This window comes from Streptomyces sp. NBC_00654, from assembly GCF_026341775.1.
Classification (GTDB): Bacteria; Actinomycetota; Actinomycetes; order Streptomycetales; family Streptomycetaceae; genus Streptomyces.
The window spans coordinates 1-57,671 of sequence record NZ_JAPEOB010000008.1 but is presented as its reverse complement, the minus strand read 5'-3'; the positions used below and the strand labels follow the sequence as shown (position 1 = coordinate 57,671).

The following is a 57,671-nucleotide window of genomic DNA, read 5'->3' as shown; positions in this document are numbered from 1 at the left end:
CCTCGGCCAAGGCATCGTGGCCCTGCGTGATTCCAAGAACCCCAACAAGGCCCCGCACCTGTTCACCGACTCCGAATACGACGCCTTCGTCAGCGGCATCCAGAATGGCGAACTCCGCCGCCGCTGATTCTGCTGCCGCAGTCGGCCGGTCCTCAGACCTCCCCGGCCGGCCGACTCCTTGCGCTCATTGTCGTGAGTCCTCTGTTCCGCTGGTCGAACGGGCAGCACTATGCCGGGGAGCGCTGCTCGTCGACGACCGCGTACAGGTGCTCGCCGTGAGCCCAGCGCTGTTCCGATCACAGATGTTTCGTGAACGCCCCGCGTGACAGGCTTCCGTTCTAGTGGTCGTCGCAACACCCCAGCTCAGGGGATGCGATGGAGTTCGAGGTTCGGAAGGTCCGGGCGCCACAAGGGCGCAAGAAGCTCCACGCTGAGCGGGAGGAATACTTCCGGCTTGTGCAACAGGGCTACAGCAACAAAGAGGCGTCCCAGCGTGTAGGCGTCCACCCGCGGACTGCTCGCGGGTGGCGCAACGGTCGCCTGCTCAACAGCGGCAGAGTCGAGCCGCCCGTTCGTTCGCAACGGGCGGCCGTCTCTGTTTCGTCCGGCCGATACCTCGGCGAGCAAGAGCGCCTAGACATCGCGGACCGGCTACGGGAGAGAGCGTCCATCCGCACGATCGCCGCCGAGCTGGGCCGCAGCCCCTCCACGGTCAGCCGGGAGATACGCCGCAACGGCGCTCTCTGGCGCGGCACCGAGTGGACCTATCGGCCCCACGCCGCCGAGTCTCGCGCGGCTGCCCGCCGACCCCGTCCCAAGCCCGGGAAGATCGGCCGGTGCCCACGGCTGCGGGACTACATTCAGGAGCGTCTGGAACGGCGCTGGAGCCCGGAGCAGATAGCCCACCAGCTCCGCCGGGACTTCCCCGACGACCTGGAGATGCGCGTGACGCACGAGACGATCTGATCCTGTGCTCCGTCACAGAGTGGATCAGCGCGAAGGCCGTGGTCGTGAGTTTGGTGCATCAGGGTGTCCTGCGGGATGCGTTCGCGGAAGTGTCACACTTCCGGTCGGAGTTGTACGCGTGCATGACCGCGCGGGGCGATGCGTTGTTCGAGTTATGCGACGCGCTGTTGTGCACGGACGGGCCGGTGCGGACGCTGGTCGATCTCGCGCTCGCGCCCGAACACCGTCGTGGTCACGGAGCTCTGTACGGCGGGCTCAACCAGGGGCGGATCGACGTCGAGCGGCTCGTCGCGGCCGGCCAGTGGAAACCGGGCGACCCGGAGGTCCCGGTCGTGCTGGACGCCGGATACGACGCCCCGCGCATCGCCCACCTGCTGGACGGACTGCCTGTCGAGATCCTCGGCCGGCTCCGGTCCGATCGCGTGATGCGACGGCCGACACCGCCGCGGGTCTACGACCCCAAGGGCGGCCGGCCGACCAAGCACGGCGGCGAGTTTGTCTTCGGCGCCCCGGCCTCTTGGGGCACCGAGCAGGCCGTGACGACCACGGACACCCGGCTCTATGGGAAGGCGACCGCGCGAGCCTGGGACCGGCTGCACCCCAGGCTCACCCGCCGGGCGGCCTGGATCGGCTACGACGGCCCGCTGCCCATCATCGAGGGCACCGTCGTCCGCCTGGTCGTGGAGAAGCTGCCCAGCGGCGGGGTGAACAAGCCGGTATGGCTGTGGTGGTCGGGCACCGGCGCCACCGAGGCGGATGCCGACCGCTGCTGGCAGTCGTTCCTGCGTCGCTTCGACGTGGAGCACACGTTTCGTCTGTTCAAGCAGACGCTCGGGTGGACCAAGCCCCGGCTTAGCAGTTCGGAAGCGGCCGACCGGTGGACATGGTTGGTGATCGCTGTTCATGCCCAGCTCCGGCTGGCCCGCCCGCTGGCCACAGACCTGCGGCGGCCCTGGGAGAAGCCGGCTGAGCCGAACAAACTCACACCAGCCCGCGTCCGCAGGGGGTTCAGGAACCTGCACGCGAGGACCGGTTTTCCAGCCGGTGCACCTAAACCGTCCCGACCCGGACCAGGTCGGCCACCGGGTTCGAAGAACCGCCGCCCAGCCACCCGTCATGACGTCGGCAGAGTGCTCGCCACCGGTGAGGCGTTCAGCCGTCCCACCCACCACAAGGTCGGCACGAAACCGCGTCGAACTGGATAAATGACAAGCTGAAGCTCCGTCGACACGGCATTGCGCCCCTCGCCAGCCGGAACAGTGCCCGTCTCGCGCTTGCCACCGACCTGCCAGCATCAGTTCTCGCCGACTTCACCAGCACTAGCATCAGCAACTCCACTCGCTGGACCGGATACGCCAAGAGGGACTGGCTCGACTACATCGCCAGCCGCACGCAGGACCGTCCCTGAAGCACGCCTCCTTGCCTCGTCTTCCTGGACTCAGCGCATCCCGGGCAGACGACGCAACTCGTTGACCTTCATCAGCCGCGCGAGAAGGAGGTATCCCACGGCTGTTGCCAGCGCCCCGGTAGCCAGTGCGACGGCCGTGGGCCACGTTCCACTTCCCATGCCCGCACACGCACGCGCTGCAGCCCAGCCCAGCCCAGCAGCCGGGCCCGCAGCGCAGAACAGCTTCACGTAGGTGCGGCCCAGGCCGCCGTCGTCGATGCGACCCCCAAGCCTCCTGCGCAGCAGATGCGCGGTGAGTGCGAGACCGGCCACGTAGGAGAGGGTGTAGGCGCCGGCCATGCCGACGACCGCCCAGCGGGCGGGCAGGAGTAGATGACAGGCGGTGGCCAGGGCGATGTTCACGCCCGCGATCCAAGCCGCCATGAAGAACGGAGTGCGCGTGTCCTCGAACGCGTAGAAGCCGCGCAGCAGAAGGTACTGGGCAGAGAACGGGATGAGCCCGAGGCCGAACGCCTGCAGCATGTACCCCAGCGGTCGCACCGAATCGGCATCCGCCGCCCCGTGGGCGAACAACAGCGAGGCGATCTGCGGCCCCAGAGCGAGGAAGAGGAACGCAGCGGGCACAATGACCACGCCGCTGATCCGCAGCACCCGGGACAGGTCCGCGCGTAGATCCGGGATACGCCCCTCAGCGACAGCCCGGCTCATCCGCGGCAGCAACGCCGTCACCAGGGACACCGTCACGATCGACTGCGGCAGCATCCAGATGGTCTGCGCGTACGTGTAGGCCGAGTAGCCCGCGCCGGCCTGCGGCAGTTCCTGGTCAGCGGCGTTGGCGTAGTTCGTGACCACCGTAAGGGAGACCTGGTTGGCCAGGACGAACAGCAGCGTCCACTTTGCCGCGTGGACACTCCTGCCCAAGCCGGAGCCCCGCCAGTCGAACCGCGGGCGGAACCGGAACCCGGCCGCGCGCGCGAACGGGATCAGCGCCAAGGCCTGCACGGCGATACCTGCCGTCGTCCCGATCCCCAGCAACTGCACCTGGTCGGCGGTGATGTCCTCCACCCGGCCGGGAACCGTCATCAGCCCCAGATAGGCGGCGAACATGCCAACCAGCACCACATTGTTCAGCACTGGGGTCCACATCATCGCGCCGAACTTCTCACGCGCGTTCAGCACCTGCCCGTAGATGCTGAAGAGCCCGTAGAAGAAGATCTGCGGCAACAGGAACCGCGCGAACGTCACCGTGAGCTCGAACGCCTCATGACTGTCCGGGGTGTCCCGCATGTACAGGCCCACGATCTGCGGCGCCGCCCACACCGCCAGCGCCGTCCCCACACCCAGTACACAGACCACGAGCGTGACCAGACGCTGCTCGTAAGCGCGTCCGCCATCAGGCTGCGTTGCCCTGGCTCGGACCAGCTGCGGCACCAGCACGGCGTTGAGCGCGCCACCGATCAGCAGCGTGTACAGGCTCGTCGGCACGGTGTTCGCCGTGTTGTACGTACTGGCCAGCAAGCCCGTACCCAGCGCTGCGGCCTGCAGCACTTGGCGGATCAGTCCCGTCGCCCGTGACACCACCGTGCCAACAGCCATCAACAAGGACGAACGAGCCAGCCCGCCCTTGTCCTTCTTCCGCCGGGCGGCATGCCGCCCCCTTGTCTGCTGCTCCTGCGGCATGGTCTGCGCCGCGGAGTTCGCCCCCTCCACCATGCCGTCAACCTATGCCCCAAGGTCTCAGGGCCCCAATCCGCTCCCTCACACACAGCAGTTCAGCGAACCATCGCCGGGACTGGCTTCGTACACGACAGTGAGCAGCGTTCTGACAGCGGTTCGGGAGGCACTGGGGAGGCTGGCCCGCGTCGAACGCTCACGGCTTTGAGCAGCAGCCCGGGGGCGTAGGCGAGGTCGGTCGTCTGCCGCTTCCTGAGGGGCTGGAAAAGCGCTGGCTACGGGGCAGGTGGTCCGCCGTGGCGGCACCTTGCCGGGTGCCAGACCCGTGGTCCGTGTTGCTGCTCAAAGCCGTGAACATCGACATCGCCGCCGTGCAGGTGCCTTCCGCAACGGTGAACAACTGCTGACGCGAGTCGTGAACAAAGCCACCGGGACCGTGGCCACAGGAATACGACAGCCACGGAACAAGTGCTCTGCGCCAGTTTCGAAAGAACTCGGCTGCTGCCTGGAGTGCTTCGACGGCACGCCCACGCACCCCAGCAGCCTCATGACCCACCGGCTCGCCGCGTGAACCGGCCCCGTCCCGACCACACAGGCCGGGACGGGGCCCGCACAACCCGGGCGGCCGCAGCACCGACAAAGGCCGGCCGCCCGCTCCCTCACCCATCGAGATCAGGAGAGACCCAGCATGACGCATCGTCCCGCCACCTTCGCCGCCCTGCTCGGACTGACCCGCGCCGCCAGCGCCCTCGGAGATTTTTGGATCCAGGACGATTTCTGCGCCCGCGTGAAGGGCGCCTCGGATGACCACCCGGTCACCTACGAGGACCCGGCCATGAAAGAGAAGACGACGCATGGCACGGCCGATGGCCGCAAGGCGTGCCTGACCCATTGCCTGACCTATACGGCCACGCAGGCGATCGTGGCCGGGGCCGGGGCCCGCGCGCTCGGCATCCGGGTCCACCCGGCCGCCGCCGCAGCCGCGCTCGCCCTCTCGTTCGGCACGCACTACGCCGCGGACCGCAGGGTTCCCGGCGAGGGTTTGCTGGAGAAGATCGCCACCAGGACCGGCAAGGGCGGTTTCTACCAGCTGGCCTCGCACGGAATGAACGGTGCGTTCCAGCTCGACTCCGCTTGGTACCACGGATGGGAAACGGTCGCCGCCCTCATCGCCACCACCAAGGCCACCACCCGATGACCCGTCACGAGACATGGAGCTCCGCCATGCTCACCGCGCTCATCGCCGTCCTCGGCACCCTCGCCGGAGCGCTCCTCACCGGCACCCTCGCCCACCTCACCCAGCGGTCCCAGCGCGCCGCCACCGAGGCCGCCGCCCGCCGCACCGAGGCCCTGGACGCCGTGACCGGCCTGGCGACCGCGCTCGCCGACCACCGCCGCACCATGTACCTCCGGGAGGAGCGGCGGCTGCGCGGCGAGGACTGGACCACCGAACGGGCCGAGAGTCACACCACCAGGGCCGCGATTACCGCACCCCTCATGCGGCTCGCCATCCTGCTGCCTACCCTCGCCCCGGCCGCCCAGACCGCCGCCGACGCCGCGTGCGCGCTGCGGGCCGTCACCGACGACACCACCCTCCACCACCACGGAACGCAGACTCAGCAGCGGTTCCTGAGACCTGTCGCGCCTCGCCATCAGCTCTCCCCGAGGATCCGCGCCTCGGTACAGCGCACGATCTCGCCGCCCGCGCGGAGAAGCTTGCGCCGTACACGGCTGCCCATCTCGACGTCCATGTCCACCACGAGGGGGGCCTGACCCCAGTTGAGTTCGCTGTTCTCGGCCCAGGCCCGCGCCACTCGTTGTTCGTTGCTCTTGAGCCGCTTCGTCGTGTAGCGGACATGCCGGTTGTCGAAGCGGTCGGCCCACGGCGTTGCCGCCGAGACCGCCACATCCTCCGGACCCGGCTCCGGGGACCGCAGATCGATCCCCGCCGGCAGGTGCCCGACGCTGCGCCCCATCACCTGGTGATCGCTGTCCAGGTCGTTGCCCTCCGGTGTGCGCTGCCGAAGCGCAAGGGTCCGGGCGGCGTCACAGGGGCTGGTTGATAAGCAGCCTTCGGTTCTTCGAATCCGCAGGAAGGCTCGACAGGTAGAGGAAGGAAGTGCCTGTCGGTGAGTGCTTCTGGATGCTCACGCCCGGCTGCATGGGTTTGTAGGCCAAGGCGTGGCCGTCGTTCAGGTCGATGAGCCCGGTCTCGCCGCAGGCGGTGTAGATAAGGAACGTCTCGCCGGGTGCCGCGACGGTGAACCCGCGCCTCCGATACCACCGCAGAGAAGACCAGTTGTTCCAGGCCACCTTCGTGAAGAGCACTTCAACACCGCGCGCTCGCTCGTCCTCCTCCACAGCGGCCAGCAACGATCCGCCGATGCCCCTTCCTCGGTGGTCGGGATCGACAGCGAGCATGCCCAACTCGATGACGGTCTGGCCCAGGGCGGGGCGCATGACCATGGGGTGATCGTCGATCCAGCTCAGAGGCGGGCAAACGTGGATCATGCCGATCACTTGGTCCTGCTGGTCGGCTGCGACGCGGCAGATTGTGTGACCGTGGCGGGTGCGGACGACCCCGCCACGCGTCTCGATGTGCGCGATCAGGTTCTTTCCAGGCCGCACCTTTGGCCGAACCGACTCCTCTGTGTGCTCCAGCGCCTGGTCGGCCAAGCGCCCGACCGCCGCCCCATCACCACGAGCAGCGACTCGGACTGCATAAGGGAAGGGCGTGTGGTGCCGATCCTCGTCCTGTGGCCGTCCCCCTCGGACGACGGGAGGCAGGTGGGCGGCGGACGTGTCAGTGGTCATGCCGACATGGTGCACCCCGGCCGGTGCGTCTCCCGCGCGCACTCACCCGTCCGGCGGTGGCCGGGGAGCGAGAACCATTCCTCCGGACCGTGTCCGCAAATCGCGGACACGGCGCGATAGAAAGGGACATGACGCCCGGTCAGCCCAGGTGTCGGAGACAGGGAGGGAAACCGAGTGAGCACCCCCGAGTACGAGCGCTTCCAGGCCGCGACGATCCGCCGCCCCGACGACGTCCCGCCGGCGACCCCGCTCTCCTGGCACATGGAGCGGCTCACCGAGCACGACCACCGGCTGCACGCCCGCGCTCTGCGCGAGGACTTCCCGTACGAAGTCGAGCGCGGCGACCTCGTGGACGCGCTCGCCGCCATCGCCCTGCGCGAGTCCATGCACCGCCACATCGTGGTCCAGCGAGGCAGCAGGATCCGCGAGGCGATGGAGATGGGTGCGACCTGGTACGAGATGGCCGCCGCCCTGGACATCACCCCGGATGAGGCCCGCACGCTGCTGCGCGAGTGGGCCGACGGACAGCACCGCCTGCACCGCGGCGACGTCGAACGCGCCGCCGACAGTCCCCTCGGGCTCACTCCCGAGCGGCACGCCCAGGTGCTCGCCCTCACCGAGCTGGGCGACAACGAGACCGTCCGGGCGGCAACCCGGTGACGGACGGGACCGAGGACGACGACGCCACCGCCCGCACGTTGATCGCCTACTACCTGCACGACGTCGCCGCGAATGCCGCCGAGGACGGGCACCCCGCCCTGATCGAGGCACCGGCCGCCGAGCGCACCGCGTGGGAGCAGCACGGACGGCTAGAGGGCAACACCCCGCAGTTCGTCTATGGCTGGGCTCAGCAGAACGCCATCAAGGCAGGGCAGGACTCGATGTTCGGCCGCGGCCCCCGGGAGGCGTGGGAGCAGACCAAGCAGCAGAGGGAGGTGGTCGGCCAATGGCTGACCACCCACGGATACCAGACAGAGGGGGTGACGAAGTGACGGTCACGGTCGAGACGATGGCCGCCGGCGACGTCGCCGAACCGGCGGGCGCCCCGGCGGTGCTGGGCCCGGCGGCCGCCGAGCGCCAGGCGCTCATCGAGCGGTGGGCGGAGCGCCAGGACGTCCGACGCCGCCCGCCGTCTGGCCGAGGCCGAGGACCTGGCCGACACCGTTGCCGCCGAGATCACCCCGGAGAACACCACCGACACCTACAACAAGAGCTGGCGGGTGTGGCAGCGGTTCTGCGCCGAGGCCCACCTGCCGGAACTGGAGGCCACCCGCGGCTCGCTGGTGGCGGTTCGTGGCGTGGATGCTGCGCGAGGCCAGCAGAGCGGCAAGGGGTACGCCCCCACCTCGGCCTCCACCCACCTGGCGGCCGCCGTCGTCGGGCTACACCGGCGCGGAGCGAAAGTCTCCGGCGACGACCAGGCCGAGGCCCGCGCCGCCCTGGAGGGCCTCGCGGTCAAGCTCCTGCAGGCCGGTGAGCGGCGCGGCCGCGGACAGGCGGTCGGCGGAGATATCGACGGCCTGCGGGCCATCGCCCGAGCCTGCCCCGACACCCTCGCGGGCGACCGGGACAAGGCGCTCACGCTGACCGGCTTCCACTACGCCAGCCGCAGCCAGGACCCGGCCGGGCTGTTGACCGGCGACGTGACCCTCCACCCGCGCGGCCTGGTCATCGCCGTGCTTGCCGGCAAGACCAAGCACTCGGTGCGCAACGCGAAGATCCGCTATGCCGACGGGGCCGAGATTCGCCCGGTGCGCGCGTACATCGCGTACCGCACCCGGCTGGTCGCCGAGCACGGCGAACAGTGAGCCGGCCCGTCCACGCCGACGTTCGTCGGCATCGACCAGTGGGGCCACGTCACCGGCGGGAGGGTGCCCGACTCCGTCACCCGCGCCATCAAGCGCATCTCGCCGCGGGCCGGGGTGCCGATCGCCTGGACCGGGCACTCCCTGCGCATTGGCCTGGCCTCCGTCGGACGGAAGAAGGGCAAGGACGGCATCGCCATCGCCGACCAGGGCGGCTGGACCCGCCACTCCCGCTCGATGCTCGGTTACATGCAGCGCGACGGCGGCTGGGACGACAACGCCTCCGACGACCTCGCCTGAGGCGACGCATCCCCGTCCCGCCCGGACCCGTTAGACCCAGCGGCCCGCCGTGCGCGGACGTATGTCCTCGGCCCTCACCGGCCGGGCCTCTCCAGCCGAACCACGAAAAGGCGGACCCTCAGATGCAGCACACGCACGCCGTCATCGTCATCACCCACAGCTTCGTTCGGAAACGCAGGAAGGCCAGCTCCGCATCCCTCTACACCGCTCACTGCCCCATCCTCGGGCTCACCGGTACGGGCGCCGACACCCCGCAGGACGCCGCACGCCGCCTCACGGAGTCGATCACGGCCGACGCCGTGGCCACGTTCCAGAACTGCGTGCCCGACGAACTGGTCGTTGCCCTGCCGGTGCAGCTCACGTCGGCCGACGAGGAGGGCGGCCCCGCGATCGAGTGGGGCGACGTCGATGAGGCCGACTTCACCTGCGTCCGAGCCCTGGGCAACAACGAGCCCACCATCGGCGCCGTGCTGCGGCTCCTGAAGGAGACGGAGCGCGAGGTGTTCCTCGGCGAGGTCCACCGGGCGACGCTGGGCGACCAGCTCACCCAGGTACTGACTCGTTGGTGGGTCCACGCGCTGCTCGGCCGGTACAACGCCCCGGTGGCGACCGTCGCGAACATGCGACTGATCGAACTTCCCCCGCAGCGCGACCTCTCGACCGAGGTCAGCGTCTGTCAGACCTGATAGGTCTGACAGGCACCGACCAGGGCGGACATGCAGCCGCTACCGCCCTGCGGCGGTCGCACAGGCGGCCGAGCAGAACTGCGGCGGCACCTTCGGCCCCGCGCCGATCTGGAGCGCCGCACCGCAGGCACAGCGCCCGCCGGCGAGCGTCTGGATGCGTGTACGGGCGGCCTCGGCCACCCGCATCAGCCGGAAGTATTCAGTGTCCATTGCGTGCTGCACCTGCACGGCTTGCTCGCCGAAGTACACGACGTCGACCATGTCCGGCCGCTCGTAGGCCGACGCGATCAGCGCGGCCTGGACCGGGAAGAAGGCGCACTGGGCGACGGCGGCCGCGATCAGTTGGTCGCCCTCCTCGCCCAGCGGCACGGCGGCGGGGCTCTGGGCGCTGAACTCCTCACGCTGGGCGTTCCCCCACTCCGTGGCCATCTCGACGAGCTCGTCCTCGGACCGCGCGGCGAGGTGCCGGAGGGCGCAGTAGGGGATTGAGTGCGCCGAGACCGGCCTGAGTTCGCAGCCGGGGACGCGGCACCGCTCGGTGACGTAGTCGTCCTGGGAGAGGACCAGCTCGAAGCGCCGGCCGCTGCACGCCACGATCAGCGAGTGGAAGCCGTTCCGCGACTCCAGCTCCAGCTCGGTTGACCTGCTGGTGGGCGCCAGCAGACCGAGGAGCAGCAGGACGGCCGAGTACGGAACCGGCCCGCCCAGCGGGGCGAAGTCGAACATCTCCGGTGCCCACTCGGGGCCGACGACCGGATTCTCGCCGGTCCAGTCCGGCGCGGTCCCGCAGGCGGTGAGCAGCTGCCCCAGGGCGAACGGCCCGGGACGGCTTCCGGCCTGGGCCTGGCGGAGCTCGACGGTGTACTTGCCTCCGGTCTTGCGCTGTGCCTGGCGGGCACGCTGGGCGGCGGTGCTCTGGTGACGCGGCATCGGTCTTCTCCGGACTCGACGGGCATGCCCACGCCGCCTGTCGACGAAGAGGAACGGCGTCGGGGCAACGCGGGCCCCGTAGGACCTTGGCCGATCGCGGGACGGCGGCGTGGGCGTCGGCCTGCGGCGGGTGGCGGTGCGCGTCCAGCCGAAGGCACCGTAGCGCAATGAGGAGCGTCACAGACACGTAGCCGGCGGCTGATGCCGGAGGAGAAGCCCTTCAAGCGCGATGCGGATAACGCGGAGAATCCGCTCCCCGCACGGCCAGCACCCGTGCAAGTCCCGACCCCCGGGCGGGGAATTGACGCGGGCCCACGCCCCGGGGGCGGCTACCGTGGCCACCATGAGCACGTCCGCCCTGAGCGCCGCCCCGATCCCGCTGCACATAGCCGGCGAACCCACAGCGCCCCCCGCCCCCCACGTGATCGGCACATCCACCGGAACGGAACGCCCGCCCGCCCCGACGGCACGGCCGGAAGCGGCCGACTGGGCGGCACTCGGGGTGGAGCCGCGGTGGAGGGGCCAGGAAACGGGCGACTGCGCGGCCGTGCTGTCTACCCTCCTCGGGCCCGCCACCGGCCGCGAGCCCTACAAGCGCTACGCCGAAGGAGCCCGGCAGCGCGGTGAGACCGCCCTCGTCATCGCCTGCATCGGCGCGGGCAAACAGAGCCGCAACGTCTTCTCCGGCACGGTCGCTCCCGGCATCCACCTGCCCGGCTATCACGGCCAGATCTCCGCCAGCCCGCTCCCCGCCGGCGTGAGTCCCGAACTCGCCGACGGCCTCGACCACGCCGAACACGACCTCGCCACCCGCCTGCGCAACCACCCCCCGCACACCTGGTTCCGCCTGACCCACCTCAAAGACAGGTCCTCGGGCCATGGAGTGGCCAGAGTTTGGCCGCCGCCGGGGGAGGGAGAGCTGCGCCCGATCCTGGTCGACGGCCTCGGCGCCCCAGTAGCGGGAGTGTGGATGCCGGCAAGCGGCAGTGCCCGCTGGTTCGTGGTTCCCCACGGCACCGACCAGCGGCTGTTGGTCCAGTGGCTGGTCCAGCATGCGCTGCCCGCATACGTGCCCGGCGCGCTGACCCGCGCCCGCTCACCCCTGGTGCGCGACCCGGCGCTGGCCACCGAAGCCGAAACCCGGCTGGCCGAGACCATCGCCGAGGAGCAGCGCACACACGAGCAGCGACAGACCGAGCTGAAGCAGCAACTCGCCGCGCTGCGGGCCGTGGCCGATCCACTTCGTGATCGCCTGCTGTTCGGCACCGGCCACCCGCTGGAGGACGCGGTACACGACGTCCTCGTCGCGGCTGGCGCCACGGTCACCCCCCTCGACGCCGTGTACGGCACCAACTCGGCAGACCTACTGGCCGAGTACGGCGGCCGCCGAGTGCTGGTCGAGGTGAAGTCGGCGAACAACCGGCCACCGCAGAGCCTGCCTGACAAACTCCTCAAGCACCTGAACACCTGGCCCGCTCTACCAGGGACCGAGCCTGTTGACGGCGGCATCCTCGTGGTCAACTACCAGACCAAACTCCCACCCGCGCAACGGGACACCGAGGTCTACACCGACCACGCATTCGCCGACGCGCTGACCCTCCCGGTGATCAGCAGTGCCCGTCTGTTCGACTGGTGGCGCCGCGAGGACTGGGATGCCATGCGACACGCCGTCTTCGCCGACGTCGACAGCGCGCAGCCTCCCGAGACCGCCATGCCGGATACCGAGCCGGAGGCGTCCGGGTGGCCCGGCCTTCTCTCACGCCTGCGCCGCTAGGGCCTGTCTTCAAAGGCAGTTGATGGGGCATCATATGATTCATGGTGCGGCGACATGAGCTCTCGGACGAGGAGTGGGACGTTCTGTCGGGGCTGCTTCCGCGTACGGACACGGGGCGGCCCCGGCGGGACGACCGGGTGATTCTCAACGGGATCGTGTGGAAGCTGCGGACCGGTTCGGCCTGGCGTGATGTACCGGAGAGGTACGGGTCCTGGAGGACGTTGTATACACGTTTCCGCAGGTGGGCGCTCGATGGCACGTTCACGCGGATGCTTGAGGCCGTTCAGGCTCAGAAGGATGCGGCTGGGGACGTTGACTGGCTGGTGTCGGTGGACTCCACGATCACCCGCGCTCATCAGCACGCGGCCGGCGCCCGTAAAAAAGGGCAGACCCCGCAGCGGCGGCACACACTCACGCCCTCGGACGATCCCGTGGCGGACTGACGAGCAAGATTCACCTAGCCTGCGACGGCCACGGCCGTCCGCTCGGGTTTGTCGTCACAGGTGGCAACATCAACGATTGCACACAGTTCGAGCAGGTCCTCGCGCAGATCAAGGTTCGCCGCCCAGGCCCTGGCCGATCACGCAATCGGCCCGATCATCTACTGGGCGACAAGGGATACAGCAGTCGAGGTATACGCAACTACCTGCGGAAACGAGGCATCCCGCACACCATCCCTGAACGGTCGGACCGGCAGGCGAACCGCCGCCGTCGCGGCAGCAACGGCGGCAGGCCACCCGCTTTCGACAAAAAGCGCTACAAGCAGCGCAACGTCGTCGAGCGCTGCTTCAACGCGCTGAAGCAGTACCGGGCCATCGCGACCCGCTACGACAAACCCGCGAATCCTAGGAAGCGGCACTCACCATCGCGTCACTCCTAATGTGGATATGCCCCTTTGAAGACAGGCCCTAGCGAGCGGTGAAGTCCGAGGATCGAGGGAACTTCAGGTTCATACACCCACGACGCTCGGTCACGTCCTTCACATAGGCACGGAAGACGGGCTCCATAAGGTGGGCTGCGACCTTGCCATAGCCGTATCCCAAGGTGAGGGTGTGCACGGCGGGCTTGCCGTCGCAGACTGAAGTGGCCCACCAGGCGGTGCCTTCTTCCACGCGGCCGGCGGTGCCCGGCTTGGTCCGGGTGCTGTCGCCGCCACCGATCGGCAGGCCGACACCATGCGGGAATTCGCCGAAGAAGGACTGGGTGGAGGCCCACCACTCGGCACGTTTGTCCGGATAGTTTTCGCGGAGCGCCGCGCGGTGATCGGGCTTCTTGTCAAGGGATCGGTACAGTTCCTGGGCCTTCTCGGTTCTGACGGCCAACCCGCACTTCTCCTGCCACGCCAGCGGGTCGGCACGGGTCTCCAGCACCTCGTCGGGTAGCCAGGCCACGTCCTCTCGATGGGTCCGGCCGTACCAGGAGCAACTGCCCCGAGCCGCAGCCGCCTCCTTCAGCTTGCCGTTGGTTCCCGGCAGTCGACCAGGAGGGTCGGGCAGACGTTCGGCGCAGCCCAGCTTGGCGGCGAGGGCATTGGCGACGTCCACAGCGATGGAGGCGAGGTTGTCGCGGGTGCGCTGATCCATCTGACGACCGCTGAACAACGGAACGTAGCCGTCGACGTACTGAACGGCGGATGCCACCAGGGTGCCCACCGGCTTGCCGTTCCCGGTCCTGGCGTCCGGGCAGGAGAGCCGGACCTGGACACCGCTGTCACTGATCAGGCCCGCGATGCCCCCGCCCACAGGGCTGTCGGGGTAGTTGTAGCGCCGCTGATCGTCGATCAGCGGATCGAAGCTGTCGTCGACGTCGGCCCGGGAGCTCCGTGAGGCAGTGCTCACCCCGGCGGAGAAGAACGCACGGTGGCTCTGGCCGCGCGCCTCACCGGCCTCAGCGCTGGCCAGCATGCAGGTGCCACTGATGTTGTCCACATCAATGGATTCACCGTTGCTGCTGATCCGCCCGCCGGACAAGGGGAGTCCACGCAGCTTCTCCTGGGGGACGAGGCCGGCGCATGCCTCGTCGACGACCCGCTCGTCCTGCCAGTCGGCCCATAGGGTCCAGCCGCCGAGGCCGGCGGCGACCACGGCACCGACGCACACCAGCAGGGTGATCGGCCTGCGCCACCACGTTCGCTTCATGCCGAGGGAAAATACCAACCTTCGGTGTCGAGGATGAGCACTTCGCCTTGGCTGGTGCCGTACCGCCGATCACTTCGAGCCAGCCGAGATGTTGATCAAGGTTGTGAAACGAATCTTCAGATGTCTCGTGGCGTTCTGACGGGTGCACAGTGGGTCCGGCTGGAAGCGGTGTTGCCGCCGATACCGAAGATGGGCCGACCTCCGGGGGATCGGCGGCAGTCTTCGACGGGATCTGGTGGCGGGCGCCCGGACCGGCTCGCCTTGGCGGGACCTGCCCGAGCGATACGGCCCCTGGGTGACGGCGTATGCGGTGTTCCGGCGGTGGCAGATCGACGAAATCAACCCGGTGGAAGGCATTTGGTCGGTACTGCGCCGGACCAGCCAGACGAACACCGCTTTCACCGACCCCGACCACCTCATCCGCCGGCTACGACACGGCCTCCGCCAGATCCAGTACCGCAGCGACATCATCAACGGATGCCTCACCGCGACCGGCCTCACACTGACGACACCACCCCTACAACCTCAGTAGGCGACCGGGCAGCCCATGTTCCCCGCAGCCGTCGGCGGTGGGGCACCGATCGAAGCCGGCTGGTCGGCCACGATCAGCATCGTTCCATGCTCGGCCTCGTACGACGTTGGGCCGATGTCCTCTTGGCCATGCTCCGCGACGGAGCCTTCTACGAACCCCAGCCCGTCCGGGCGAATTGAGACCTGCTTGCCCTCCGCCCAAGCCCATGGTCAGCTTCGGGTATGGGGGACGAGAGTTCCGAGCACCCGGCACTCATCCGTCGCTGGCTCGCGGGTGAAATCGTCACCAACACCGTCGGCATCAAGATCGTCGGCGGCCCTTTCAACGGGCGGACCAAAGTCGTCGGGCTCAGCCAGGCAGGGCTGCCGCCCGCCGGCTTCCGAGGCCGCCCCGGTCGGGCATCAGGACCTGGAATCCCGCAGCAAGACACACCTGCCTGGCAGTCCGAGCCCCCGACACCTCTACGGGCTGGATCTACGAATACGCCGACGCCGACACCACCAGGGAAGGCTGACGCCGCCGAGCCTCCACCGCCCCGCAGAGACTTGCCCGAACCCATAGGGGCACCCCCTCCGGGCCGGGCTTCGGTCACGGCCGCCGGCCTCGTGTCCCGCCCGGCACTGGGTCAGCGAACAGGCCGACGGCCACCACGCCCCAGCCCGGGTGCGGAGGCCGCCGGTGGGCGCGGCGCCCGGCCGTCTCGCGGACGTGAGGTGCGGCCAGTCGGCGGAGTTGGGCTGTTTGTCGTTCCACGACTGTGGGAGGGCGAGCGGCGCGAGGAGCTGGACTGCCCGAGTGTCGCGTCCGGGAGCGGGAGCGTACCGAGGGCGTGTTGCCTCGGTTCCGGTGACGGTGTGTGCTGCTGCGGGCAGTGCCGAGGGGGCTGCTGCGCATGGGGCTTTTGCTGGGCGCGGGGGGTGGCCTGGTGCGCGGAGCGGGGTGGTCATGGATCTGTTGCCTGGTTCGCTTTGGGTAACTGGTCGTTCGCGTGGCGTGCGGGATTGCCGTGGATGGGTGAGCCGTGTGTGCGACTAAGTGGCTTGGCAGGGACCCGAGTTGCCGTTCTTCTCGAACCAAGCGGTCTGTTTTCGGATATGTGGATTGGTCGGATTTCTTCATTCTGGTGTTCTGATTTCATGATGCAACTTTCCCTGATGGTGACTCAGGTCACTCTTGACTGGCCTGGGGTGCGCCCTGATATTTGGCTGACTTTCGTGAAGGCTTTGTGACCAATGGGGCGGGACTGTGAGTGGTGGGGTGTGGCGTCGAACGCGTCACTGTGTGTGCGCGCTGGTCGTCGCGACCACGATCGTGGGTGGGATTCCCGCCCTGACAGGGCAGGCTGCGGCGGTGCCCGCGGCCGCTCGGGGAGTTGCCTCGGAGTCCGGGTCGGCGGAGGCCCGGGCCTCCGCCGAGGCGGTGGAGGCCGGTGAACGTGTCGAGGTTGTGGAGCAGCGCACCGAGCGGGAGACGGTGTTCGCGAATCCGGACGGGACGACCTTCACGTTGGACAAGTCGATCAGCCCGGTGCGGGTCGCCGCGCCGGATGGCGGGTGGAGGAGTCCGGACGCCACTCTCGTGAAGAAATCCGACGGGTCGGTCGGTCCGAAGGCCGCTGCGGTGGATCTGTCGTTCTCGCCCGGGGGCAGTGGGGCGGGGCTGGTCACGATCGCCGAGGGAACGCAGTCGGTGTCTTTGGGCTGGCCGGGCGCGCTGCCCGCTCCCCGTCTGGAGGGCGAGCGTGCCGTCTACGAGGATGTGCTGCCGGATGTGAATCTGATCCTGACCGCGACGGTGGAGGGCTTCCGCCAGGTGTTGGAGGTCAAGACTCCGGAAGCGGCCGCGAACCCTGCCCTGGCGAGCATCGAGTACCGGCTGGGAGCCGAGAACCTCACGGTGAGGGCCGGCGCCGGCGGGGGAGTGGAGGCTCTCGACGGCAACGGGCAGACCGTGTTCCGCTCACCGGCCGCGCAGATGTGGAACTCCGCCGGCGCGAACACCAACCCTCAGACAGCTCGGCAGTCGCTGTATCTCGCCGAGTCCGCGGACGCCGGTGCCGCCGAACCGGTGCCGGCAGGCCCGCGTGAGGAAGGTGATCCGCTGGCCGGTCCCGGAGCGGGGGACGAGTCCTCGGTCCTGGACCTCGCGGTCGCGGAGGACTCGGTGACGGTCATGCCCGACGCGGACCTCGTGGCGGCAACCGGTGCGGCGGACTTCCCGCTCTACATCGATCCGTCGGTCGAGCTGAACGAGGACGAGCGCACCGTGCTGTCTTCGGACGGCGATGTGTTCTGGAACTTCTCCGGCGGCGAGAACGGCATGAGCGTCGGCAAGTGCGGCTCCGCCGTCATCGGCGGGGTCTCGTACTACTGCGGCAACGGCTATGTGAACCGCATGTACTTCGAGTTCGCCCCGGGGAAACTGAAGGGCAAGCACGTCCTGGACGCGACGTTCAGGGTGACGGAGACCTGGTCGTTCTCCTGTGACGAGCGCTGGGTCGATCTTGAGCGGACGAACAACATCTCCTCGTCCTCGAAGTGGCCGGGCCCGAAGAAGCTGGACCAGATGGGTGACCGCAAGGTGTCGGCAGGCCGCGGCAGCAACTGCACACCCCCTCAGCCCCGTGCCCCCATCGAGTTCCACGACTACGCGCCGGAACCGGACGAGAACCTGACACCCACCGTCCGCAGTTTCGCGGAGGGGAAGATCTCCCGCCTGACGCTGATGCTGATGGCCAAGGACGAGTCGGACACCATCGCGTGGAAGCGGTTCGATGACGATGCGGTTCTGAGCGTCACCTACGTCGGCAGGCCGGCCAAGCCCAGCGCCATCGGTCTCGTCACCGGAACCACCCCGGTGTGCAAGACCGTCGAGTCCGCCCCGGCGATCGCCACCGACCCCACCCCGGCCCTGACCGCAACCGGGCAGACCGAAGCGGGCGGTGAATCGGGAGCCGCACTGCGGGTCGTCATGGCACTGGACAAGAAGACAGGATCCACATGGACGAAGGCCATCGGTGACATCCTGGCCCCGTCCAGCCCGGTGGGTGACAACGTCAAGGTCACCGCGTCACCCAGCGCGGACCTGGAGCAGAACACCCTCTACCGATACCGTTCCTGGACCCGGTCGTACTACGGCAGCGAGCACCTGGCGGGGCCGTCGAACGGCTCCACGACGGGCTGGTGCTACTTCAAGGTCGACAGCCAGGCCCCGAACCCTCCGACCATCACCTTCAAGCCCGGCAACCCGTACTCACCGTGCACCGCGAACGACTGCGTCCCCGGAGGGAAGCCCGGCCAGGCAGGAACGTTCACCCTCGGCCCCGCGCCCGGTGACGTCAACACCGCCTACCGGTACAAGCTCTCCACGGACACGGCCTGGTCCAGCTACCTGCCCGGGGCGACGGTGGACATCAACCCGGCACCGCCCACGTCCGGCACCATCGTCCTGGAAGCCGAAGCGAAGGACAACTACGGCCCCGGCGCCGGCAACACGGTCGACTTCGTCGTCAAGGAAGGCGAAGGACCGGTCGGCCGCTGGAACTTCAGCGAGGACACCGGACCGGCCATCGACTCCTCCACCACCGACCCCAGCCTGCAGGACAACGCGGCACTGACCGGGGGAGCCTCCCGGACCGACCAGGGGCGCCGCGGCGAGGTCACCGTCACCCCGGCCACAGACACCGAACCAGCGGTCAAGACCACCGACAAGGGCCTCCGACTGGACGGCACCACCGGCTACGCAGCCACCACCGGGCCGGTCATCGACACCCGGGCTTCCTACACAGCGGCCGCATGGGTCCGCCTGGACGATTCCCGCAACGCCAATGCCACCGTCCTGAGCCAGGACGGCACCAACCGCAGTCCATTCCTGCTCGGCTACGAGTACACCACCAAGCTGTGGTCCTTCCGCGAGGCCAGCGCCGACGTCCCCGCAGGCACCCCGTGGACCTACCAGCGAGTGGCCTCCAAAACCCCTGCCACGCCAAAGGTATGGACCCACCTGGCCGGAGTCTTCGACGCGACGGCCGGCACCATCAGCCTCTACGTCAACGGCGAACTGCAGGGCACGACACCGTTCACCGCACCCTGGGCCGCGAACGGGCCGCTCCAGATCGGACGTGTCCACTGGTCCGGGACACACACCGACTACTTCCCCGGCGTCATCGACGAGCCGGCGGTGTGGCAGGTCGCGCTGACCAAGGAACAGATCGCGCAGGAAAGCCGGCTGATCGACGCCCACGGAAAGCCCTCCGCGGAGCTCGTCGCCTCATGGAATCCCGCAGGTGCTCAGGGCATGTCACTCAGTGACACGGTCTCGGGCTACAAGCCGTCCCTCGCCCTCTCCGCGGGAGCTTCCCTGACCGGTGACGAACTTGTCCTGAACGGCACCACGGGCGCCGCGACCACACCGGGGCCGGTGGTGGACGACTCCGGCTCGTTCACAGTGACGACAGAGGCGGTCGTCGACGGGGCCAAGGTCCTGGAGAAGCCGGACCACTACAAAGCGCAGATCCTCGGACAGCGGACCGCGACGGGATCGTCCTGGAGCCTGTGGTTCGAGAAGACCGGAAGCCGGCAGGAACCCGAGTACGACGAGAACGGCGACCCGGTCGTCGACGGGGACGGTCTCCCCGTGACGAAGCCCGTCGCGGTGGGCCGCTGGAACTTCGGCCGCCTCACCGCGGACGGCACCGGAGTATCTGTCGAGAGCAAGGACGAAGCCGTCCTGGACACCGAGACCCGCCTTACCGGTGTCTACAACGCCCAGGACAGAACGATCCAGCTCTACGTCACCACGGACCGTCAGATCAGCGACGGCATGCCGTACACCGCCCAGGTCGGCAGTGGCGAGTTCTCCGTCGGCAAGGGATACCTCGGGGCCTGGGGCAACTACCTGCCCGGCCGGCTCACCGACATCCGGCTCTGGTCCGGAGCACTGACAGACGGCACACAGGTCGGCGAAATCGTCGGCACCTGACACACCACCGCCCCAGCACTTCGCCACGAGCGGGGCCGGCCACCACCGCCGACCCCGCCCCGCCCTGCGCCACCGCCACCCTGCTGCGCTGCCCGGACAACCGGCGGTCGGCCGTACCCGGAGAGAAGACGTGTCCGTGCCCAGATCCTTCCCCTCGTTCCTGAAGCGACGCGGCCGACGGCGCCCCGCCCGCGCCGCCGCGACACTTCGCATACCCGTGGTCGGGGCACTGGTCCTGGCATTGTCCGTGCCCGCGGTGCTGACGCCGGTGGCCGCCGCCGTCGATCCTCTGGGCAGACCCGATCTTCCGGCCCCCCGGGTCAGCAAGGTGAAGACGGTCAGCGCCCTGGGGGCGAAAGAGGACCGCGAACGGGTAGCGAAGAACAAGGCGGCCAACAGCAGGCAAGCCGCACAGGCACGCAGCCCGCACGCCGCTCACTGGCCGAAGGCATCCACCACAACAGAGAAGATCACCGGCCTGCCCGGGCAGGCGGCAACCGTGTCCGTCACGGCCCCGCCCCCCGCCAAGCCCGCAGCACGCAACACAAAGACGGCCACCCCGGCCACCGGCTCCGCCACCGTGAGCGTCCTCGACCAGAAGACCTCCCGCACCACAGGCATCACCGGCGTGGTGTTCACCGCCACCGCCGAGTCCCCGGGCACCGCCGACATCACCGTCGACTACGCGACGTTCGCCGACGCCATCGGCGGGAACTGGGGTCCCCGCCTGGGCCTGGTGTCCCTGCCCGCATGCGCGCTGACCAGCCCCCAGAAACCCCAGTGCCGCACCCAGACCCCCGTAACCTTCCGCAACAACGCCGCGGCACAGACCGTCTCCGCCCGAGTCACCCTCCCCGGGACGGACACCACCACAGCCAACAAGACACCGGCCGGAGTGTTCGCCGTGACGGCGACCTCACAGACGGCTGCCTCCGGCGCCGGCGACTACAAGGCCACCCCGCTGGCTGCTTCCTCCGCCTGGGAAGCGGGCGGCTCGTCCGGCTCCTTCACCTGGTCCTACCCGGTCACCGTGCCACCGGCAGCTGCCGGCCCTTCACCGTCCCTGTCCCTGTCCTACGACTCGGGCAGCACGGATGGCCGCACCTCGAACACGAACAACCAGGGCACCATGCTCGGTGAAGGATTCGACCTCACCTCCTCCTACATCGAGCGCAAATACGGATCCTGCGAGGACGACGGCCAGACCGACAAACAGGACCATTGCTGGAAGTACGAGAACGCCTCCCTCGTCCTGAACGGCAAAGCCACCGAACTCGTCAAGGACGACGCCACCGGTGTGTGGCGTCTCAAGAACGACGACGCCTCCCAGGTCACCCACGAGACCGGAGCAGCCAACAACGACGACGGCGACGACATCGTCTCGGGCAAAGGCGACGGAAAGGGCGAGTACTGGAAAGTCGTCACCGGTGACGGCACCACCTACACCTTCGGCCTGAACAAACTCCCCGGCGCGGGCACCGAACGCACCAACTCCGTCTGGACCGTCCCCGTCTTCGGAGACGACTCCGCCGAACCCGGCTACTCCTCCGGCACCGGCTACTCCGGCCGCGCCAAAACACAGGCATGGCGCTGGAACCTCGACCTCATCACCGACGTCCACGGCAACGCCTCCACCTACTGGTACAAGGCGGAGACGAACCACTACGCAAAGAACGGCGACAAGACCGAACTCGCCGCCTACACCCGCGGCGGCCACCTCGAAGAGATCAGGTACGGACAGCGCTCCGACACCCTGTTCACCGGCAACCCGTCCGGCAAGGTCGAGTTCACCTACAAGGAGCGCTGCACCGCATCGGACTGCTCCTCCCTGACCAAGGACACCGCGAAGAACTGGCCCGACGTTCCCTTCGACGCCATCTGCAGCGCAGACGAATCCGAGTGCCTGCCCAAGGGACCGGCGTTCTTCACCCGCAAGATGCTCACCGGCATCGACACCAGCGTCTGGTCAACCGCCGCCGAGCCCGACGCGTACAAGCCCGTCGACAACTACGCCCTGACCTACCAGTTCCTGGACGGCGCGGACATCGGCAACCCCTCCGACAAGACACTGACCCTCAAGACGCTCCAGCGCACCGGAAAGAACGGGGGCACCATCGCCGTACCCCCGGTGGAATTCGGCTACCACATGCGGCCCAACCGGGTCGACGCCACCGACAACATCCTCCCGCTGACCCGTCCCCGCATCAACACCATCACCACCGAGACCGGCGCCATCACCACCGTCACCCTGTCCGACCCCCAGTGCGTGCGCGGCAGCAAGATGCCCACGGCCGAAGACGACAACAACCTGTCCTGCTACCCCGTGTACTGGCCCGTCAACGGCGGCGACCCCCAACTCGACTGGTTCCACAAGTACAACGTCACCTCCGTATCCACCTCCGACCCCGCCGGCCAGAACGAGGCCGTAGAGAACTCCTACACCTACGAGAGCCCCGGCTGGCACTACAACAACGACCCCTTCACCCCCGAGGACGAACGGACCTGGTCCAGCTGGCGCGGCTACCAGAAGGTCACCACCCACACCGGCGACACGAACCACACCCAGTCCAAAACCGTCCGTCTGTACATGCAGGGCATGCACGGCGACAAACGCAAAGACACCACCGCCACCCGCACCGCCACCGTCGCCGGCATCGACGTCGCAGGCCTCAACGCCTCCGACCTCACCGACCACGACATGTACGCGGGATTCCTGCGCGAAGAGATCACCTACAACGGCACCGCACCCGTCACCCTGGCCTTCCACAACATCTGGACCAAGGAAACCGCCAGCCAGCAACGGTCCTACGCCAACACCAAGGCGTACTTCATCCGCCCCGCCCTCTCCTCCCTCTACACCTACCTGCCGATCAGCAACACCTGGCGCCGCAACTCCACCGCATACACCTACGACGCCACCTACGGCATGATCACGCAGACCGCAGCAGCCGGAAACACAGCCAAGACCGGCGACGAGACCTGTACCCGCACCTGGTACGCCCGCAACCCCGACAAAGGCATCACCAGCCTCGTCTCCCGCACCCGAACAATCGGGACCGCCTGCCTGGACACAGCCGGGGCGATCGTCACCGACGACAAACTGAACCTCCCCGCGAACTCCAAGACCCGCGGCGACGTACTCTCCGACACCGCCGTCGTCTACGACAACACCACCGCCACCGGCTGGACCACTTCCCAGACCCCGACACTCGGCCTCGCCACCTGGACCGGCAGGGCCAAGGCCTACCCCATCGCCGCAGGAACCAGCGACCGCCACCCCGCAGTGAACGGCGGCTGGCAAACGGTCACCAAGACCACCTACGACACAGCCACCGCGAAACTCGGACGCCCCCTGACCGTCGAGGACGCCAAGCAGAACGTCAGGTCCGCCACCTACTACCCGGCCGCGGCCGGCCCCCTCACCACCATGGTCGTCGCCGCCCCCAAACTCACCTCCAACGGCCAGACCCACAAGAACTACACCTATCTCGACCCCGCCCGCGGATCCGTCACCAGCACCCTCGACGCCAACCTCAAGAAGACCGAGAACACCTACGACGCACTCGGCCGCATCACCGACACCTGGGCACCCAACCGCTCCAAGGGCATCGACAGCCCGACAGCGAAGTACGGCTACAACATCGCCCGCGGCAGCCAGCCCTGGACCTCCGTAGCCACCCTCAAAGCCAACGGCACCAGCTACGAGACCAGCTACGCCATCACCGACGCCCTGCTGCGCCCGATCCAGACCCAGACCACCTCACCGCTCGGCGGCCGGATCCTGACCGACACCCGCTACGACTCACGCGGCCTCGCCTATGAGACGTACGCCGACATCTATGACAACCTCGCCGCCCCGAACGGCACATACGCCCGCGCCTCCTACGCTCACACGCCGGCCCTGACCCGCACCACCTACGACGCGGCAGCACGCCCCGCGACCAGTACCTTCACCGTGTTCGGCGTGGACCGTTGGTCGACCACCACCAGCTACACCGGAGACTCGACGGCCACCACCGCGGTCAAGGGCGGCAATGCCACCCGGACCATTACCGATGTCCTGGGCCGCACCACGGAGACACGCACCTACGCGGGCACCACCCCGAACGACACCGCGTACGGCGCCACGACAGGGACCTCCTACACCCGGGTGAAGTACGACTACACCCCTGACGGCAAGCAGTCCCTGATCACCGGCATCGACGACGCCAAGTGGACCTACGCCTACGACCTGTTCGGCCGCCAGATTGAGACGACCGACCCGGACAAGGGAATCTCCACCACCGAGTACAACGAGCTCGATCAGATCAGCCTGACCGAGGATGCCCGCAAGACGAAACTGCTCTACAAATACGACGAACTCGGCCGCAAGACCGGCCTCTGGCAGACCGACGACACAGACCCCAACAAACTCGCCGACTGGAGCTACGACACCCTCCTCAAGGGCAAACCGGACGGCTCCACCCGCTACGTCGGCGGCGCCACCGGCAAGAAGTACACCAAGCAGGTCACCGTCTACGACACCCTCGGCCGGGCCACCAGCACCGACGTTGTACTGCCCGCCGACGACCCGCTGGTCACCTCCGGCGCAGTGGCAGCCACGACCACCTTCGGCACCGACTACCTTCTCGACGGCTCCCTCAACAACACCAAGGAACCCGGCGTCGCCGGCCTCCCCAAGGAGATCGTCCAGCCGAAGTACAACTCCCTCGGCCTCACCACAGGGCTGACCGGGACCAATACCTACCTCCTCGGCGTCAGCTACTCCGCACTCGGCGAGGTTGAACAGCTCACGCTCGGCGCAGGCGCCAAGAACACCTACATCACGAACACGTACCAGCCGGGCACCGGCCGCCTCACCCGCAGCCACGTCACCGACCAGACCCACGCGTACATGCTGCAGGACCTGAACTTCACCCAGGACGACGCGGGCAACGTCCAGTCCATCCTCGACCCCACCACCCTCGGCGGCACCACCAAGGCCGACAACCAGTGCTTCACCTATGACAACGACCGCCGCCTCACCGAAGCCTGGACCCCCAAGACCGCCGACTGCTCCACCACCGGCCGCACCACCGCCAACCTCGACGGCGCCGCCCCGTACTGGACCAGCTACACCTACAACACCGCCGGCCAACGGGCCACCGAAACCGCCCACGCCGCCGCGGGCGACGCCACCACCACCTACGGATACCAGACACCCACCGGACAGCCCCACCCCCTCGTCAAGACCACCGGAGCCAAAGCCGCGGCATACGGATACGACGACGCGGGCAACACCACCAACCGCCCCGGCACCCAGGCCACCCAGACCCTCACCTGGAACACCGAAGGCGAACTGGCCTCCACCACCGAACCCGCAGCCGGCACCAAGCCCGCCCTCGGCACCACCTACCTCTACGACGCCGACGGCGAACTCCTCATCCGCCGCGCCACCGGAGACGGCGACACCGTCCTCTACCTCGGCGCCACCGAAGTACACCTGACCACCAAGGGCACAACAAAGACGGTCACCGGCACCCGCTACTACAGCGCCGCAGGCCAGAACATCGCGGTCCGCACATCCACGCTCGGCACCCCGGGCAGCAAGATCAGCTTCCTCGCCGCAGACCACCACGGCACCAGCAGCATCGCCACCGACGCCACCACCCAGGACATCACCAAGCGCTACACCACCCCCTTCGGCGCCCCCCGCGGCACTGAACCCATCACCTGGCCCGACGACAAGGCATTCCTCGGCAAACCGACCGACACCACCACCGGCCTCACCCACATCGGCGCCCGCGAATACGACCCGGGAATCGGCCAGTTCATCAGCGTCGACCCTATCCTCGAACTCGACAAACACCAGACACTCAACGGATACAGCTACGCCGGCCAAGCTCCCGCAACCAACTCGGATCCCACCGGCACCTGCCTGGACCCGGGCAACGGCCACTGCCAACCGGGCAACAACAGCGGCAAACCGGACCCAGCCTTCCCGATCACCACGCACCCGTCGCCGAGCACAGGTGGTACTGCCGGCGGTGGTAACAGCGGTGGTAACGGCGGTGATAACGGCGGTGGTAACGGCGGTGGTAACGGCGGTGGTGGTAACGGTGGTGGTAACGGTGGTGGTAACGGCGGTGGCGGGGGGTGGCTGTCCTCCTTTGCCGACGCTCTCGTGGAACAAGGCAGAGAGTTTGGCACCGGCCTGATTGGTGCGGTAGGCGACGAGCTTAAGAACGGGTATAACTGCGTCACGCTCGACGGCACGTGCACTGAGTATGTGACCGGCAAAATGAAAGAGATAACCGGAGTAGGATTCGCAGAATCAATTATTGCCAGAGGCAGTGAAATTGCTGACGATTTCATTGACGGGAGATCCACGGAAGGCGCAGCCAAGATCACATTTGATGTCGTCCTGGCTGCCGCAACACGCAAGATTGCAAAGGTCGCGAAGGCGTGTCATAGCTTCTTGCCGGGAACTGGTGTTCTCCTGGCGGACGGTACACGAAAAGCCATCGAAGACATCGAAGTCGGCGACACTGTAACCACAACCGATGTCGAGACCGGAGAAACGGTCGAGAAAAAAGTTGCCCAGACGATCACCACGGAGGATGACAAGGCATTCACTGAAATCGTCGTATCCGTAGACGACGGCCAATCAAGCATCGTAGCAACCGATACACACCCCTTCTGGGCGCCCGACCTGAAAAAATGGATCCAGGCCGGAGACCTCCAAGCCGGACAGCTGCTCCGCACCAGCGCAGGCACACACGTCCAGATATCCGAAGTCAAGCACTACACCCAGCGTCAGCGAACCCACGACCTCAGCATCGAGGACATCCACGCGTACTATGTACTCGCTGGTCAGACGCCGGTACTCGTTCACAACTGCAATACAGGGGGATTGAGTCTCTCGGGTGCGCGGCACGTCAGCGGACGCTTTCCCAAGACTGCTAACCCCGGGGAGACGCTTTTCCGTCAGAAAGAGGACGGGACGGTTACTGCGTATGCGCGTTATGATGAGGAAGGAGCAATTTCCCAGCGCGCAGACCTCGATCCTGACTCAGCACCGCATGCCGGAATACCGGCCCCACACATTCTCGATATGGCCAAGCATGTCAATCCAAAAACGGGCCAGGTTTTTCGCAACTGGGAGAAGATGCCGCGGCCTCTACGCCCCGAGGAAGAGCTATGCGGCTGCCGGTAGGCCGAGCTAAATATGGATGGCTGACATGCAAGCCGTTCATAAATAATTGAATACTGGTAGAAATGCATCACCTCAGGCGCTCGCAGTAACATGGCGGGCGCCTGAGGTCTCTGAATTTGTGAATCTCTGTGGGTTTGCCGCCATCTCTCTGGGTGGCTCGAATGGCTGAACCCTACGCAAGTGACGCGAGGAGCTATCCATGAATGACCCGATGGACTACCCCGGAATCAAGTCCTGGGTGGAGGAATGGGGAGGGGGAGTTGATTACCTAGATTATGTGAAAGGTCATGGCGATCTAGGAATGATGGTGGCATTCTCCCGGATCTTCTGGCCGCGTTTTGTCGAAGTGGAGGGGTGTGTGCTGTGGGATCGTGCTTACGAAGAATCGAATTTTAAGGCATGGCGCGAGAGTCTCTCCGGTGACGTTCGAAAAATTGAGGCGACACTGAATCAGCTGCGAGTCTGGCAGATTGTCGATTCGGATGATGTCGAAGAGGACTGGCGGGCGCAGGATTTCTTTGCCGCATGTGTTGCAAAAACGTGGGGTGCTGCGTTGTCTGCCGAATTTCCTCACCGGAGTTTCGATGTTCGGGTTATCGGTTCCGAAGATGGCCCCATTGTTACCTTCTCATCCGGATCGATGTAGTTCATGGTTTTGCCTAGAAAGGTCGAATGTGGCCAATTCTGAAACCATCTGAGGTTGCGCCGCTCGTACATTGGTTGCTGGGTGAGTGATACCCATCCCGCAGCCCTCGCGATGATGGTCGGCTTCTAGATTTCAGTGGTTGGTGTTTCCTTTTCAGTTCCGGGTTGCGCCTGGTGGTGGTGGGTGGGTCGGTCGTTTGCTGAAGGCATCGCGCCGATTCGGGGCTGAAGAGTGCTGCTGAAGCGTGGGTGATCCTGATGCCGGGTCTATAGCGGTAGAGAGCTGCAGGATGTGTCTGCATCGCGTGGATGTCACTTCTTGGAGTGATGTCGTGCGGTGTGTTGGCCCGTGTGTCGTGGCGGGGCCAGTCTGCGTCTGACGGGTGCGGCGCGTCAGAGGGGTGGGTTGGTGGATGAGGTGACCCCTGTGGTGTGGACACACCTGACAATGGATCTTGCTGATCCTGGAAGGTGTAGATCTACGTGGCACGGCCCTCGAAGTACAGTGCGGAGTTCCGGTCCGACGCGATCGCGTTGTGGCGGGCTTCGGCCGGCAGGCGGACGTTCAAGGACGTCGCGGCTGATCTGAACGTCAACCCCGAAACGCTGCGGACCTGGGTGCGTGATGCCGACGGTCGTCCAGTCGCCGCAGGCGCGTCGCAGGACACCGAGGCCGAGTTGGCCCGGCTGCGCGCGGAGAACGCGCGGCTGGCCAAGGCGGAGAAGGAATGGCAGCTGGAACGCGAGATCCTGCGTCGGGCAGCGGCCTATTTCGCCCGGGAGATGAAGTGAAGACCGCCGCTTGGGACTTCGTCTCCACCCACGCCGGAATGTTCGGCATCAAGCGGATATGCCGGGTACTGGAGGTCTCCCGCTCGGGCTACTACCGGTGGATCACCGGCGCCGAGGCGCGGGCGGGGCGGCAGTTCGAGGAGGACGCCCTGGTCGAGGAGATCCGCGAAATCCATGCCGAACACCGCGGGAACTACGGCGCGCTTCGAGTCCATGCCGAACTGCGCGGCTTCGGCCACACGGTCAACCACAAGCGCGTGGCCAGGCTGATGCGCAAGCACGGCATCGTCGGCCGTCACCTGCGGAAGAAGAAGCGCACCACGATCCCGGACCGCCTCGCGCCGCCAGTGGCGGACCTGGTCCAGCGGGACTTCACCGCCAGTACGCTGGACGAGAAGTGGTGCGGCGACATCACATACGTGCAGGTCGGAGCCGCGTGGCTCTACCTCGCTTGCGTCATCGATATCCGGTCGCGCCGAGTGCTCGGCTGGTCGATGGCCCCGCACATGCGGGCCGAGCTCGTCATCGACGCGCTCCAGGCCGCGGTCGCGACCCGCGGCGGCGACGTGGCCGGAGTGATCTTCCACGCGGACCGCGGATCGCAAGGTGGATTCAACTGATCGTCGCAACACCTCGACCCTGGAGGTGTTGGATGGGTCGGCCAGCGGGATGGGCCACGCGGCTGACGGGGCGTCCGGCAATGCGGTCGCCGGGACGGCCCCCAATCCGTCGGGAGGTGGAGCGGGCTTTCTGGATGAAGATCGCCGAGGGGATGACCAGCGAGGCGGCGGCGGTCTCGTGCGGCGTATCCCCAGTGGTGGGGTCCCGTTGGTTCCGTGAACGTGGCGGCATGCCGTCGATCCAGCTCAGCACGCCCTCGGGCAGATACCTGTCCTTCACGGAACGCGAAGAAATCGCGCTGCTCAACGCCCAGGGCCTGGGAGTCCGCGAGATTGCACGCCGCCTGGGCAGGGATCCGTCGACCATCTCGCGGGAGCTGCGACGCAACGCGGCCACCCGCGGCGGGCAGCTCGGCTACCGGGCCTCGATCGCCCAGTGGAAGGCGGAACTGGCGGCACGGCGTCCGAAGACGCCGAAGCTCGTGGCCGATGAACGGCTGCGTGAGTATGTGCAGGACCGGCTCGCCGGGGATGTACGTCGTCCGGACGGAACACAGGTCACCGGGCCGAAGACGCCTCGGTGGAAGGGACGGAACAAGCCCCGCCGTCAGGACCGGCGGTGGGCGACGGCCTGGAGTCCCGAGCAGATCGCGGGCCGGCTCAGGACGGATTTCCCCGATGATGAGTCCATGCGCATCTCGCACGAGGCGATCTACCAGGCGCTTTACATCCAAGGACGTGGAGCCCTCAAGCGTGAGCTGGTCGGCTGTCTGCGTACCGGGCGTGCGCTGCGGGTTCCCCGCGCCCGAGCCCGACGGCGGGCGAACGGGCACGTCACCCCCGAGGTGATGATCAGCCAACGACCGGCCGAGGCCGAGGACCGGGCAGTCCCGGGACACTGGGAAGGCGACCTCATCATCGGCACCGGCAAGTCCGCGATCGGCACTCTGGTCGAGCGCACGACCCGGTTTACCATGCTGCTGCACCTGCCCCGGATGGAAGGCTTTGGCACCGAGCCGAGGGTGAAGAACGGGCCGGCGCTGGCCGGTCTGGGGGCCGAGGCCGTCAGGGACGCGATCGCCTCCACGATCACCACGCTGCCCGAGCAGCTGCGTCGCTCGTTGACCTGGGACCGCGGCAAAGAACTGGCACAGCATGCCCGGCTCCGCGTCGACACCGGCCTCGAAATCTACTTCGCGGACCCGCACAGCCCGTGGCAACGCGGCACGAACGAGAATACGAACGGGTTGCTGCGGCAGTACTTTCCGAAGGGCACGGACTTGTCCCGATGGCAGACAGACGACCTCGCAGCCGTTGCACTCGCCCTCAACAGCCGCCCCCGCAAAACCCTCGGATGGAAGACACCCGCTGAAGCCCTCAACGAACACCTACTCTTGACTCAAGAAGCCGGTGTTGCGACAACCGATTGAGTCCGGGCAATACACCTCGGCCGCGTTCGCCCAGGTCTGCGACCTGCACGGCATCCGCAGAAGCATGGGCAGGGTCGGCTCCAGCTACGACAACGCCCTGGCCGAGAGCTTCTGGCAGGGACTGAAGCGAGAAACGATGCACAGGAGAGTGTTCGTGACGATGTCTCAGGCAAGGCTCGAGATATTCCGGTGGCTCACCTACTACAACGCCCGACGCCGACACAGCGCGCTCTCCTACCTCTCCCCGATGGAGTTCGAACAGCACCACCACAAGACAGCTAAACTCTCACTCGCAGCATGAACCCCTGTGTCCACACTCCGGGGGTCACCTCACTTCCTCACCCACATCCGAACCTTGCGCGAGCATGGCCTGGACCTGCGTTTCTCGGTCGGGCACGCGGTCACCGAGCCGGTCCGCCACGCGATCCGGACCCTGCCTGAGCAGGTCTGGCACCCCGCCCTGGACCAGAACGGGACACTTCGCGACGGCGCCGAGGTCGCAGAGCTGACCGGCATGGTCGACCTTGCCGGCTACCCGGCCGGCACCCGCATCATCGTGCGCCGGGAGCGACCGCACCCCGGAGCCCAACTGTCCCTGTTCGATCAGGACGAGGGCCTGCGGCATCAAGTGTTCCTCACCGACACCCCGTACTCCGGTGGCGGTTCCGCCCAGTTCCTGGAGGCCCGTCACCGCGGGCATGCCACGGTCGAGGACCATATCCGCTGCGGCAAGACCACCGGCTTTGGCCGCTTCCCTCTCCCGTGACTTCTCCATCAACGCCGTCTGGCTCGAACTCAGCCTGGCGGCGGTCGATCTGCTGGCCTGGATGCGCGTCCTGCTGTTGGACGGCGAACTCGCGGCTGCCGAGCCGAAGAAGCTCCGCTACCGGCTGCTGCACGTCGCCGCCCGCCTCACCCGCGGCGGCCGCCGCCTCCGCCTACGGATCTCGGCGACCTGGCCCTGGAGAAACGAACTGGTCACGGCCTTCCACCGCCTTGCCGCACTGCCTCGACCAGTTGGCTGAGCGGCCGTCCCCCGCGCGCCCACAACCCGAAGGACATCGGAGAACCCCGACCACCGCGCCGGGCCCCCGCCATGCCCCAGGCAAACAAAATCGCCTGGATCGCCCCAGTTGGTGATCAGCAACGCCGCATCAGCCCAACCGAAACGGCGAGGTTAGAGGACACCGGCAGCGAGGCGATGTACTTCGTTCATCCGACGGCTGACCGGATGGTGACGCCCGCCCGCCGCGCGCTGGGCACCGGACCATCGAACAGCCCGTTCCTTGAGGTGTGGGAGAACGGGGAACGACCACCCGCAGGGATGCGCGGGTGGTCGTCCGTGGAGGTGGAGATGGCTTACGGGTGGAAGGAGTTGAAGTAGCTTGCGGGGAGTTTGTTGAGCCAGGCGTGGGTGACGCCGGTCCAGCCGATTCGGACGAAGTCATCCTTGCCGTCGCCGTCGAGGTCGGCGAACTGGATGTCCTTCGGCGGAAGGTTCCCGTCAGCGGCGATCTTGCCGATGTCGCGGTAGGTTCCGCCCGCGCCTGTTGCCCCTTCGTTGATCCAAGCTCTGGCGCCGCCCCTGGCGGTGATCAGTATCCGGTCGGCGCGCTTGTCCCCGTTGATGTCGGCGTATCTGATCTCCCTGGGCTTCTGCAGGGCGCGGCTGATGGTGTGGGGAGGCGTCCAGTCCAGCCATCTGCGGCCAGCTTCGCTCTGGAAGCCCCTGTTGTACCAGGCGGTCGTCGTGCCGTCCGGTTTGATCAGCAGATAGTCGTCCCGGCCTCCGCCTGTGACATCGGCGAACCGGATCTTGGTGGTCGGGTCGGTGCGCAGGATTTCCCCTTGCGACCCCTGATCGAAGACATCGGCGAGGCCGTTGTACTTGTTCATACACATGCGCTGACCGGCCGGGTTCTCGGCCTTCCAGGTGTAGGCCCGTATCCGCCCGGTCAAATCGACCACGGCGCAGTCCGGGAAGCCATCACCGTCGAGGTCGGCGAAGCGTAGCTGATTGCCGACCGCTCCGGCGGGGGGTGTATAGGAGTTCTCGCCTTCGATGAAAGGGGTCCAGTTCTTGCCGGAGGGGCCGCTGTTCCACCAGAACCGGAAATTCTGTTTCTCGTCGACCGTCACGAACTCGGCCTTGCGGTCCTTGTTCACGTCGACCATCCAGAACCGGTTCGTGGAGGGAAACTGCTGGGCCTGGATGACACCGTGGTCATCCCAGCCAGGCCCCAGCTGGCTGGAGCCGTTGTCACCGGCGCCGGTGCCGTCGTCCCTTGTCGGACAGGAGTCGGCGTCGGATGCTCCTTCAGGAACCTGTCCCACCGGTTCCAAGATCCAACGCCGGTCGTTAGCCACGTTGGCTGCCTTGAGGAACGCCGCGCCGATCTTGTCGTAGCCCCGATCGGTGGGGTGGATGCCGTCAGAGGTGTGGATGTCGGCGGGTTCCAGTGCGGTGGTGTCCGCGTACACCACCGACAGGCCGCGTGCCACCAACCGGTCTACGAGAGCGGGGATCTGGGCGGTGAACGCCTCTCCCCTCGCGTTCCGGGCAGGGTCGAGGAAGGGCTGCATTCCAGCCACCAGCACCGTGGCCCTCGGGACGTCCGTGGTGATCTGGTCAATCAGTGCTTCCAGCCGGCCGACCGCGCCATCCATCTGGTAATTCATGATGACGTCGTTGCCGCCAGCAATGAGCGTGATGACATTGGGACGGTAGCGCTTGACGGAGCAGTCGGCCTTGCCAGCGATCTCGTTGATCCGATATCCCCGCCAGCCCTCGGTCTCCCGGTCCGACATCGTCCCCACCCGGACCGATCCCACCCAGTCCACTTCGGGGGTGGTGTCGTCGCTACCCAGCGTTCCCACCTCGGCGGCGGGACGTGCGCTGGCGTTGCCGGCCTGCTGGGCGTTGCGTTCGGCGATCCCCTGGAGCCCCACGTCGACGGTGTCCCGGTAGCCGTTCCCGTCGGAGCTGCCCTCGCCCCAGGTGCTGGACGACCCCAACGCCATGACCCTGATCTGGGTGCTGGGGATGCCCCGCGCAAGTCGCTGCACGGTGTCAGCGATGATCTGAGCGATGTCAGGGCTCAGCAGGTCGGCCAGGAAATTCAGCGGCGCTCGCCAGTTGGTGAAGATCGTTGCGTACCGGCGGAGCGTTTCTTGAGTGCTCGCGATTAGCCCGCGGCCGCCCACGGCAAGGTACTCGGCTAGCAAGCCGGCAGAGGCTCCGGCGATCGCGCCCCACGCCGCGGAACCGAGCGCCTGGCCCCACGCGGTCGCATCGATGGGCTTGCCGTCCAGAGCGACGCCGACTAACTCTGCGACACCCGAGAGCAGGGCCCCGCCCACCGCGCCGCAGACCGGTGCGGCCGCCGGAGCCCCTACGTTGAACGCCAGCAGGCATAGGGCGGTGCTGGCCACGCCCACCGCGACACCGGCTGCGTTACTTACGAACTTCTTCCAGAAGCCCTCCCAGAATCCGGCGGTGCCGATGTCTCCGGCAGGCACGACGAGGACGATGCTGTCGTCGACGGTGTGGATGTTCCCGCCGAAGGTGACGCTGTTGGTCTGCGGGGCGAAACCCCCACTGTACCGCTGTGACCGCAGTGTGAGGGCCTTGCTCAGGGACAACCCTCTGGCCATGTCGGCGCGAGTGGTGTCGACCATCTGGTTCATCACCTGCCGCCACTGATCCGGCCGCTCTGTGACCTTGAAATCAATGACCGCGACCATGTCCCCGTCGCTTTTCGCCAGGGAGCGCAAGCTCCCGGCGTCACGTGCGCAGCCCAGGCGTAGCCCAGTGCCGTTACCTGCGATGGGCTGTGCGGTGAACGACGAGCCGAACGACGCACAGCCGGCATCGTTCGCCGCAGTGGCGGGCTTGATGTCCCCGACGCTGACGAGCAAGGTCATCGCGAGAACGACCGTGATGAAGAGGGAAGTGGTGGAGCGCCGCCTTCCTCGCGACCTCGGTCTGGACGTGGGCCCGACAGGCGGGGCGACAGCCTGCACGGTACGGCAGAGACCGTCCGTGATGGCCCGGCAAGCCATGGATAACCTTAAAGCTTTCATTACATCAGGCTGCACTATGCCCAGTCGCCTCCATGACGGCCTTCACATAACCAAGTAGGGAAGCGCCATTCTTTGGCGGAGGCACGGGGCATGGGTTTGGGAGAGGAAGAGGTGCAGGCGTGTGTACGGCGCGGAGCCAGGGAGCATGCTCGTGGCGACTGGCAGAGGTGGTGCTGCGGTGCTGATCTGGGCGGTGAGCTCAAGCGGTGCGTGAGGAGGCGGCAGTTGCGCAACGGATGTTCAGGGGCACAGGGACACCCCCGTGAGGGCGGGAGCGGGGACGTTCCGCTGGCTCCCCGTCACTGGTGTGGATGGGCCGTCGTCGGGTGCCGACTGGCGGGCGGAGGCTTCAACTTCCCTGCACAGTCCAGTCGGTGCAGCGGAAGGGCAAGCGGGCGGGGTAGTCCGCGCTGACGCCTTCGTCGGAGTTCTCAAACGCTAGGCACAGCGGTTGGGTGACACGGCCAGGTGTGCACCGGCGAGCAGATAGGCCTCAGCTTGGCGTTTAACATAGCTGGGCTTGGTGTTCCTTGATCGACTCAGCGCGTTTGACCGTCTTGCCGACGTCGTGGTGCCTGGCCCGGTGCCTGTTCTTCGAGCCCGGAGGCCGTCCAGGGGCGTTGTCACGTTGTCGGGGGTATAGGCGTCTGGCAGTGCGTCAGGGTGTGGTCGAGGCGGTTGTCGGCTGTCGGTCAGGCCGTGGCGGGCAGGCCGGCGGCGCCGGTGATCTGGTCCCAGATCGTGAAGCGGACGGTCATCTCGAGGCCACCGACGTCCGGGTCCGGGCGTCCGGTTCGCGTGCCGGTGGGGAAGTATCCGTACGAGTGGCATGGTGGTGCGGCTCCGAAGCCGGGCATTATGCCCAGTCCACCCCAGCGCGGATGCGGCACGGTGCCGGCGGCACGGAACCCCGGGCGATGTGCCCGGGGTCTCGGTGTGACGTGACATTCCTGCTCCGGTTCAACGGCCGGTCACCGATGCTGTCACGCCCCCGTCGTTCAGGAACCCGGCCCTCATTTGCAGGTGCGGTTCTGAAACCGGGCCTGGTGGGGTGTGGTTCGGCGGCGGGCCGCCCGTTCCCGTTCCGCCTCACCGGACCGGCGGCCGGCTGCCTCTGGGCATGGTGCGCGGTGGCCCCGGTCACGGTGTCCGGCTCCACTTTGTGACGGTGGTCAGTCCGGCCGTGGAGGCTCGGGAACGCGGGAAGCCGTCAGCGGCTTACCGGAGCGAGGCAGGCAGCTCCGTATCTTCGTCAGTGATGGCTGATTCAACCTGCTCCCACGTCAGGTTCAACGCGTCGGTCAGGTCCGCGTCGGTCAGGTCCGCGCCGCGCAGGTCCGCGCCGCGCAGGTCCGCGCCGGTCAGGTCCGCGCCGGTCAGGTTCGCGCCGGTCAGGTTCGCGCCGGTCAGGTTCGCGCCGCGCAGGCGCGCGTGGGTCAGGTACGCGTCGGGCAGGACTGCGTCGGTCAGGTCCGCGGCGGTCAGGCGCGCGTCGGTCAGGTACGCGCCGGTCAGGTCCGCGCCGGGCAGGTCCACGGCGGTCAGGACTGCGTCGGTCAGGTCCGCGCCGGTCAGGTCCGCATCGGTCAGGTCCACGGCGGTCAGGACTGCGTTGCTCAAAGCCCCCGCTGAGGCTGTGGGTGCGAGGGTGATGTTGGGGAGTTTGGCGGCGTGGAGGTCGAGGAGGAAGTAGTCGTCGTCCCGGGTTGTGTTCCGGGTGGTGAGGACGGTGAGGGCGGCGTGGACGTCGGCCGGGACGTCCTGGCCCTTTGCCGGGGGTTTCGCGGCGTGAGTGCGGACGTAGGCGGCGAGGATGTGGGCGATGGTGGGGTGGTCGCGGGGGGAGTCCTGCATGATCCGTTGCAGGGCGTAGATGCCGCCCAGCCGCACGTCCGTCTTGTCCTCGCCGAGGTTTCCCACCGCGGCTGTGTACCGGCTGGTGATCTGCCCGTCCTTGGCCAGTGCCCGGTCGTCCCGCGCCTGGGCGTTCGCCTGCTGGGCCTGTTTGCTGGCCTGCTGGGCCTGTTCGTTGGCCTGCCTGGTCTGAACATTCGAATACCAGAGACCCACCACCGCCACCACCGCCACCACGACAGCCGCGACCACGACGGTGAACAGCTCGATCCGCCGCGCCCAGTCCAGACCTTCTGGTCGTTTCTTACTGATCGTTTCAGAATGCGGTTCGGAGTCGTCTCAAGCAGATGATGCTGCAGGCGAGTTGGAGCACGCCGAGATGGAGGTCGGCGCGTATCTCGTAGCGGATCCGAAGGCGTTTGAACTGGTGCAGCCAGGCGAAGGTCCGCTCGACGACCCAGCGGGTCCTGCCCAGGCCGGAGCCGTGCGGTGTGCCGCGACGGGCGATCTTCGGTGTGATCCCACGAGCCCGGACGAGGCGGCGGTACTTGTCGTAGTCGTAGCCACGGTCGGCGAACAGTCGCCGGGGCCGGTGGCGTGGCCGGCCGCGCAGGCCGCGGATGTGCGGTATGGCGTCCAGAAGTGGCATGAGCTGGGTGACGTCGTGGCGGTTGCCGCTGGTCAGAGCAACGGCGAGCGGGGTTCCGTGCCGGTCGACGATGATGTGGTGTTTGCTGCCGGGGCGTGCGCGGTCGACCGGAGAAGGTCCGGTGTGAGCCCCCTGTTGAGGGCCCTGACGTGCGAGCCGTCGATCGCGGCGTCGTCCATCTCCAGCAGGCCCTCTTTACGCAGTTCTGCCAGCAGGACTGCGTGGAGGCGGGGCCAGACTCCGGCTTCGGTCCAGTCCCGCAGACGCCGCCAGGCCGTCACCCCACTGCAGCCCACCTGCTCCGCAGGGACGTCCCGCCAGCTCACACTTTTGCGCAGCACGTAAACGATGCCCCGCAGAGCAGCACGGTCATCGGCCGGCAGCCGCCCGGGATACCGGTGCCGCCGAGGCGGACGAGGAGGCAGCAGCGGGGCTATGCGTTCCCACAGGTCATCGGGCACGAGATCAGCAGACACCCGGCAGATCCTGCCGACACAACACCCAACTGCCAAGCCAACACACCGATCTCATTCTGAAATGATCAGTTATAGGAACGAGCCAGATCCGTCGCGGCCAGTCGGTCGAGGTAGCCGACCTCATCAGGAACAGCGCTCTCGAATACGCGCCCGGACAGGCGGGCCATGGAGTGCGCCTCCCTCTCAAGCAACTCCCGCCCAGCGGGCGTGAGACAGACCGGGCGTTGACGGCCCTTTCCCTCCAGGGGTTTCACCAGCTGCTTCGCCTCCAGGCGGGCCAAGGCTCCGTAGAGGCTCCCAGGCCCCAGACGACGCCCGGAGACCTGCTCGATGGCCGCGTTGATGGCATACCCGTGCAGCGGACCCTCGGTCAGTGCGCACAGCACAAGCATCTGGGCGTCGTTGGTGCGCATGGCTTCTCCAGCTGTGGTCGGCCTCCGAGATGCGTTCCCATAATGCTACACATCGCGTAGTACGCGCCGCGTAGTACCCAGAGCCGGCCCAAGATCCGACAACCACCTGCTGTTGTCGCCCGGCGTGAGCAAGCTCGTAAGTTCGGCGGTCACCTGCGGGGGCGGCTTGAAGTAGCGGCGTACGTTCTCTCCTTCGTCAGTTCCCCGTCGGTGCGGATGGGCTCACCTGCGAGAAGCCGCTGCATGGCCTCCTGCAACTTGGTGGCCGTCGCGGCGGAGACCGGCATCAGTGGCTGCCCTTCTGATCCTTGAACGCGCGGGTGATCCGCTGGACGTCGGCGAGTTCGATCAGCACGGCTTCACGACGGGGCGAGGCTAGGCGGCGGTCCTTGGACATCGCGATCAGGTCTTCTTCTTCGGCGAGCCAGATCGGCGCGTGTGCGCTGGTGACGGTGGAGTTGCGGCAGCGGGTCGGCCGGAGAGCCCGGGGCGTCTCTGGCAGGATCCGCCCCTGAATGTTGCCGGGCGTCTTCTCTTGGCCGCCCACAACGCCCCGTGTCTCGCCGACCACCGACCGCCGCCCGCTCCCGTTCCACCACCACGCCCACCACGTCCCCGGCTGCTGCCTCGTCCGACGGGCGGGCGGCCCCGGCCCCGGCGGCCGCGCCCACCCACTGGCAGACCGCACCCGCCAAGAGCCCCCGTTGTGGTCGGTAGAAGGGGTCTGAGCTTGTTCCTTAAGGTCTGATCCAGTCGCGTTCGGTGACGGGTTGCCCACGTCGTAGCGGGTAGCGGGCCGTCAGCTGTTCGAGCCGGGTGTGGCGGCGGCTGCTCCCAGGGGTAGCGAAGACCTCGCTGCCTTCCCCAGCCCGGTCGCTCATCAGTAGCCTCACGCCATGGTCTCGGACACGGTCGCTGTGGGCGTTCTCACCTTCGTAGGAACAGGGTTGGCCACGGCGGCTGGACTGTGGCAATGGCAGCGAGCTCAGGCCCGCGAAGCACGGGCGAACTTCCGCGCTCAGAGGGTGGAGGCTCTGAGGGAAGTATGGGAGGCGTTGTCCGCCCTTGAGGAGGCTCAACGTACATCCATCGCTGGCCGTGACGTCTCCGCCGCGACTGGATCAAGCACGCTGACGCAGGTCAACCTCCTCCTTCTCCGGCGTGCGCCGTTCCTCCGGCCCGACGAGCAGGAATGGGCACAAGCTTTTGCGCAGCATGTGGCAGAAATCGACACCCTGGTCCGGGCAGAGATGCAAAACGGCCGACCCGACGCGGATTGGTGGGCATCGTCCGTCATGCAACCTGCCTCATCGCATGTCGCGGCCACCGCCGCACACCAACTTGGGCTCCTGCGAGCCAAGCTGGGCGACCGATACGCCGCGGTCGTGCGAGGAAGCAGCGATTGAATCCGCGTCGTTGAGCGTCCTCTCTCGGGTAGGTGTCAGTGGCCTGGGTTGTTGTTGCTGATCGGAGCGGTGTTGTTGATCGTCTGGTTCCACTGTCACGGGGTGAGAGATTTTGCTGTCGTGAGGCGCTATCTCATGGTGGGTGACGTCGTCTCAGGTTCGCGATTTCTTATGGAGTGAGTGCCGTTCCTCCGGTTCAGCGGCGGGCTGCGGCTGGTGTCATGCCCATTCCATTCCGAGCTGGGTGAGGGCCTGGCGTTGTTCGGGGGTGAGCTTGTCGCGTCGGGTTTTGGTGTTGTGATGAACACACCGAGTTTCACGACGTGCTCCTGGCCGTCGACCTCGACCGGCTCTTCGTGTTTCCTCGGGACAGGACGCTCGTGCCCTTCGCGCTGAAGGTACTGCGCAAGGGCCGCAACCCCCCCGCCGGAACGGCGCCGACAACCCACCCGTCCCCTTCGCCACGCGTGTTGTCACCGGGGCGGGTTCCGGCTCGTCGGGTGTCACACCGAGCCCGCCGAGCCGCTCCTGCTGCACGGCACTCAGCTGCGCCCACGTGTGCGCCTTCCGCTGCTGCGCCAGCCATCCAACAGCGGTTCGGCGCGCTGGCGACGAAGTCGCGGTCGACCAGGTCCGGTGCCCTTGGCGAGGAGGGGTCCGGCATCGTGGTGATCACTCTCCTGCCGCGGACGGCGCCGGTGATGCCGAGCTCGCGCATGAGGCGTTCGACGGTGCAGCGGGCCACGGTCTGGCCCTGGCGGTTCAGGTGCCGCCAGATCTTCCTCGCGCCGTAGACACGGTAGTTGGCGTCGTATGCCTCCCGGATCTGGATCTTCAGTTCGATGTCGCGGAAGGTGCGGGCCGCCGGGGCGGCCTGGCGTTTGTGGTGTGCGTAGTAGGTGGACGGGGCGATTTTGCAGTCGTGGCCGGTCAGAACACGGCAGATCGGCTCGACTCCGCCGAAGCGGTCCCGGTGCTCGTCGATGAACGCTACGAGCGTGTGTGTGGCCGGTCGAGCTCGGCCGCGAAGAAACTCGCCTTAGATTCAACCGGTCAAGGCAACACTCTCGGCTGGTGTCCGGAAACCCAGGCACTTGCGGGGACGGTTGTTGAGCTTCGTGGCGACCGCTTTCATCGCGGCCCACTCGGTGTCGTAGTCGGGCCGCACCTCGGCGACCATGCGCACCGCACGACGGCGCAGCTCAAGCGGGTACTGGGAAGGACGTGCCATGACTCGATCCTCTCAAGTGATCGAGTCCCTACCGAACCCGGAACGGTTCACCTGCCGCTGCCCCGGCAGCGGCACAGCATCCGGTCCCGGAGTGTCGGCGACCGCCCGCGCCTGGTGCATGACAGCCGAACCGCCGGCCGCGACCGGTACCCCGGCACGCAGCAGTGACAGCACTTCGTCCATGTCCCCGGCGCAGGTCCGTCAGTCCGTGGTGCAGCCGCTCGACGTCCCGCCGCAGATCGACGACCGCGGTGACGGCCTCGCTCGCGCGTTTGCCCGCGTTGTAGGCGCTGGTCCGCGTCTCGTGCTGGGAGGACTTGAGGTTCGCGAGGTCCGTCTCGCGCAGTTCGGTGATCGCACCGGCCGCCGCCCGCAGTTCCCGGTCCACCTCGCCCACGCCTTCGGTCAGGCCGCTGACCGCTGTTTTGATCTCGTTCTTCGTGTCGATGAGGATCGTCACGAGGTCGTCCCTGCGCTGGCCCGCGACATCGACGCCGGACGGACCGACGCGTACGACGCCGCGGACCGCATCCGGTCCTGGCGGGTCTGAGCTGGATTCGTCACGCGCTGCCGAGCCCAACGCCGTGTGGCGGCTCTGACGCGCGCCGCCATCCGTCTGTGCCCGCTCGGGCGGGGGCCTGACGCTGGTGAAGGCCCCCGCCGCTTCCTGCGAGTCAGTTCTTGGAGGGCGCAGGTGGAGGGGAGGGGGCGGGGCCGGCCGGGACGGCTGCGTCGTCGACGACGGCTCGGGGGACGTCTGTGGGCGGCTGGCCCGGTTTGATGCGGTCGATGACCGGGGTGAGCGCGTTGTACATGCGCCGCGCCACGGGACCGTCGTCGCTGTTCGCGTTGGCGCCGCCGTGCGCGTCGTAGTCGAGCATCCGCGGGTACTCGACCAGCTGAGGTCCGGTGAGCGTCACGGTGACCAGACCACGCCCGCCTTGTTCCCCGCCGAGCTTGACCGGCTCAGGAGCTTCGTCGTTGCGCAGGCCCCGTCCAACTCGCGGCCATCACCACCAGCTCGGAAAAGGCTCATTCATCCGGGCCGCTGAGAGCAGTCAGGGCTGGGCTCCTCTGGAGGGCCGACCAGGTGAGCACCGGCACCTCGCAGGCATCAGAAGGACGCGGTGGCAGAGGGGCTGTTCCCGTTCTGCGCTTGTTGTGCCCGGTCCGCCATCATCCGTGCGAGTGCGGTGAGCGACGGCTCCAGGTCGTCTAGCGCGGTTGTGTAGCGGACGAGGACGACGACCGTTCCGACAAGGGCCTCTGCTTCGGCCTCCTCGATGGATTCGTCGTCCTCGTTGAGGACGATGTTGCCGGGGGTGAACTGGTAGGCGGTACTGGTGTCGCCCATGGACGGGAACGAGATGAGGGTCTTCTCCGACGAGTCGGCCATTTCCCTACGAATCATCTCGAACGCTTGGGCAGCGTGCGGGGCGCTGTCGTAGGCCATGACGTAGAGCGCGGCCGTCTTCTGCGGTCTCTCGCGCCCCATGGTCGTACTGGCAGCGAACAGAAGCCCCTTACATACGGGCTGGCAACCCTGTTCATCCGTGGTCACCACCGGATCGCCCTCGCTCTTGAACTCGGCCGGCAGGCTGTCGCTGTCGGGGAGGACGCTCTTGACGGTGGCCATCTCGGAGAGGGGAGCCACCTTGCGCTCACCTTCGTCGTCGCCGAGCGACTGCACCACGCTGCGGAGGCCCAGTGTGACCAGCAGGGCCAACACCACGCCGATGACAGCGAGGGTCGCCACCACGCCCGTGGTCTTCTTCAGGTGCAGCGGCCCAACGTTGATGGTGGCGCGGTTGGCGTCGCCGCCGATGTGGACGCGCTGGACAATCGCCGGCGGGTGCGTCGGAACCGGTGGAGGCCCGTGCTGCAGAGCGGCCCGCAACTGCTCGGCGAGACCGGGATCCCCCTCCAGCTCCACGGTCAGGCGTGCCCGCACCGCCTCCGCCGCCTGCTCCGATCCGGGTTCCGCGTCCCACAGGCCGAGTGCCCCGCGCCCCTCATCCGAGCGGCCGAGGCGACTGCGCACGAGCTCTACGAGGCGAGTGAAGGCAGCAGTGCCGGCAGCGGTGCCGGCACCGGACGCGGCACCTGAAGCGAGGGCGGTGACGACGGCACTCGCTAAATCTGTAGGTGACATGCACACATGATTCCGGAACTGAGCTGTTTCCGAAAGAGAGTGAGTCAACTGAGAGGGCGGCGTCCGCATGGTCCAAAACGGATTCCGCGACGCTTCGTCTCGTTTGGCGTGTGTAGAACGCCTTCCACCGGCTCCGGACCTTGCACTGCTCGGGCCAGGCGACTGATGCCTGCCGGGGGCGGGAGGCGTGCCGGGCTGGCGGAAGAAGAGAGGCGACTGCGGGCGGTATCCGCATAGGGGGGTCTCTTGGTCGAAAACACATCTACCGGGCACTTCGCCCTGTTGCCAGACTGACTGCTGCACTCCAGAGCAAGGGTGGAAAGGCTCACTGATCCAGTCGGCACCACCTGACCGTTGTTTTCTGGCCCTTCCACGCGGCCGCAGTCCTGGCGGCGCGGCGGGCCGGAGCAACGGGCCGGAGCGACGGGCCACGCCCGCACAAACCAATCCCGGAAGCGACAACGGGCCTTCCTTTCCGGCGGGACGGAATTGACAGTGCGGCCTTGCGGTGGAATTCGTGACCGTGGAAAGGGCTCGATATTTCGTTTTCGGACGCACGGAATACATTTCCATTCCGACCACAGGGAAGGCCGTGTGAGTCTCCCTTTTCTCACACCCGTCGCGGCCGCGCCGGGTGTGAGACGGCAGCTCGCCTTGTGGTTCCTTGTGGTTCCGTGCGGCGCTGGTGCGGTCCGCCGGCCGGGAGGACGATGGAGTTATGGGCGCCCGTGACCAGGAGGACCAGGGCGACGTCGCTGAGGCCGCTGAGGCAGCCGCCGCCGCGCGGGAGCTGACGGACCGGTGGGAGCGGGAGACCGCCCAGCGCGAGGCGGAGCAGCGGGCCGTTGAGGAGATGGGCGCCGACGTCGACCGGCAGGTCGAGGAGCATGTGGCGGCACAGGCGGCCGAGGACGAGCGGGTGGCCCAGGAGCGTGCCGAGCGGCGGCGGGCGGAGGCGGAGGAGACCGCCCGGATCCGGGCGCAGATGGCCGCGCAGTACCCGGACCTGGCCGCAGTGTCCGGGTCCGCATCGGGCACCTCCCCCGGCCCAGCGCCGTTCTGACCGCCCCTCACGGCGCCTGACGGTGCCTCTCGCTGGCGATCTCCCTCCCCGGGTCCCCCCCCTAGGTGGTCCGGGGCGGAGATCGCCGCCCAGCGGGCCGTGTGGCGATCTCCGGGCCGGTGTCGGTCCGTCAGCCGCCGCGCGCCGATGCCCGGCGCCGCCCAGCTCACCATCACCCCCTGACAGAGCAGGAGAAGCACGTGTACGACTACGACGACTTCGAGGACCGCTACGAGGCCGAGGCCCAGACCCGGCGCCGGCAGGCCGCAGACCTGGACCACATCGCCACCTACTACGCGCTGGACCGGCGCCTCGGTATTCGGGTGGCGATTGGCGGGAGGGTCCGTCACGACGGGCGCGAGGGCACCGTCGTGGACACCGCCGGGCAGCGGCTGATGGTGCTGTTCGAGGAGGACGAGGTGCCGCGCGTCTGCCACGTCACCTCGGGCATGGCGTACGAGACGGCCGCCGGGTGGGTCGAGGCGACCCCCGGTTTCCGGCGCTGGGAGCCGGTTTTCCGCGTCCGGCGCCGATTCGGCATACAGGCAGGTCAGGTCCGTCATTCGTTCTGCCCGGGGTCTGGCTGGGTACTGGCACCGGCCGCTGCGGATGACGGTGGGGACGGCGTCCGGTGGGAGCAGTCCGGGACCGCGACCGGGACCGCCACCCGTCCGTTATCGGCCGTGACTTGCGGCGGGCAAGCGGGCTTTCCGCAGCAGCTGGTCGGCGTGGCGGTGCTGGAGGCCGCCGAATCGTGCTGACACTTCGGTGGCGCTGATCTCCGGGTTCTCGGCTGCCATGGCGGCTACCACGAGCGTCCGGGCTTTGTTCAGGAGACGCTCGGCGGTCCGATCCGACACTCCGATTCGCGCGGCCAGTTCCCTGCCCGTGATGCCCGTGTCCTGTTGCAGCAGACCGATGACGAAGTGGGTGCGTGACTTTCGCTCCCGGTACCGGCAAGCCGGTACCGGGAGCGGCGTATCGGCCGGCACCGGCGTTCCCAGCGGCGACGGAGGCCCCGTCCGCAAGGGTTGCAACAGGGCATCGACCGTGGCCGCGGGGACACCCGCGTAGAGCGCACGGGCAGCGCACTGCATGGCTTCGGTGATTGCGCGGGCAGCTGCATTGGCGCTGACGCACAACGCGTTCAGTTCCGCGGCGGGATCGCACATGCACCCACAACGACCGTGTCTGAGACGGGCAACGCTGCGGCGCGCGGCCGTGTTGGGCCCCGGGGACCGGGGCCGGGGGCGGTGATGACGATCCGGCAGGAGTTGCGGGGCTAGCCCCGCCGCGTCGCATCGTGCTGCCCGGCGCTCGCCCGGAGCGCCCCATCGACATCGAGGAGAGATCCGTGACGATCCAGCAGACGCCCCCGACCACCACCCCGATCACCACCACCGCGATCACCCCGGCCGCCCCGGTGGTTCCCGCGTCGCAGATGTCCGTGCGCTGCCTCTGGGGGGCGGTGGGCGCTCTCGCGGCCGGGTGTGTCCTGTACGTGCTGCATGAGCACCCCGCGCTCACCGACCCGGTGGTGGCCGTGGGCGGACTCGGTGCGGTCGCGGTCGCGGTCGGCGTCGCGGTTGCCCGCCGTTGACCGGGCAAGCCCCCCATGGGCCGGGCACCGGGCCCTGACAGACGCTCAGCCCCCGGAACGCTCGGACGGCCGTGCGCGAGGGAGCTCCCGCCGGCCGGGGTCGTGCGGCCCCGGATTCCGGGCGAGACGTGGTCGTCCGTTCGTTGTCCGGTGGTTGTCCCGCCGTTGTCCCCGGACAACCACCGGACGACCACGGGACGACGTCCCACCTGGGAAGACAACCAGGACAACCAAATCCGCCCACCCCCTTTTCCAGAGCTGTGAGGCCCGTTCCGGGGCGGATCAGAGGGGTGGGCGGATTTGGCCTGCCGACCTGCCGGCGCAGGCCAGGGACCCGCGCGTCCTGCCGGACGACCTGCCGCCACCGGCAGGCCACGGCAGGCCGTCCGGTTGGTGAGCGCGCCACAAGCGAGAGCGCCCGGATCCATCTGGATCCGGGCGCTCCCTCTATGTCGGCCCAATCAAGGCACGGCTTCCCCCAAAAGGGGTACTCCGTCCCGGCACCGCACTGGCACCCCTCGCAGACTGCGCTGCCAGCGGCCGGATATCAGTAGCCGACGTACAAGTCCCAGTCCCAGAGCGACTCCTGGCAGGAGTAGACCTTCCACATCCTGGCCGTCTGGCCGTCCCTACCCACCTGCCTGCACTCACTCTGGGTCCAGAAGTCGTCGTAGAACACCATCTCGCCCATCACGCCGGCCGTCGGAACGGCCTGAGTCGCAGGGGCGGGGGCCGCCTGGGCGGGGGCTGCGACGGCCCCCACAAGGAGTGCAGATCCCAGCGTGACGCCGGCAACAAGCTTGCGAATACGCATCGGTCTTCCTTTCTGTGAGGCGCTCCCCGACACCGGTTGCACGGGCAGCGCATTACCGAGAGACACACGGCCTGACACCTGTCCGCCGATCCCTCGCCCTGTCCGGGACAGGACCAGACGCGGTGCAACACTCCCCACACCTGCCGGGCCATCGGGCTGCCGGGACGGGTAGGAAATGGCAGTAGCGCTGTGGCGTGGGAACGCCGCACGGGGTGGTGCCGCGTCACCAGATTCGGCTGGAAGCCACGAAGGGTCGACTCGTTTCGGGCTCGGCCGAAACGGCTCGGTTCTCGTATAGCTACCGCCAGGTGGTGTGTAGCGCTGAGTAACTACTTGGGGCTGCGGTCGCGCTGCTGGAGGGCGGCGAAGTCGGCGTGCGCCGTTTCGACGGCCTCCGGGTACGCCTGGGTCTTCTCGTGCTCGGCCAGCGCCCGGTAGATGCTGGAGAGGCTGGGGTACACGCCACCTGGCGGCAGCTATACGAGAACCGGGCCGCTGAGGGTGCGCCGGCCGGCCGGGCGGCGCACGGGCGGGGCGGCGTCGGCGTCGGCCAGGCGCTCGGCGGCGAGCACCGCCCGGGGCACGGCGGCGGCCGACAACTCCGGGTTGTCGACGGCGGATATGGGTACGGGTCCTGTGCCCAGCGGGCGGCGGGTGATCACCGGGTGATTCTCGCCCGGTGACCGGCGCACTCCCTCCCTCTCTCCCTCTCCCACCGGGATAGGCCCTCCCTCCGCTCCTACGCGACTCCGGACGGGGGAGAGAAGGAGAGAGGGAGGAAGGCTCCTCGCACGTGACCGTGCGTCCGCGCGTCCGTTTTGGGCCCCGGGACGGGCGTCCGGCGGATGGTGACGATGACGCTCCCGGCGCGGGTTGCGGGGCTTGCCTGTATCAGTTCCGCGGGGCCCATTCAATATCTGGCGACTGCTGAATCCGCAGGTCAGCGCTCTGAGTTGAGGTCTGTCATCTATTGAATGGAATCGGTTTCCGGGGAATCGTTGAGTCTGCGGTTCGGGGGTTGCGCCGCTAACCCCGCCGCGTCGCATGGTGCTGCCACAGCCCGCGACGCCCCGTTGTCAATCGTTCGCGAATCCGTCCCGATGACCCGTCAAAGATGCCTCAGAGCAGGGCCGGGACGAAGATTCGCGAGAACTGGATCGACCGGCCGTCGACGCGGACTGTGTGGCTCACGCACCACTCACCTACCGGAAGAGCGATCCGTCATGACCACCACCGTCACCACCACGACCACCGTTACGACCACCACCACCATCGCGCCGGCCGTTCCGCAGCAGACCGTGACCCCGGCCGCCCCCGCCCCGGTTCCGGCCCCGGTTCCGGCCCCGGCTGTGGTTCCGGCCTCGGCCCCGGTCCCGCTTCCGGACCCGGCTTCGGCTTCGGCTCCGGCCTCGGACCCCGTCCCGGTCCCGCCCCCGGTTCCGTGGGCGGTGCGGGCGGTGCGCGGCATGTGGTCGGCGGTGAGCGTGGCCGCCGCGGCGGGCGCCGTGTACATGCTGCGCGAGCATCCGTCGTTTAACGAGCCGGTCGCCACCGTGGCAGGTCTCATGTCGGCGGGAGCCGCCATCGTCGCCGCGTGGCGGGCGGCCCGCCCGGTCCGCTGATGACCCGGGCAAGCTCCGCGGGCTGCCGGACAAGCTCCGTACGGGCGCTTGTCCGGCCCCGTTGGCGCAACCCCGTCCCACAGGGCTCCCTGACGGCTGCTCAGCGCCCTTCCGAAGCTGCCCGAGCCGCCCCGGAGGGGTTGCGCCGAAGGGTGGCTGGACAGGTGGCTGGACCGGTTGTCCCGGGCGGGGGACCGGAGGTACTGCCGGAGGTAGGGACCCACCAGATCCGACACCAGGGCCGCTGCCGGAGCCTGGCCACCGATACTCCGATCATTGAGGCCCGGGCCGGTGCGTCCATTCCTGGTCGAGGACGCTGAAGACATCGGAGTCACGCCAGCCGTCCCGGATCCGCGCCGTGTGCCGGTGCCGGCCCTCGTGGGTCATGCCGAGCTTGCCCAGCACCCGGGCCGATGCGACGTTGCGAGGATCGCAGGTCGCATGGATCCGGTGCAGTCCTATCAGTCCGAACCCTCGGCCGAGAAGTTCTCCGCCGATGGCTGTGCCCACGCCTCGACCCCACGCCCGGGGATGGACGAGATAGGAGATCTCGCCCTGACGGTGGGCCAGGCTACGAACTTTCAACTCGCCGATACCGACGAGTTCACCGTCGAGGCAGGCCGCATACACGAATCTCGCCCGCGGGGACTGCAGCCGGGCATCCACCGCGCTTTGAACGAAGTCCCGCGTCTGTTCCTCGGTGTTCGGCCCCCACGCCTGGTAGCGGCAAGCCTCAGGCAGGCTGGCGAAGGCATGTACAGCGTGGCAGTCACCGACAACAAGCTCGCGCATAGTCACCGAGGTTTTCATCACGAGCCGATCCTGCCAGGCCAGCATCGCCGCAAACCAGCGCTCAAGTCGCGGGGCTCCCACACGATCAAGTCTCCCGGGCCGCTGAGCCGACGCACTCTGATCACAGCGGCCGACAGCACGAGACCCGGGGCGATGATGCCCGGGGTCTCTCTGTGCTGTGCCGTTCTGCCGGTTCAGCGGCATGTCATGGCTCGTGCCTTCACAGGAGTGGCCTTTGTACTGACTGCCGTCCGTACTGCGGGTGCTGCCCCCGGGCCGACTGTCTGACGAGTCGCTGTGATCCGTTCACGTTCGGTCTGGGCCCGTGACAGCGGCGTCCGGGTGTTGTCGGTCTGCTGCTGCGCCGGAGCGCGCCCAGCCTTGGCCCTGGTCTGCTGGGGTTGCCGACATGGACGGCGCGGGCACGGGGTTGGTGGGCGGGTTCTGTTCGACTGTGCCGCTGTTGGCGAAGATGAGCAGGCCGATGAGCGTGATGAGGACCTTGGTGGCGATGTCGATCGCTTCCCCGATGGCGGGCCAGCGGTGCTGGACACAGCCGATGCCCAGGCCGAGGAGGGCGAGGAGCAGGATGATGAGCAGTGGGTCGTGGCCGTGCATGTGAGGACCTTTCACACTCTGGTCCGTCCTCCTGGAGTCGGCCGAGCACCAGGAGAGACGTCGCCCTTCTTGTCCCCGCACAGGGTGCGGAGGCGACCAGCGGGATGCGGTCACGAGAAGTACTAGAGACCAGGAGGATCCTGGTACGCACGCGCGGCAGAGTGCCGTCCCCTGCAGGAATTTCTTCGGATGTGAGAACCAGTGGCTGACCAGCGGTTAGACGTTATCGACAGCGAGGATGAGGACGGGAGGCTGTGGGAGGCGCTCCGCAGCTTCAAGGAGATGGTTCACGGTCTCGTCGAGAAGACCGGACTGTCGACGAATCAGCTGGCGGACACGTACGGCTTCGGGAAGGGGAAGGTCAGCACCTGGCAGAACGCAAAGCGTGAACAGCCCAATATCCCGCCCCTGCGGTTCGTCGAGGTGCTGATCAAGGAGGCGCGGGAACGCGCGAATCTGCAGGACAGGGCCGCAGACGTGTTCCTGCACCAGTACGGCGAGCTGCTGGAGCTGTACTGCGCGCGGGCGAACCCGCACAACGTCCACCGTCAGATGCTCATCGACTACCAGAACACCCGCTTGATCCGCGAGCTGAACGGTGCGACGAACGCGGCGCTGGAGAGAATGGCCGGGCTCACCGAGGAACTGCAGACGCTGCGCGAGGACCGGGACGGGGAACGCCGGCGTCGGATCACTCTGCAGCAGCAGGTCGATTCGCTGAAGAGCCAGAACCAGGACCGGGCCGCGGAGAAGAAGACAGCCCTTGCCCAGCGGGACCGGATCCGTGCCGACCTCACGGCGTACGAGCGCGACCACCAACTGGAGAAGTGGCAACCGGGCGCTGAGCAGGGCGGTTCGCATACGCACCACCCGCGCGAACCCGCTTTTGTGCCGCTTCCCCCGCCCTCCGGCCCTGGCACCAAGCGGCGTCGCCCCGCCCTTCTGATCGCGGCCGGTGTCCTGGTCGTCTCCCTCGCTGTCTACGCCGGCACCCAGCTGCCTGGCGACCGGAACGACCACAAGGGCACCGCCGACGGCAAGCCGCAGCAGACGTCCACCCTCAAGCCTCCAAAGGACGGCCCCTCACCGAGCCGTGACCACAGCGCTCCCCCCTCGGCCGACACCTCCGGCCCGGCAATACACCCCGGTGACTCACCCGGGGCCACCACCGGCGGCACATCCACCGGCGGCTCATCCACCGGCGGCTCATCCGGCAGCACCGCTACCGGTGGTACATCCGGGGCTCCCACCGGCGGCACATCCGGCGGTTCATCCGGCAGCACCGCCACCGGCGGTACATCGGGGGCTCCCACTGGTGGCACGTCCAAGGACACCAACAAGGTCCCCTCGTACTTCGTCAACACCTGGACCCTCACCACCGGCCCCTACGAATACTCCATGCAGCCGAAGACGGTGGTCATCTACCCCGCCGCGACCAACGAGCCCGCCGTTCGGTTCATCACCGAAAACTATCCCGGTCAGCACTGCGAGCTGGTGGCCAAGCTGGTGTCCGTGGCAGACCACGGCAGGCGGATCAGCCTCGCCTCCGCCCTGGTCGATAAACCCCGTTCCTCAGGTGCCTGCTCGCCGCTCGACCCATCGCACTTCGACATCGCCGAAACGGGCGGCATCGACCGCACCGTGGCAGCGGGCACCGGCCCTGAATACAACTATCACCACGCCAGCTAGTTGTTGCGGGGCAGGAGGTTGGTGACGGTCGGCGAGGCGTCTCGGGCTTCGAAGTAGGCGTTATGGATTCTGTCATCCAAAACGTGCTAGGTTCGCCTCATGGCCAGACCACGCACGTTCGACGAGAGCGCAGTGCTTGACGCCGCGGCGCGTGAGTTCCGCGTGCACGGCTTCGCCGGGACCTCGACCGAGCAGCTTTGCGAGGCGGCGGGCGTGCGCCGCAGCAGCCTGTACAACGCGTTCACCTCCAAGGATGAGTTGTTTGTGCGGGCCTTGGAGCACTACGTCGCGACGACCGGAGCGCGCCAATCGATGATCCTCGCCGACGACGAACTGACGGGCGCGGAGAGGTTGCGCACCCTCGTCGACGTCGTAGTGGATGAGGAGCTGCAGGCGGCGAACCGCGGCCACGCGGCCGGCTGCATGGTCGTACAGAGCCTCATGAACCCGGACCTGCGCGAGCGGGACGAGCGCGTGGCCCGGATCCTCGACCGCGACCTACGCGCGAGGCTCTCCCTTCTGTCCGGAGCGATCCGGGCCGGTCAGGTCGACGGGTCGATTGCCGAAGGCGTAGATCCCGACGACGGGGCGGTGCTCGCCAGTACCGTCATCTCGGGCCTGCGCGTGACCGCACAGACCGGCGTCGACGTCGAGACGCTCCGCCGGATCGCCCTGGCCGGATTGAGCTCCCTCCTGCACTGACAGCACCGCTGCCCGGCGGCGCTTCTTCATGTCTGCATTTTGGATAACAGAGTACAGAAAGGCTCTCTCTTGAACACAGCAACAGCACCAGCCGTGGAGAAGGCCGTCCCACCCGCGGTGTACGTCCTCGCCGCCGGGGTGTTCGCGATGGTGACCAGCGAGTTCACCGTCGCAGGCCTCATGCCCCAGCTCGCGGAAGGCCTCGTCACCGGGATCCCGCAGATCGGCTACCTCGTGACGATCTTCGCCGTCGCAATGGCCGTCGGAGGCCCACTGCTCACCTATGCCCTGCTCAAGGTTCCGCCGAAGAGCGCGCTCATGACCATCTTCGCGATCTTCCTCGTCGGCAACGTCATCGTAGCGCTCGCGACCGGGTATCCGATGATGGTCCTCGCCCGGATCATCAGCGGGGCCGCCTCGCAGGCGTTCTTCGGTATCTCGGTCTCGATGGGCGTCCAATTGGTCGACGAGCGGGTGCGCGGACGCGCGGTCGCTGTCGTCATGAACGGGCTGATGCTCGGGACTCTGCTCGGCCTGCCGCTCGCGATCTTCGTCGGTGGCCGGTTCGGCTGGCAGACCGCATTCTGGACGATCTCAGCGATCACCCTGGTCGCCGCCATCCTGACGCTGGCCTTCGTGTCGAACCCCGCCGCACCGGCCGGCGGCGGTGTTGAGCCCGCCGCATCGACCCGTTCGAATTTGGCTGTGCTGCGAAAGCCACAGTTCTTGCTCGCCCTCGCCTCCAGCACGCTCATTATCGGAGCGACGTTCTCGGCATTCAGCTTCTTCACCCCGATCCTCACCGAAGTCACCGGCTTCTCGGACAGCCTCGTGCCCGTTCTTTTGCTCATCTACGGAGCGGCGACCCTGGTTGGGAATCTCGTCGTCGGCCGCCTGGCCGACAAGCACACGATCTCCACGCTGCTGTTCGGCACCGCGCTGAACGCCCTCTTCCTCACCGGCTTCGCGCTCTTCACCGACATTCCGTCACTGGCGCTGGTGTTCATGCTCGGCATCGGCCTGGTCGGCGTCACCATGAACCCCGCCATGGCTGTCCGCATCCAGCGTGCAGGAAGCACCGCACCACTGGTGAACACGATCCACGGCTCGTTCATCACCCTCGGCGTCATCATCGGGTCTGCTGTCGGCTCCGCGCTCATTCCGCTGCATGGCTTGCGAGCACCGGTCGTCCTCGGGGTCGGCCTGGCAATCCTGGCAATCGCCGCCATCCTGCCCGCCCTGGGCAGCCCGTACTTGCGACGCGGTGCACCCGATGACGCGTCAGAAGCGGAATCGGACCAGTCCCTCCTGCCTGCCTTGACCGCAGACATCTGAACCGATCGGGAGACCACCGTGAATCGCGTGCTGCCAAACCGCTCCGGCGAGGTCAAGGCATGACCCATGCGAACGCGCCGCTCAGCATTGAAGGACGACGACGTTTGGTCGAGCGATGCAAGAACCGGCCTATCGCACACGTGGCCGCCGAGATGGGAATCTCGCGGGCGTGCGCGTCGAAGTGGGTCAACCGATGGCGACGTCACGGTGACGCCAGCCTTTAAGACCGCGCATCGACTCCGCATCGGAGTCCGCAGGCGACACCTACATGGGCCATAGAGCACATCGAGACCTGGCGGCGCGAACACAAATGGTCGGCCCAACGCATCACCGATGAACTCGCCGACCTGGGCTACCGGATCAACCGCCGCACCGTGACCCGGCACTTGAACCGACTCAGCCTCGGCCGACGCCGCTTCCTCGACCCTGACGGTGACAGCAACCGCAAACCGGGCAAGATCACCGCCCGCTGGCCCGGGCACATGGTGCACCTGGACGTGAAGAAGGTCGGCAGGATCCCCGACGGCGGCGGATGGCGCATCCACGGCCGCGACAGTGACCAAGCCAAGGCCGCCGGTCGCGCCAAGTCGGCCGGCGCACGGCGTGGGTACACGTACCTGCACTCCGCCATCGACGGCTTCTCGCGGCTCTCATACACCGAACCTCTACCCGATGAGAAGGGAGCCACCGCGGCAGCGTTCCTAGCCCGAGCCAAGGTCTGGTTCGCCGCCCACGGCATCACCCACATCCACCGTGTGGTCACCGACAACGGCGCGTGCTACCGCTCCGGAGACTTCGCCCGGATCGTGGGCAAGCAGTCCCGGCATCAGAGGACCAAGCCCTCCACACCTCGACACAACGGCAAGGTGGAGCGCTATCAGCTGATCCTGGCCGAAGAACTGCTCTACGCCCGGGACTTCATCAGCGAGAATGCGCGCTCAGCTGCAAATCGCGGTCTGGAACATCCACTACAACTACCACCGACCACACTCAGGCGCGGACGGCCAGCCACCAGCATCCCGACTGCGAGAAGGCGTCACCAACGTCCGCCCCTCGTACACCTAGGAGGTATCTGGTGACCGGCGCGAAGGTACCGCCTGCCCCAACCCGAGAGGACGCTCGTGGGACGACACAAGGCTGGTAAGCCCCGACGCCGCCGGGCCGACGAACTGCCCGACAGCATCCAGGTCGCGCATGGAGAGTAATGGAGCGGATCCCGTCACTCTGGGTGCTACCGCTATGGCCACCGTCAAGATCGGCGCTCTGGCCGTCGCGGACGGCTTCCCGCCGTCAGGGCATTGCCTCCGCTCTCCTCACCAGGGCCCTGGCCTGCCACCGTGGTCACCGTGCGTTCTTTGCGTAGGGGCAGTTCACCGCCGGGGACGCCGCGCTGGCCCGGTTCTACCGGCGCCACGGGTTCACCATCCATGCCTCGGGCCAGCCGGTCATCCTCCCCGTCAGCTCCGGGCACCCCGACGTCGGTGTCTCACCCCTTTTTGGCGAGCAGATGTTCTCGCGCACGATCTAACTCTGAACGCCCCGTCCCTGGGCATGCGAACGGCGCCACACCCTGGAGTGTGGCGCCGTGGCATCAGGGAGGGCTCTGGAGGGGTCAGGAGACGGCTTTGAACACCTGACGGCGTTTCTGGTTGTCCCTCTCCCGCCGCTTGACGGCGAGCTGGTCCTGGTAGGCGGCGGCCGCGTTGTTGTAGCGGTCGACGAAGTCGGGGGAGTTCAGCCGTTCGTGCTTGGGCATTGCTCTGACTGCGGCGACGGCGTCCTCGGGGGTGAGGTAGGCGGCGAGCATGGCGTTGATCTGGTAGATCCCGGGGCGCTGCTTCTTCACCAGCTGGGCCAGGTCCAGGTCGCGCATCGCGGCGTTCACCGCGGGGCGGCTCAGCTTGAGCATCTTGGCGATGGTGGTCTGGTCGATCTCGATGCGTCCGCCGGGCTCGCTGTGCGCACGGAGCTTGAGCAGGACGCGGTAGGCCGCCGGCAGCAGATCGAGATCGGCGACGATGCCCTCGGCATTGACGGCGGCGAAATGCAGACTCACTGGTCAGTCCCCCTGTTCTGCCGCTGTGCGCGGTCCTTGCGGCGCTGGGCGCGTTGTTCCGCCCGGTCGGCCCGCAGCCTGTTGATCTCCTCGCGCATCTTCTCCAAGGAGGGGAAGCGCACCAAGTCGGGGAGGCTCTGGTCCGATCGGATCTTCGAGATGGCGGTGTGCTGCTCGACCTTGACGTACTCGGCCGGAGTGGTTTCGGTGCCGGGGATGAACTCGGCGACACGGTAGCTGTAGGGCGGGTTGAACTGGTAGACCCCGCGCTTCACCTTGAACACGATGCCGTGGAGCATCACCTCGGACAGCGCCTCGTTCGCCTTCGTACGGGACACGTCCAGGACGGTTGCCATCTCTTCCTGCGTCAGCTGGATGCGCCCGCCCGCACGTTGGCAGGCGATGAGCAGCAGGATCATCCGCAGGGGCAGGGCCTCGCGGAAGAACTGGGCGATGACGAGGAAGAACTCCAGGCTGTCCATGGAGAAGGCGTTCGGCTGGTCCGGGGCACCGTAGAACTCCATCGGCTTGCGCTGGCTGTCGAGCGTCAGCTTCCGGCCGGGGTACTGCCGGGCGAGGTCGTCCAGGCCCCTGACGGGCGTGAGGTGATGATCAAAGGCGTGAGACGGGTCGTTCAGCGGCAGCTTGGGCTGCGGCTCACCACTGCCGGTCCTGCGGCGCTGCGGATCGGTTGGCACGAGATAGCTCTCCCAGCAACTGGATCTTCCTTCCGGCGACAGTATGTCACCTCGGCTTGACATCAATGTTGCTTAGACACGACACGCCGAAGGAGTTGTGTCCCGCCAGGGGGGACACAACTCCTTCGCCACGTTCCCCGAGTCGCGCGAGTACGGACGGGCCATCAAGTGTCACCTCCACTTGACATATGTGTCGATCTTGTGTCGCTTCCACTTGACATCGAAGGTGAGATAGGCCCCCTCAGCCGGGACACATCGTTTCGGTTATGTCCCGGCTGAGGGGACACATCTCCCAAATCACAAGCCTCTGACCTGCGGTTTCTTAATTTTCCTCAGTATGAGGTGGCTGAGGTCCACCACCGACTGCGCGCACCGACCGCCCTGCCGGTATCCCACCCCCCAACTGCTGCACACGGCAGCGCATCACCGGACCCTGGGGCTGATACCGCTTCATGCGCGGCCCTGTGTCTACGCGTCGGGCCGGGGAACAGAGCAACAACGGCACTTTAGGAACAGTTGGGGTGTCTCAGCGGGCAGGGGCCAGCGATGATCCCATCAGCTGTGTGGAACGGGCGACGTGGTGGAGGGCTCGGCAGTGTCTCAGTGCCAACCCTTCGAATGAGTGAATGCGTGGTGGCTGCGAGCCGGGTGGTCCTCCAAGGTTCCTTCGCCGACCAATTCAGTTGCTTTAAGAGCGACCGGCAAATGGTGGGCGGGGCTGCCCAGCCGGGCCCGAACGCAAGGCAGGCACGAGCCTGAGTGATCATGGAGTTCTTGACGCTCAGTGATCACCCGGAGGGCTCGTGCCTGCGGTCCCATCATGCCTTTTGGAACCCCTGTGGGACCAATTCGCCGCTCTGCTGCCCGTGCGGAACGAATACGCCGAGAGCCATCCGCTGGGTTGTCACCGGCGACGGGTTCCAGACCGGACCGTCTTCAAGTACATCGTGCTCGCGCTGGTCCACGGCTCCGGCTACGAGCGGATCGCTGGCGCCGGATGCTCCGACCGAACGATCCGACGCCGCGTCAAACAGTGGGCTGAACTGGGGATATCCGAGAAGGTCCATGCCCTCGCACTCGAGGCCTACGACCGCATGATCGGCCTCGGGCTGAGCGAGATCTCGGTGGACGGCTGCATCACCAAGGCCCCGTCCGGCGGTGACAAGGCCGGGCGGTCACCGGTGGACCGGGGCAAGCAGGGGCTGAAACGCTCCGTCGCCTCCGATGCCTGTGGTGTCCCGCTCGGGATCGTCTCCGACGGGGCCAACCGGCACGATTCACCCTTGCTCGGCCCCACCCTGGACGCGGCGCAGGCGCAGGTCGGCGCGATGCCGGAGACCGTCAACGTCAACCTCGACCGCGGCTACGACAGCGCCAAGTCCCGTTTACTGATAGCCGAGTTGGGTTTCACGGCCGAGATCGCCCGCAAGGGAGTGCCCGCCCCGATCCAAGCCGGCAAGCGCTGGGTGGTCGAGCGCACCCACTCGTGGATGAACGACTACGGCAAGCTCCGGCGCTGCACCGAGAGGAGCGGCGAGGTCGTGGACTTCTACCTCTACCTCGCCGCCACTCTCGTCACGCTCCGCATGCTCATCCGACGCTCGACGAGCCGCTACCGCTGGGACGGCCGCCCCACCACCCGACGCCTCAAGTGATCCATTTGCCGGTCGGTCTAAGTCCTGTCCTGGCCTAGCCACCGAAAGCCAGCCACGACGATGCCCGCAGGCAA

45 protein-coding genes and 6 pseudogenes (1 of these 51 running past the window's edge) are annotated in these 57,671 nt (G+C 67.4%); 29 read left to right on the top strand and 22 right to left on the bottom strand.

The features are described 5' to 3' along the window. The 3 genes from OHA98_RS41645 to OHA98_RS41635 all read left to right on the top strand — a co-directional run. Positions 1-127: the 3' portion of a DUF397 domain-containing protein gene (locus OHA98_RS41645; protein ID WP_266933615.1), read on the top strand. Its footprint begins 110 nt before the window's first position; the window shows 127 of its 237 coding nt (coding positions 111-237); its start codon lies off the left edge, out of view; the stop codon is at positions 125-127. Between the two features lie 248 nt (positions 128-375). Further along, positions 376-966 (top strand): helix-turn-helix domain-containing protein, encoded by a 591-nt coding sequence (locus OHA98_RS41640; RefSeq protein WP_323179730.1) that lies wholly within the window; start codon positions 376-378, stop codon positions 964-966. 44 nt (positions 967-1,010) lie between these two features. Beyond that, a complete protein-coding gene (locus OHA98_RS41635; RefSeq protein WP_266933613.1) occupies positions 1,011-2,171 on the top strand; it encodes a transposase in 1,161 nt (386 codons plus the stop codon). Between the two features lie 233 nt (positions 2,172-2,404). Here OHA98_RS41635 and murJ read toward each other — a convergent pair whose 3' ends face one another. Continuing rightward, a complete protein-coding gene (murJ, locus tag OHA98_RS41630; protein ID WP_266933612.1) occupies positions 2,405-4,087 on the bottom strand; it encodes a murein biosynthesis integral membrane protein MurJ in 1,683 nt (560 codons plus the stop codon). Positions 4,088-4,736: 649 nt separating this feature from the next. Between murJ and OHA98_RS41625 the strand changes: the two genes are divergently transcribed. Beyond that, complete coding sequence (locus OHA98_RS41625; protein ID WP_266933611.1) at positions 4,737-5,246, top strand: hypothetical protein; 510 nt, start codon at positions 4,737-4,739, stop codon at positions 5,244-5,246. Positions 5,247-5,272: 26 nt separating this feature from the next. Next, positions 5,273-5,821 carry a hypothetical protein gene (locus tag OHA98_RS41620; protein ID WP_266933610.1) on the top strand — a complete coding sequence of 183 codons (549 nt, stop codon included), beginning with the start codon at positions 5,273-5,275 and terminating at the stop codon, positions 5,819-5,821. Positions 5,822-6,094: 273 nt separating this feature from the next. On the opposite strand, the gene OHA98_RS41615 is transcribed toward OHA98_RS41620, so the two are convergent. Continuing rightward, the gene (locus OHA98_RS41615) at positions 6,095-6,862 is read right to left on the bottom strand and encodes a GNAT family N-acetyltransferase (RefSeq protein WP_266933608.1); all 768 of its coding nucleotides are present in this window, start codon (positions 6,860-6,862) and stop codon (positions 6,095-6,097) included. A 174-nt stretch (positions 6,863-7,036) separates the two neighbouring features. Between OHA98_RS41615 and OHA98_RS41610 the strand changes: the two genes are divergently transcribed. The 5 genes from OHA98_RS41610 to OHA98_RS41590 all read left to right on the top strand — a co-directional run bounded on the left by OHA98_RS41610 (position 7,037) and on the right by OHA98_RS41590 (position 9,653). Continuing rightward, positions 7,037-7,522: a hypothetical protein gene (locus OHA98_RS41610; protein ID WP_266933607.1), complete on the top strand. Its 486-nt coding sequence runs from the start codon at positions 7,037-7,039 to the stop codon at positions 7,520-7,522. After that, on the top strand, positions 7,519-7,854 hold the full coding sequence (locus OHA98_RS41605) for a hypothetical protein (protein WP_266933606.1): 336 nt from the start codon (positions 7,519-7,521) through the stop codon (positions 7,852-7,854). Before OHA98_RS41610 ends, OHA98_RS41605 begins: the two co-directional genes overlap by 4 nt. 228 nt (positions 7,855-8,082) lie before the next feature. Next, positions 8,083-8,670, top strand: a complete 588-nt coding sequence (locus OHA98_RS41600; RefSeq protein WP_266933605.1) for a hypothetical protein — start codon at positions 8,083-8,085, stop codon at positions 8,668-8,670. A 63-nt stretch (positions 8,671-8,733) separates the two neighbouring features. Further along, a complete protein-coding gene (locus tag OHA98_RS41595; protein WP_266933603.1) occupies positions 8,734-8,967 on the top strand; it encodes a hypothetical protein in 234 nt (77 codons plus the stop codon). Positions 8,968-9,089: 122 nt separating this feature from the next. Continuing rightward, positions 9,090-9,653, top strand: a complete 564-nt coding sequence (locus tag OHA98_RS41590) for a hypothetical protein (protein WP_266933601.1) — start codon at positions 9,090-9,092, stop codon at positions 9,651-9,653. 39 nt (positions 9,654-9,692) lie between these two features. On the opposite strand, the gene OHA98_RS41585 is transcribed toward OHA98_RS41590, so the two are convergent. Then, positions 9,693-10,583 carry a hypothetical protein gene (locus OHA98_RS41585; protein WP_266933600.1) on the bottom strand — a complete coding sequence of 297 codons (891 nt, stop codon included), beginning with the start codon at positions 10,581-10,583 and terminating at the stop codon, positions 9,693-9,695. 343 nt (positions 10,584-10,926) lie between these two features. On the opposite strand from OHA98_RS41585, the gene OHA98_RS41580 reads away from it, so the two are divergent. Together OHA98_RS41580 and OHA98_RS41575 are read left to right on the top strand one after the other, a co-directional pair. After that, positions 10,927-12,357, top strand: coding sequence for a hypothetical protein (locus OHA98_RS41580; protein WP_266933599.1), 1,431 nt, complete (start codon positions 10,927-10,929; stop codon positions 12,355-12,357). A gap of 41 nt (positions 12,358-12,398) precedes the next feature. Beyond that, positions 12,399-13,269: pseudogene (locus tag OHA98_RS41575) on the top strand (IS5 family transposase). Here OHA98_RS41575 and OHA98_RS41570 read toward each other — a convergent pair. Next, positions 13,266-14,495: a hypothetical protein gene (locus OHA98_RS41570; RefSeq protein ID WP_266933597.1), complete on the bottom strand. Its 1,230-nt coding sequence runs from the start codon at positions 14,493-14,495 to the stop codon at positions 13,266-13,268. The pseudogene OHA98_RS41575 and the gene OHA98_RS41570 overlap by 4 nt on opposite strands. A 192-nt stretch (positions 14,496-14,687) precedes the next feature. On the opposite strand from OHA98_RS41570, the pseudogene OHA98_RS41565 reads away from it, so the two are divergent. The 8 genes and pseudogenes from OHA98_RS41565 to OHA98_RS41525 all read left to right on the top strand — a co-directional run. Next, positions 14,688-14,826: pseudogene (locus OHA98_RS41565) on the top strand (transposase); the annotation flags it as partial. Between the two features lie 1,551 nt (positions 14,827-16,377). Further along, the gene (locus OHA98_RS41555; protein WP_266933596.1) at positions 16,378-20,007 is read left to right on the top strand and encodes a LamG domain-containing protein; all 3,630 of its coding nucleotides are present in this window, start codon (positions 16,378-16,380) and stop codon (positions 20,005-20,007) included. A 130-nt stretch (positions 20,008-20,137) separates the two neighbouring features. Beyond that, positions 20,138-27,202: a polymorphic toxin-type HINT domain-containing protein gene (locus OHA98_RS41550; protein ID WP_266933595.1), complete on the top strand. Its 7,065-nt coding sequence runs from the start codon at positions 20,138-20,140 to the stop codon at positions 27,200-27,202. A 199-nt stretch (positions 27,203-27,401) separates the two neighbouring features. Then, positions 27,402-27,848 (top strand): hypothetical protein, encoded by a 447-nt coding sequence (locus tag OHA98_RS41545; RefSeq protein WP_266933594.1) that lies wholly within the window; start codon positions 27,402-27,404, stop codon positions 27,846-27,848. Positions 27,849-28,330: 482 nt separating this feature from the next. Continuing rightward, a pseudogene (locus tag OHA98_RS41540) lies at positions 28,331-29,244 on the top strand (IS3 family transposase); the annotation flags it as partial. A 47-nt stretch (positions 29,245-29,291) separates the two neighbouring features. Further along, on the top strand, positions 29,292-30,689 hold the full coding sequence (locus tag OHA98_RS41535; RefSeq protein WP_266927527.1) for an IS30 family transposase: 1,398 nt from the start codon (positions 29,292-29,294) through the stop codon (positions 30,687-30,689). Positions 30,690-30,696: 7 nt separating this feature from the next. Beyond that, positions 30,697-30,990, top strand: a pseudogene (locus tag OHA98_RS41530) (integrase core domain-containing protein); the annotation flags it as partial. A gap of 21 nt (positions 30,991-31,011) precedes the next feature. Continuing rightward, positions 31,012-31,714, top strand: a pseudogene (locus tag OHA98_RS41525) (transposase); the annotation flags it as partial. A 334-nt stretch (positions 31,715-32,048) separates the two neighbouring features. On the opposite strand, the gene OHA98_RS41520 reads toward OHA98_RS41525, so the two are convergent. The 11 genes from OHA98_RS41520 to OHA98_RS41475 all read right to left on the bottom strand — a co-directional run bounded on the left by OHA98_RS41520 (position 32,049) and on the right by OHA98_RS41475 (position 42,842). Continuing rightward, positions 32,049-34,613 (bottom strand): FG-GAP-like repeat-containing protein, encoded by a 2,565-nt coding sequence (locus OHA98_RS41520; RefSeq protein WP_266933593.1) that lies wholly within the window; start codon positions 34,611-34,613, stop codon positions 32,049-32,051. Between the two features lie 851 nt (positions 34,614-35,464). After that, complete coding sequence (locus OHA98_RS41515) at positions 35,465-35,629, bottom strand: hypothetical protein (RefSeq protein ID WP_266933592.1); 165 nt, start codon at positions 35,627-35,629, stop codon at positions 35,465-35,467. A 361-nt stretch (positions 35,630-35,990) separates the two neighbouring features. Next, the gene (locus OHA98_RS41510; protein WP_266933590.1) at positions 35,991-36,878 is read right to left on the bottom strand and encodes a pentapeptide repeat-containing protein; all 888 of its coding nucleotides are present in this window, start codon (positions 36,876-36,878) and stop codon (positions 35,991-35,993) included. A gap of 64 nt (positions 36,879-36,942) precedes the next feature. Then, positions 36,943-37,751 (bottom strand): IS5 family transposase gene (locus tag OHA98_RS41505; RefSeq protein ID WP_266933589.1). Its coding sequence is split into 2 segments (ribosomal slippage): positions 36,943-37,409 and positions 37,409-37,751, totalling 810 coding nucleotides; the frame shifts between segments, so codons are not numbered across the junction. A gap of 65 nt (positions 37,752-37,816) precedes the next feature. Next, a complete protein-coding gene (locus OHA98_RS41500) occupies positions 37,817-38,164 on the bottom strand; it encodes a PadR family transcriptional regulator (protein WP_266933588.1) in 348 nt (115 codons plus the stop codon). 286 nt (positions 38,165-38,450) lie between these two features. Then, positions 38,451-38,735 (bottom strand): hypothetical protein, encoded by a 285-nt coding sequence (locus OHA98_RS41495; protein ID WP_266933587.1) that lies wholly within the window; start codon positions 38,733-38,735, stop codon positions 38,451-38,453. 1,151 nt (positions 38,736-39,886) lie between these two features. After that, positions 39,887-40,402: an IS3 family transposase gene (locus tag OHA98_RS43045; protein ID WP_353962261.1), complete on the bottom strand. Its 516-nt coding sequence runs from the start codon at positions 40,400-40,402 to the stop codon at positions 39,887-39,889. A 213-nt stretch (positions 40,403-40,615) separates the two neighbouring features. Further along, positions 40,616-40,801 (bottom strand): hypothetical protein, encoded by a 186-nt coding sequence (locus OHA98_RS41490; RefSeq protein WP_266933586.1) that lies wholly within the window; start codon positions 40,799-40,801, stop codon positions 40,616-40,618. Positions 40,802-40,829: 28 nt separating this feature from the next. After that, the gene (locus OHA98_RS41485; protein ID WP_266933584.1) at positions 40,830-41,261 is read right to left on the bottom strand and encodes a hypothetical protein; all 432 of its coding nucleotides are present in this window, start codon (positions 41,259-41,261) and stop codon (positions 40,830-40,832) included. A gap of 214 nt (positions 41,262-41,475) precedes the next feature. Beyond that, positions 41,476-41,721, bottom strand: coding sequence for a hypothetical protein (locus tag OHA98_RS41480; RefSeq protein WP_266933582.1), 246 nt, complete (start codon positions 41,719-41,721; stop codon positions 41,476-41,478). A 194-nt stretch (positions 41,722-41,915) separates the two neighbouring features. Next, positions 41,916-42,842, bottom strand: a complete 927-nt coding sequence (locus OHA98_RS41475; protein WP_266933580.1) for a hypothetical protein — start codon at positions 42,840-42,842, stop codon at positions 41,916-41,918. Positions 42,843-43,671: 829 nt separating this feature from the next. Here OHA98_RS41475 and OHA98_RS41470 point away from each other — a divergent pair. From OHA98_RS41470 to OHA98_RS41460, 3 genes are all read left to right on the top strand, one after another. Beyond that, a complete protein-coding gene (locus OHA98_RS41470) occupies positions 43,672-44,016 on the top strand; it encodes a hypothetical protein (protein ID WP_266933578.1) in 345 nt (114 codons plus the stop codon). A 200-nt stretch (positions 44,017-44,216) separates the two neighbouring features. Then, on the top strand, positions 44,217-44,777 hold the full coding sequence (locus OHA98_RS41465) for a hypothetical protein (RefSeq protein ID WP_266933576.1): 561 nt from the start codon (positions 44,217-44,219) through the stop codon (positions 44,775-44,777). Between the two features lie 593 nt (positions 44,778-45,370). Next, on the top strand, positions 45,371-45,616 hold the full coding sequence (locus OHA98_RS41460) for a hypothetical protein (protein WP_266933574.1): 246 nt from the start codon (positions 45,371-45,373) through the stop codon (positions 45,614-45,616). Positions 45,617-46,163: 547 nt separating this feature from the next. Here the strand turns inward: OHA98_RS41460 and OHA98_RS41455 are convergent. From OHA98_RS41455 to OHA98_RS41445, 3 genes are all read right to left on the bottom strand, one after another. After that, positions 46,164-46,430, bottom strand: a complete 267-nt coding sequence (locus OHA98_RS41455; protein WP_266933572.1) for a hypothetical protein — start codon at positions 46,428-46,430, stop codon at positions 46,164-46,166. 329 nt (positions 46,431-46,759) lie between these two features. Continuing rightward, a complete protein-coding gene (locus tag OHA98_RS41450) occupies positions 46,760-46,891 on the bottom strand; it encodes a hypothetical protein (protein ID WP_266933570.1) in 132 nt (43 codons plus the stop codon). Positions 46,892-46,906: 15 nt separating this feature from the next. After that, a complete protein-coding gene (locus tag OHA98_RS41445) occupies positions 46,907-47,092 on the bottom strand; it encodes a hypothetical protein (protein WP_266933569.1) in 186 nt (61 codons plus the stop codon). A 561-nt stretch (positions 47,093-47,653) separates the two neighbouring features. Here OHA98_RS41445 and OHA98_RS41440 point away from each other — a divergent pair. After that, complete coding sequence (locus OHA98_RS41440; protein WP_266933567.1) at positions 47,654-48,052, top strand: hypothetical protein; 399 nt, start codon at positions 47,654-47,656, stop codon at positions 48,050-48,052. 273 nt (positions 48,053-48,325) lie between these two features. Here the strand turns inward: OHA98_RS41440 and OHA98_RS41435 are convergent, their stop codons facing one another. Together OHA98_RS41435 and OHA98_RS41430 are read right to left on the bottom strand one after the other, a co-directional pair. Next, complete coding sequence (locus OHA98_RS41435) at positions 48,326-48,925, bottom strand: GNAT family N-acetyltransferase (RefSeq protein ID WP_266933566.1); 600 nt, start codon at positions 48,923-48,925, stop codon at positions 48,326-48,328. A 225-nt stretch (positions 48,926-49,150) separates the two neighbouring features. Next, positions 49,151-49,462 (bottom strand): hypothetical protein, encoded by a 312-nt coding sequence (locus OHA98_RS41430; RefSeq protein ID WP_266933565.1) that lies wholly within the window; start codon positions 49,460-49,462, stop codon positions 49,151-49,153. Between the two features lie 201 nt (positions 49,463-49,663). On the opposite strand from OHA98_RS41430, the gene OHA98_RS41425 reads away from it, so the two are divergent. The 4 genes and pseudogenes from OHA98_RS41425 to OHA98_RS41405 all read left to right on the top strand — a co-directional run bounded on the left by OHA98_RS41425 (position 49,664) and on the right by OHA98_RS41405 (position 54,253). Continuing rightward, on the top strand, positions 49,664-51,151 hold the full coding sequence (locus OHA98_RS41425; RefSeq protein WP_266933564.1) for a hypothetical protein: 1,488 nt from the start codon (positions 49,664-49,666) through the stop codon (positions 51,149-51,151). A gap of 99 nt (positions 51,152-51,250) precedes the next feature. Beyond that, positions 51,251-51,853, top strand: a complete 603-nt coding sequence (locus tag OHA98_RS41420) for a TetR/AcrR family transcriptional regulator (RefSeq protein WP_266933562.1) — start codon at positions 51,251-51,253, stop codon at positions 51,851-51,853. Between the two features lie 93 nt (positions 51,854-51,946). Next, on the top strand, positions 51,947-53,188 hold the full coding sequence (locus OHA98_RS41415; protein ID WP_266933560.1) for an MFS transporter: 1,242 nt from the start codon (positions 51,947-51,949) through the stop codon (positions 53,186-53,188). A gap of 59 nt (positions 53,189-53,247) precedes the next feature. Further along, positions 53,248-54,253, top strand: a pseudogene (locus tag OHA98_RS41405) (IS481 family transposase). Positions 54,254-54,800: 547 nt separating this feature from the next. Here the strand turns inward: OHA98_RS41405 and OHA98_RS41400 are convergent. Together OHA98_RS41400 and OHA98_RS41395 are read right to left on the bottom strand one after the other, a co-directional pair. Continuing rightward, the gene (locus tag OHA98_RS41400; RefSeq protein WP_266933554.1) at positions 54,801-55,244 is read right to left on the bottom strand and encodes a MarR family transcriptional regulator; all 444 of its coding nucleotides are present in this window, start codon (positions 55,242-55,244) and stop codon (positions 54,801-54,803) included. Continuing rightward, positions 55,241-55,942, bottom strand: a complete 702-nt coding sequence (locus tag OHA98_RS41395) for a hypothetical protein (protein ID WP_266933552.1) — start codon at positions 55,940-55,942, stop codon at positions 55,241-55,243. The genes OHA98_RS41400 and OHA98_RS41395 overlap by 4 nt, the downstream gene beginning before the upstream one ends. Before the next feature lie 803 nt (positions 55,943-56,745). Here OHA98_RS41395 and OHA98_RS41390 point away from each other — a divergent pair. Then, complete coding sequence (locus OHA98_RS41390; RefSeq protein WP_266933202.1) at positions 56,746-57,597, top strand: IS5 family transposase; 852 nt, start codon at positions 56,746-56,748, stop codon at positions 57,595-57,597. Positions 57,598-57,671: the final 74 nt, after the last annotated feature.

Coding starts and splice junctions, on each gene's coding strand:
- OHA98_RS41455 (WP_266933572.1), bottom strand. CDS start 46,430: ATGCGTATTCGCAAGCTTGTTGCCGGCGTCACGCTGGGATCTGCACTC.
- OHA98_RS41500 (WP_266933588.1), bottom strand. CDS start 38,164: ATGCGCACCAACGACGCCCAGATGCTTGTGCTGTGCGCACTGACCGAG.
- OHA98_RS41545 (WP_266933594.1), top strand. CDS start 27,402: ATGAATGACCCGATGGACTACCCCGGAATCAAGTCCTGGGTGGAGGAA.
- OHA98_RS41620 (WP_266933610.1), top strand. CDS start 5,273: ATGCTCACCGCGCTCATCGCCGTCCTCGGCACCCTCGCCGGAGCGCTC.
- murJ (WP_266933612.1), bottom strand. CDS start 4,087: ATGGTGGAGGGGGCGAACTCCGCGGCGCAGACCATGCCGCAGGAGCAG.
- OHA98_RS41585 (WP_266933600.1), bottom strand. CDS start 10,583: ATGCCGCGTCACCAGAGCACCGCCGCCCAGCGTGCCCGCCAGGCACAG.
- OHA98_RS41570 (WP_266933597.1), bottom strand. CDS start 14,495: ATGAAGCGAACGTGGTGGCGCAGGCCGATCACCCTGCTGGTGTGCGTC.
- OHA98_RS41430 (WP_266933565.1), bottom strand. CDS start 49,462: ATGCACGGCCACGACCCACTGCTCATCATCCTGCTCCTCGCCCTCCTC.
- OHA98_RS41535 (WP_266927527.1), top strand. CDS start 29,292: ATGGGTCGGCCAGCGGGATGGGCCACGCGGCTGACGGGGCGTCCGGCA.
- OHA98_RS41625 (WP_266933611.1), top strand. CDS start 4,737: ATGACGCATCGTCCCGCCACCTTCGCCGCCCTGCTCGGACTGACCCGC.
- OHA98_RS41590 (WP_266933601.1), top strand. CDS start 9,090: ATGCAGCACACGCACGCCGTCATCGTCATCACCCACAGCTTCGTTCGG.
- OHA98_RS41490 (WP_266933586.1), bottom strand. CDS start 40,801: ATGGCACGTCCTTCCCAGTACCCGCTTGAGCTGCGCCGTCGTGCGGTG.
- OHA98_RS41470 (WP_266933578.1), top strand. CDS start 43,672: ATGGGCGCCCGTGACCAGGAGGACCAGGGCGACGTCGCTGAGGCCGCT.
- OHA98_RS41515 (WP_266933592.1), bottom strand. CDS start 35,629: ATGCCCGGCTTCGGAGCCGCACCACCATGCCACTCGTACGGATACTTC.
- OHA98_RS41420 (WP_266933562.1), top strand. CDS start 51,251: ATGGCCAGACCACGCACGTTCGACGAGAGCGCAGTGCTTGACGCCGCG.
- OHA98_RS41640 (WP_323179730.1), top strand. CDS start 376: ATGGAGTTCGAGGTTCGGAAGGTCCGGGCGCCACAAGGGCGCAAGAAG.
- OHA98_RS41440 (WP_266933567.1), top strand. CDS start 47,654: ATGACCACCACCGTCACCACCACGACCACCGTTACGACCACCACCACC.
- OHA98_RS41580 (WP_266933599.1), top strand. CDS start 10,927: ATGAGCACGTCCGCCCTGAGCGCCGCCCCGATCCCGCTGCACATAGCC.
- OHA98_RS41615 (WP_266933608.1), bottom strand. CDS start 6,862: ATGACCACTGACACGTCCGCCGCCCACCTGCCTCCCGTCGTCCGAGGG.
- OHA98_RS41520 (WP_266933593.1), bottom strand. CDS start 34,613: ATGACCTTGCTCGTCAGCGTCGGGGACATCAAGCCCGCCACTGCGGCG.